Source organism: Aureimonas fodinaquatilis, assembly GCF_008369445.1.
Taxonomy (GTDB): Bacteria; Pseudomonadota; Alphaproteobacteria; order Rhizobiales; family Rhizobiaceae; genus Aureimonas; species Aureimonas fodinaquatilis.
The window spans coordinates 1002988-1059671 of sequence record NZ_VTWH01000002.1 but is presented as its reverse complement, the minus strand read 5'-3'; the positions used below and the strand labels follow the sequence as shown (position 1 = coordinate 1059671).

Below are 56684 nucleotides of genomic sequence, written 5' to 3'. Positions count from 1 at the left end.
CTCAGAGGATGAGTATCGCTTGCGCAGCAGGTTGGGCGAAAGGGTCGAAGGCGATCCGGCATCACACCCGATCTGGCGTGATGTGGAAGCAGCCTTGTTGTGCACGCAAAGGTTGGTGCGGATAGCCGAGGCGACTGGCGCGCGCATTCATGTGCTCCATATTTCCACGGCGGAAGAAATTGATTTCCTCGCCGCCCACAAGGAGAATGCAACCTGTGAAGCGACACCCCATCATCTGACAATGACAGACGCCGACTATGCCACATTGGGCACATTGTTGCAGATGAACCCGCCTGTGCGCAGCGCGCGCCATCAGCAGGGTGTCTGGAAAGGTATTGAACAAGGGATCATTGATGTGCTGGGTTCAGATCATGCTCCGCACACGCTGGAAGAAAAGGCCAAGTCCTATCCGGCATCACCTTCCGGCATGACCGGTGTTCAAACTCTGGTTCCAATCATGCTGGATCACGTCGCCAATGGCCGCTTGTCACTGCAAAGATTTGTCGATCTGACGTCCGCCGGACCGCAGAGGATTTTCGGTTTGGCTGGCAAGGGTCGGATCGCTGTGGGCTATGATGCGGACCTGACCATTGTCGACCTGAAGCGGCGCGAAACCATCCGCAATTCCTGGATAGGCTCAAAATCGCAATGGACACCCTATGATGGCAAGCAGGTGACCGGCTGGCCAGTGGGCACCTTTGTGCGCGGAAATAAGGTCATGTGGGAAGGCGAACTGGTGGAGAGCGCTCGCGGCGAGGTGGCACGCTTTGGTGAGGCGTTGAAGCGCCGATAATCTGCCAGCGCAGCGCCTCGGTTGATCTTGCATTGACCTGAGGCGTTGCAAATCTCTGCCAGGTGATTTTCTCATGCAGTTGAAACGTCCGTTTCAACAGGAAATGCAGGAGTTTTTGCTTGTCGCATTGTCCTGTTGTTGAAACGTTCGTTTCAACCGGAAATGCTAGTCCGCCATGAGGAAAAATTCAAAGCGACCTTCGGGTGAAATGCCAACCCGGTAAAAATCATAAGAGCCGTTTTCCAGCATGCGTTGATAGTCGCCCGCGGTGACAAGCTCAAACAGCTCAACCAGTCGGCGACTATCCAGCTTGTCCAATGGAACCTGAACAAAATACGGCCATACGAAAATTTCGCTGTCTTTTCCTTCATCCAGCTGAACATAGCCGCTCTGCAGAACTTCCAGCAAAATCGCCATCAGTTCCACGCCATCGCTATCCCCGGAACTATCCTGCAGAAATTCAATAGGGTCGCCTTCAAGCGGTATGACTGAAAGGGCAGTGGCTTGTTCGCCGGTCTGAAGATAAGGCCGTAACGCTTCAACATCGCCGTTTTTTGCGATTTCAATCAAACGGCGGCGCAAATCCCGAACAGGGTCGGGCAATCCTGCTTCTTCATATCGAACCCGCAATGGCGGTTCGGCAGATGCCGGACTGTCGTCTACATAGGGGCGGCCCTGCGGTCGCTCCTCGTCAGAAATTGATCCATCTGGGAAATGCGCCGGACCGCCAGGCGCAGCGGGTGGAAGGTCCTCGGCAGGCGGTTCAGGGGCAACAGGCGCGTCATCAAAATCGCGCTGGGTGGCACCGCCCGGTATTGGCACCCGGTCTTGCAGCGGCGGCAGCGGGACGGAAATAATCCCTTCTCTGCCGCGAAAAACCCCATCCTCCGGCGCAATCTGTGAAAAGGCAGAGGCCTGCGTGGACAAGCTGATTGCAGCCATAACGGATAGCAGGCAACCAGCGACCAGACGGCCGGCCCGCAGACTGGCCAGATCAAACAAGGGGCGGCGTTTACTGAAGATTTCGATCTCCGCGAAATTCACCATGCTCTATCCGAACGCGCAGATTGTCCATCAATTCAAGAACCTCGGCTTCGCCATGGCGGCGCACCAGTTCGGTCAATGCGGTCGCAATAGCGGTTTCAGCCAGAATTTCGGCCTCAATGCCATCTGAAATGCCATCGGCCCATGCTTCGCTGTGATACTCGAAAGCAACCTGCTTTTTTTCAGCCGCGATCATTTCATCGAGTTCGGTGCCATGCGGATCGATCATGAACCAACTCTCCTGCGTTTCGAATTCAATGTCTTCATCAGACTGTTAAACCCGTAACCGAACCAAATGAAAAGGGGTTGGGGCGATGAACATGATGTTAACGTTAAATTAGACAGTTTTTGTGTCAGGATCGCATGACTCAATTGCCAAAGCGCGAGGCAATTTGGCCTGAAAGCACCGCGCCTTCTTCAAGGTAACGCTGCATCGCCACCTCTGCGGCTGGCGTGCAGCTTCGGTAGGAAGCTTCAAATCCACGATAGCCATTGTTGAATCGCGCTGTCAAAATGCGGCGCTCGGCCTCCGAGGGTTTTTGTGCGGCCATCAGTTCGTTCATGCGGTCGCGCCACTGGTTGGCATCATCCGCGCCGCACAGCTTTCGTAAATAATGCAATGAACCCAGAATGGTGGCCAACCGGCCCAACGGCTTCATGTAGGCGGCCTGCGCGGGTGGTAAGTCCTGGGCGTGCACCGGCGCAGCAGCCACAGACAGCGCAAGGCCTAAAAGCAGAATCCGGAGGGGTCTGGTAACGCGAAACAGCATGGTGCAGGTTTGCCCGGCGGTTCATAACTTTGCAAGTGCGGCTTGTTGAATCACCTGCATCAGACCATCTGTCGTCTGTCCCGCGTTTTGCAGAGTTGCAACCTCTTCCATGGTCGCGAAAAATGCCTCTGTCGCATCATCTCCAGCAACTGGCTCCGCGCTGGCCGCACCACAAAACACCGCAATAACAAAATGCCGCCCGGGGCTGATAACCTCGTGGTGGCACAGAAATGTCAGGTGAACCTCGGTCAGACCTGTTTCCTCAGCTATCTCGCGCCCCACCGCTTGCAGCAAGGTTTCACCCGGTTCCACCCTGCCGCCGGGAAGGCTGTATTTTCCGGCAGCGGGTGCGTTTGCGCGGCGGACCAGCAGCACCTTGTCGCCCATTAAAATACAGGCAGAAACACACAGAACGGGCGCGTCTGACATTGCGTTGATAACTCCTCCATTGCGCTGGCCGTGACTTGACGCAACAGCCGCGCCGTCCGAAACACTGATATATGTGTGGACGTTTTACCCTGACTCATTCCAGCATTGAACTCGCCAGACTCTTCGAGATTGAGCATCTGGACGATTTTCCGCCGCGGTACAATATTGCGCCGGGGCAGCCGATTCAAATCATCATTGGCGGGTCTGATGACAGACCGGATGCTCATTGTGCCGGACGCCACGGAATGTTGGTGCGCTGGGGGCTGATTCCCGGTTGGTGCAAGGATTTGTCCGGGCTGCCATTGCTGTTCAACGCCCGATGTGAAACCGCTGCAACGCGCAACTCTTTTAAGGCTGCGATGCACTATCGCCGGTGCCTGGTGCCGGCCAGCGGGTTCTATGAATGGCATAAGGGCTCAGACGGCCAATCCACCCCTTATTTCATCAAGCCTGCGGATGGAAAGCCTGTCGCCTTTGCCGGTGTCATGGAAAGCTGGTTGGGCGCAGATGGAAGTGAAATTGACACCGGAGCGATTCTAACCCGGCCGGCTTCGGGCGATTTGAGAAAAATCCACCCCAGAGCGCCGGTGCCATTGCGTGGAGATGATGTAGACAGATGGTTGAACTGCCGGGAATTTCGCCCGTCAGATGTCGAAGATGTTTTTCAGCGACCAGACAGCGGGATGTTCGAGTGCGTGCCAGTGTCAGATCTGGTCAACTCTGTCGCCAATATGTCGCCAGAGGTTCAACGCCCGGTCGCAAGACCGCAGAAGTCTCAAACACACCAGACGTCATTTGATTTTGACTAGGCTGGTTGTCCGGGGCGCATTTGCCCCGCCACTTCATGCTTGGATGCCGCTGGGATCAATCCATGCTCTCGGCACTGTGCTTGGAAGCCTGCCCGCGCAGTTGCGGCAGGTTGCGGGTCACTTTCTGACCGGCAGCAGCCACGGCGGCAATGCCAATACCGCGATACTTCTTCAGCAAATCAACTTCCTGCTGGCGGTCGCGCTGGGAACGGAATGGCGTGTGTTGGGTCTTGTTCATGCGGTCAATTCCATGTGCAGAATTTAAGTTCGAGGGGCAACATCGCAGCAGAATACGTCCACTTAACGGCAAATCGCTTTAAAATAGTATGAATTACACCTAACAAATAGTAAAAGTAGTGAAACAATACGTGATCGCAAGGCTTTTCGCAGGTGCAGCAAAGCAACGCGATACAATATTAATTCGATTTAAATTTGCGCAGGTTTCTTTGCGAATTGTTTGTATTTGCCGCCAAATGCGGCTAGCAAACGCCTTGTCCAATGGAGATAAGGCGTGATGGAAGACGGATACAAGGGTCTCAGACTGACAAACACACTGACGCGCACAAAAGAAGAGTTTCGCCCGCTGGACTGGGCGGATGCGAGCCTTTCTGCGAATGACAAGCGGGTCAGAATGTATGTCTGTGGACCGACCGTCTATGACAACGCGCATATCGGCAACGCCCGCCCGGTGATTGTGTTTGACGTGCTGTTTCGTGTGTTGCGCCATCTCTATGGCCAGAACCACGTGACCTACGCCCGCAACATCACCGACGTTGATGACAAGATCAACGCCCGCGCGGCGAGGGATTTTCCAGCGCTTGCTTTAAATGCGGCTATTGCCCAGGTTACGGCTGCAACCACGCAGCAGTTTCACAAAGATGTTGCGGCATTGGGCAATTTGCCACCCACGGTCGAGCCGCGGGCCACAGATCATATCGAGGCCATGAAGGCGATGATCGAGGTGCTGGTCGAAAAGGGCCACGCCTATGTTGCTGACGGCAATGTTCTGTTTCACACGCCATCCATGGCCGAATATGGCCAGCTTTCACGTCGCTCGCTGGATGATATGATTGCGGGCGCACGTGTGGAGGTTGCCAGTTACAAGAAAGACCCGACGGATTTTGTGCTGTGGAAGCCTTCAACGGCCGGCGAACCAGGTTGGCCATCTCCAGCCGGCATTGAAGGTGTGGGGCGTCCCGGCTGGCACATTGAGTGTTCTGCCATGAGTGAAAAGCATCTTGGTGCCGAGTTTGATATTCACGGTGGCGGATTGGACCTGATCTTCCCACATCATGAAAATGAAATTGCCCAGTCCTGCTGTGCCCATGGCACAATCCGCATGGCGCAAATCTGGCTGCACAATGGCTTTCTGCAAGTTGAAGGCCGCAAAATGTCAAAGTCGGAGGGCAATTTCATCACCATTCACGATTTGCTGGAAACCAGCAATGTCGGTGGGCGAAGCTGGCCGGGAGAGGTGGTGAGGCTGGCAATGCTGAAGACGCACTACCGCGAGCCGCTGGATTTCACAGTAGCCAGACTTGAGGAGGCGGCACGCGAGCTGGATCGGTGGGAACGTCTGGCCCGGGCCGGAGAGTCAGGCCTGAACGTAGCAACCCCTGATCCGATATTTGTGGAAGCGCTCAAGGACGATTTGTCCCTGTCGCAAGCCATTGCCCGAATTCATGAACTGTTCGATCTTGGTCAGGTTGGTGAAGCCATGGCCAGTCTGCAATTGATTGGCATTGATGCCATTCGCACCCAGACAATCAGCGAAGAGCATCTTGCGCGAATAGAGGAAAGGCTCAATCTACTAAAAGTGAAGGATTTTGCTGGTGCTGATGTCATTCGTGATGAGCTGGCGGTGCAGGGTATTCAGTTGAAGGACGGCAAAGACCCGGTCACGGGTGAGCGTATAACCAATTGGGAAATTCGCAGATGAAGGACAGGGCGGCGGTGCTTTATCCGGCAATTGAGCCCTACAATGCCGGGCTGCTGGATGTCGGCGGAGGCCACAGTCTCTACTGGGAACTGTGTGGCAATCCGAACGGCATTCCGGTGGTATTTCTGCATGGGGGTCCGGGCAGTGGGTCTGGCCCGGTGCATCGCCGTCTGTTCGATCCCGAACTGTATCGTATTTTGCTTTTTGATCAGCGCGGTTGCGGGCGCTCTCTGCCGCTTGGGCAGTTGGAGGGCAACACCACACAAGATCTCGTTGCGGATATAGAGCGGCTTCGTCAGTTCACGCAAACAGAGCGTTGGCTGGTTTTTGGCGGCTCGTGGGGCGCTACCCTGGCGCTCGCCTACGCGCAGGCGCATCCGGCCCATGTCAGCGGGTTGATTTTGCGCGGCGTCTTTACCGGCCGGCAGCAAGAGCTGGACTGGTTCTACAAGGAGGGCGCAAGCCGGATATTCCCGCACGAGTGGGAGCATTTTCTGGCGCCACTGACGCCATTAGAGCAGCTGGATCCGGTAACGTCCTATCGAACATTGCTCACTCATCCGGACCGGTCTATCCGTGCGGCTGCGGCGCGTGCATGGACGGATTGGGAGGCGCGCACGGTGTCCATGCGCCATAGTCCACCTGTGGTTCACCAAGGCGTCGCCAGAGATGCAACCATCGCTTTTGCCCGCATCGAAAACCATTTCTTCTTTCACAAATTGTGGCTTCGCGAGGCTCAGTTGCTGGAAGATGCGGGCAAACTTGCCGGCATTCCGGGCATCATAGTGCAGGGGCGTTATGACGTGGTCACCCCGCCGGTTACGGCTTGGGAGTTGCATAAGGCATGGCCGGGTTCCAGGCTGAAAATTGTCGAGGATGCAGGGCATGCATTTTCGGAACCGGGAACGCTGGAAAGTCTTGTGGAAGCCACAAACGAGTTCTCAGCCGATCTGCGCCAATCAGGAGCGCTCTCTCATGACGCTTGATAACCGACCCTTTTACACCGGTGGGTGCCAATGCGGTGCGGTTCGTTTTCGCATTGAGGGTGCACTGGGCAAGGCGTCGATTTGCCATTGCCGCATGTGTCAAAAGGCATTCGGGAATTTTTTTGCGCCTCTGGTCAGTGTGGAGCCAGCAAATGTGCAATGGACCAAAGCTGAGCCTGCCAGATTTCAATCCTCCAATCATGTGAAGCGGGGCTTCTGCCCGCAATGCGGCACACCGCTGACATATGAGCCAGCGAACGAGATCGCTCTGGCAATCGCAGCTTTTGATGATCCTTCTGCGATTGCGCCGGAAATTCAATACGGGATGGAGGGCAGGCTTCCCTACACGGATAGTCTTGCCCAACTGCCGCAGCGCACAACCGTGGAAGATGTCCAGGACGTGGAATGGTTGGCCGATATTGTTTCTTTCCAGCATCCGGATCATGAGAAGTAGCAGGCGGTATGGCGAGCCTGTCATGGCAGGACGCTATACTGCATTCATAAGCCAATTTGATCCGCGCCATCACCACAAAGAAATATTCGTGGCGCACAGATATCTATAGGGTCGCGGCAGCAAGAGCGCTCTGCGACTTGGCGATGATACAAAAAGCATATTGAAACAGCCCGTCTGGTTATGGTGTTTCAGGACAAGTGAGTTTGAAATGGCTGCCCATGGCGCTGAATCCTCAAAGGGGCTTACTGCGGCGATTGGCGCATATTTGATCTGGGGCCTTGTGCTGCCGGTCTACCTGAAAGCCCTGTCCCATATTCCCGCGTTGGAGATTGTTGCCAATCGGGTCATCTGGGCAGTGCCGTTCGTGGCGGGGCTTTTGATCTGGTTTGGCCTGTTCAGCAATGTGCGTACATTTCTGACGCCCAGATATCTTGCCATGGCGTTGCTGACCGCAACCATCATCTCGGTAAACTGGAGCATCTATGTTTACGCCATCCTGGTGAACAAGGCGGTGGAGGCGGCGCTTGGCTATTACATCAACCCGCTTGTCAGCATTCTGCTGGGCGCGGTGTTTCTGGGAGAAAGGCCAACCCGTTTGCAGGGTGCAGCCATTGCGCTGGCCAGTGTCGGCGTCGTGGTCATGGCGGTTATGGCAGGCGGAGTGCCGATTATTTCGCTTGGTCTGGCGCTGACCTTTGGCTCTTATGGCCTTCTGCGAAAAATGATGCCCTTCGGAGCCGCCGAGGGATTTTTTCTGGAAACGCTGATTCTCATTCTTCCAGCGTGCACTTTACTGGTCTGGTACAAAAGCCATGGCGGACTGCATTTCGGCGATAACGTTCAGGATACGCTTCTGCTGATAGGGTCGGGTCCGGTAACCGCCATTCCGCTTATTCTGTTTGCCAGCGGCGCGCGGCAGTTGAAACTCTCAACCATCGGCATTCTGCAATATATGGTGCCAACCTTGCTCGTCCTCACCGCGGTGTTTGTGTTCGGCGAGCATTTTGGCTTCTGGCAGCTTATTGCCTTCTGCTTCATATGGACGGCACTGGCTCTGTATAGCTGGTCCATGTTTGATTCCCGCAAAACGACCAGGCTCGCAGTCGAAAACAATGATGGTTGATTGAGTTGCACCATCAAAAAAAGGCATTTCGCAGATGTTGCGAAATGCCTTGCGCTGAACCCATCATAAGAGTTCAAAGCTTTTCGATAATTTCTTCCCGACCATGCCGATTGCCATTCTCTGCTGCCTGCAGAATGGCTGGAATAATATCTTCCACCCGGTCAATGACCAGCGGCTGCACCTGATGAGCCGTGTGGATAAACCCTTCTTCGCGCATGTGGTCGAGAAGGGCAGCCAGCGGGTTCCAGAAGCCGTTGATATTGGCGATGACAATAGGCTTGCGGTGCCGGCCCAACTGCCCCCAGGTCATGATCTCGATCAGTTCTTCAAGCGTGCCAATGCCACCTGGCATGGCCACAAAGGCGTCCGAGCGCTCAAACATCTTGTGTTTGCGCTCATGCATATCGGCAGTGATGATCAACTCATCTAACCGTTTCAGTTCAGGCTCAGCGGCCTCCTTGTCGACAAGGAAGCGCGGAATAATGCCGGTGACCTGACCGCCGGCATGTATGACGCCCTCGGACACAGCGCCCATCACGCCACGTGTGCCCCCACCATAGACCAGCCGAATACCGGCTTGGCCCATTGCCGTGCCAAGTGCTTGTGCTGTTTGAAGATAGGACGCATCACGCCCGCCGGATGAGCCGCAATAAACGCAGATAGATTGAATCAATGTCATGGCTGCCAGTTCGTTGATCGCACCCATTAAAGTCAAGCGCACAATCAGCAATGGCGCTATCAAATTGGGTGCAGGATTGTCTGAGTGACGAATTGCCTCAGCTTCGGGCATCAATAGCGTCAGCAATCTCGTCTGTCATTTTCAAAATACGCAGAATAAGCGGCACCGCCAGAGCCAGGATGTTTCGCTCCAGCCCGCGCGCCTTCTGCGCCTCCCTGACCTCGCTGAATATAGCCGACAGAATTGGAATGAAGCGAATGGCCAGAGAGATTGCCAGACTGACCTTCGCCGGGTTCAGCATGAATTTCAGCGGTTGCAGCGCCCAATCCAGCGTGTCCACCATGTCTGAAACGCGGGTTGTCAGCGTCACAAGACTGGCTGCCAGCAGCAAAGCGCACAGGCGCAAAACCACTGCCGCGGTGACGGAAGGGCCTGCCCAGTACAATTGAGTCAACCCTATCAACAGCATAACTGGCAACAGCGCACGCAGTTGAAGCCAAAGCACTCTGCCGGGCAGGCGTGCGGCAAAATAAAGTGCAATGACCAGCAGCAGCGCCGCCAGCATGGCCAATGGCTGCGTGGTCAGGAAAAGCAGCGGAGCTGAAACAACCAGCAGAAACAACTTCCAGCCTGCGCCAAGCCGGTGCACCATGCTGGTGCCGGGATAATAAAGCCCGTGGGTCATGCGGATAATTGACGGTAGAAGTTGACCACCTCGGCCGGTTCGCCATCAGCAACAATCCTGCCATCGGCAAAACAAACCACCCGGTCAAAACTGTCCAGCAGCGGCAGATCGTGCGTCAGCATAACAACCTTTGCGCTCACTTCATCCAGTGCTTGCATCAGCCGTCTGGTGTTGGGCAGATCCAACAGCGTCGTCGGCTCATCCAGCACCAGAAGCGCCGGCTCCAGAACCAGAATTCCGGCAAGCGCAACCAATTGTCGCTCTCCGCCGGAAAGTTCGTGTATCAACCTTTCTTCAAAGCCGGCCAAGCCGCGTTCGGCCAGTGCCTTTGTCACCCTGGCTGCGCATTCACTTTTGCTCATGCCGCGGTTTTTCAGGCCGAATGCCAGATCTTCCGCCACTGTGGGATAAACAATCTGATTGTCCGGGTTCTGAAACAGAAATCCCACCTGGCGACGAACGGTTTTGCCTTCCTGCCGCGTGTCAAAGCTGTTGACGCGCACTGCACCCTGCGTGGGCAAAAGAAGTCCATTGAGCAAGCGGGCAAAACTGCTTTTGCCCGAGCCATTTGCGCCGATAATGCCCACCCTTCTTTCTTCAATCCGGCAGGTCAGGTCCGTCAGAACCCTTCTGCCGGACCGATCGAGAGAGACATCGTCGAGCTCGATCAACGACTTGCAATCGCACTTTGGCGGATCAGAGGATAAGCGCGTTTGACCATGATGATAATGGCCGCTGCGAGCCCGGCCTTGATCAGATCACCCGGAATGAAAATCAGCGCGGATGTTGCAAATGCCGGAGCCAGATCCATTCCAGACATTACGGCGTACCACGGCACACCAATGCCATAGACCACGCCGATGCCACCTGCCACGGCAATTGCAAAGGCAATTGGGAAGTTCAACCTGTTCCACAGCCGCTCTGTCAGCCAGCCAATGAAGATGGCAGAGGCAAACCAGCCGTAAATGAAGCCGGACCATGGGCCAACAAGGGTGCCGATTCCGCCACGGCCGCCAGAAAGCAGCGGCAGGCCAATTGCCACGAGGACGAGGAACAACAGCATGGAAAGGCCACCACGGCGCGCACCCAGAATACCGCCCATCAACATTGGCCCCATTGACTGAGCGGTGATGGGAATAGCAATGGCTGGCAGCATCAGCGGCGGAAATATTCCGAGCACTGCCATAAGAGCTGCAAAAAGCGCGATTTGAACGATGTTGCGGGTGGACATGCTTTTTCCCATGCTGACGTTTTTCTGGCAGTTAACGCCATATTTCCTATAGATCAATGCCAATTGCTCTGGCCTGTTTAACCGTCATCGAGCAATTGCGCTGCGGCGTTAATGATCAGTGGTTAGTTAAGCTGTACGACGCAAAATGGTTTTTCCGGACGGTGTAATATGCTCAATTGGCCGGAATGTTAGGCATAGGCAGGGCCGGAGATAGAATGGCTTATTATCTGGGTTTGGATTTGGGGACTTCCTCGTTAAAGGCATTGCTGATTGATGAAAACCAGCACCCGCTGGCCACCGCCCATGCCGAGTTGAAAGTGCAGCGCCCGCATTTTGGCTGGTCCGAGCAGGACCCTGATGACTGGATTGCAGCCGCACGTTCGGCCATTGCCGAGTTGAGAAAAGAACACAGCACCCTGCTGCAAAATGTTCGGGGCATTGGTCTTTCCGGCCAGATGCACGGCGCGACACTGATTGACGCTGATGGAACTGCGCTGCGCCCCTGCATTTTGTGGAACGACACGCGCAGCCACAAGCAGGCAGCTTTGCTTGATGATGATGAAGCCCGCAGAATTACTGGCAATATTGTGTTTCCAGGATTCACAGCGCCGAAACTTCTCTGGCTGGCGGAGCATGAGCCGGAAACGCTGGCGAAAATGGATAAGGTTCTTCTGCCTAAGGATTATCTGAGATTTTGGCTGACAGGCGAGGCGGTGTCCGAAATGTCCGACGCCGCCGGAACAGCCTGGCTGGACACAGGGGCGCGGGCCTGGTCTGCCCGTATGCTGGAGCGCACGGGACTGAATGAAGGTCATATGCCGCGACTGGTTGAAGGCACGCAGGCCAGCGGCTACCTGCGCAAGGCGCTTGCGGAGGAGCTTGGTCTGCCTGCTGGCATTGTTGTCGCAGGTGGGGCAGGGGACAACGCCGCATCAGCCTGTGGCGTGGGCGTGGTCGCGCCTGGAAATGGATTCATTTCCCTGGGCACTTCCGGCGTGCTGTTCACGGCAACGGATGGCTATTCCCCGGCACCGGAGACAGCTGTGCACACGTTCTGCCACGCCTTGCCCGGTCGCTGGCACAAAATGGGCGTCACTCTTTCAGCCGCCGGATCGCTGGAATGGCTTTCTTCGGTTACGGGCACAAAGCCCGCAGAATTGACGGCGGAACTGCCACAGGACCCTCAGGGACCAAGCCGGGTGCTGTTCCTGCCGTATCTCGCAGGTGAGAGAACTCCGCACAATGACGCCGCAGTTCGTGGTGCGCTGATTGGCCTTGCGGCGGAAACCAGCAAAGCCGACCTGACGCGTGCGGTGATGGAAGGGGTGGCCTTTTCCATCCGTGACTGCGCGGAAGCAGGAGGCGGTATTGCTGCGTTGAACAGCTTGATCGCCGTCGGGGCAGGATCACGCTCGGCGCTGTGGCTGCAAATTCTCGCAGATGTGTTGCAGACAACAATCATGCTGCCGGCAGCCGGAGATTTTGGCGCGGCCTTTGGCGCGGCCAGATTGGCAATGTGCGCGGCGGAAGGTACCGACACTACGCAGCTGATGGCCGCACCGCCTATTGCCAGAACCTTTGAGCCGGATGCACACAGGGCGAAAGAGTTTGACGCAGCCTATCAGCGGTACACAGCGGCGTATCTGCCAATCCGCGAGCTCAGCCTCTGACAGGTTTGTCTCCGTAAAATCAAAAAACCAGATCGACCAGGCGGGCTTGCGGGTGCGGTTGTCTGGTCTATGGCGCACGGCCAATTGTCTGCGCGCGAGCAGGCAAAATTGCTGGAAGCGGTACCGGTTGAGGTGGTGGGTCATGGCCCGCAGGCACCATCCATTGCGATTGCCCGAATGGCCATGACTTGCGGCGGCAGTGTCAACAACGCCATGGCCTCCGCCATCAATGTGCTGGATGATGTGCATGGCGGCGCGGGGCAAGGCGCACTGGTTGTCTATTGCCAGATTTCCGAACGCATGGAACAGGGTGAACCGCTTGATACGGCAACCGATTCTGTGCTGCGGCCGATGCTGGATGCAAGGCAGATCATGACGGGGTTCGGACATCGCTTTCATCCGATTGACCCACGCACGCCGCGGCTGATTGAACTGGCAACCGTTGCGCGCACGCATGGGCAGATCACCGGGGGGGTTCTCGATATTGCCGTTTCGGTGGAAAGCTGGCTGGCTGTCGCAAAGGGCAAGCACCTGCCGATGAACATCGATGGTATCACCGCCGCAATTTATGGCGAGCTTGGATTTGATCCGACAATGGCCCGCGGACTGTTCATCATCTCGTGTTCCACTGCATTCTCTCACATGCTGATCAGCAGTCGCAGATGGGCGGCCGGATCAAAGGCCCGCCCTAGCCCTCGCTGGGATATCGCTATACGGAAGAGCCGCAATTCGCGGTGCCTGAACAGCATTGATTGCCCGCAAAAACAGCTTCGGAACTCAGCGAGCGACGCCGGTCAGCAAGTGTTTGCTGAAATGCCCTAACCCGAGCCATCCGGTGCCATTGAGCCACTATAAACAGGGACTTCATACTGTGCTCAAGGGCAGGTGCTTTGAAGTGCTTAGTGTCATCGCCTCGACATGAATCCCGACGCTTCTACACTTAACTTTCTGCGGGCTTTCAGGGGCTCTGCAACGAATATGGCTTTACCAGCCAGCACCAGTGCGATCCTTTGGTGTCCAGTGCCAGTGCCAGTGCCAGTGCCAGTGCCAGTGCCAGTGCCAGTGCCAGTGCCAGTGCCACTACCGGCCCCGCGCACAAACGAAAGCCCCGGAAGTGGTTGAAGCACTTCCGGGGCCTGATTTACTGGGACGTGCAGAAACACTGACCTCTCCCAGTCCATCGCCTACCCGGCAATGAACTGGTTGAAGCACGGTGTATTACTGTGCAGCAGCGGTCTCAACGTAGTCGTATTTGCCGTTCTTCCACTCGTAAACAACATAACCTGGCAGGGTAACGTCGCCCTTGTCGTCGAAGCTCAGCTCGCCGATAACGGTTGGGAAGGTGCCTGCGTCGAGGGCTTCAACAACTGCATCGTAGTCTGTCGTGCCGGCTGCCTTAACTGCATCTGCCCAAGCCTGAATTGCAGCATAGGTGTACAGTGCATAGCCTTCGGCCGAGTTGCCCGCAGCTTCGATTGCCTTCACAACTGGCTCAGCAATCGGGTTCTTGCGTGGATCCGGCGAGAAGGTCATGAGCGTGCCTTCACCAGCATCGCCGGTAATCGCCCAGTACTCATCCGTCACAATCGCATCGCCAGACATGATCACGGCATCAACGCCCTGTTCCTTCATTTGACGGGCAATCAGACCAGCTTCTGTGTGATAGCCGCCAATGTACACGAGGCCGATATTGGCCTGCTTCAGCTTGGAAACAAGCGCAGTGTAGTCCTTTTCACCGGCGCTGTAGGCTTCAACAACGGTTGGCTCTTTGCCCGCAGCCTTCAGAGCGGCAGCGGTTTCAGCTGCCAGACCCTTGCCGTAAGCGGACTTGTCGTCAAGAATCGCGACATTCACATCGCCAAAATTTTCGGCAATGTAAGCACCGGCAACTTCACCCTGCTGATCGTCACGACCGCAGACGCGGTAGATGCCTTCAGCGGGGCGCTTGTCGGTGAAGTCAGGATTGGTCGATGCCGGCGAGATCATCAGAATGCCTTCTTCGGCATAGACCTGGCTGGCTGGAATGGAGGAACCCGAGCAGAAGTGACCTGCAACGAATACCGCGTTCTCGGAAGCGTACTGATTGGCCACAGCTACGGCCTGCTTAGGATCGCAGGCGTCGTCACCAACCGAAAGAACAAGCTGTTCGCCATTAACGCCGCCAGCAGCGTTGATGTCTTTGATCGCCTGTTCAGCACCTGCACGCAGCTGCGAACCGAAAGTGGCATACTGGCCAGTCATTGGGCCTGCAACGCCGATGGTGATGTCAGCCAGAGCTGCACCGCCAAGTACGAGGTTGAGGGCTACACCAGCCAAAAGTACTTTCTTCATGATGACCTTCCCGTTTTGTTAACAAATGACACTTGCGACGTTCTCCCATAAATTTTATCGCAAGGCATATGTTTTGATTAAAATTTATTCTTGGTTTTGCAAGTAAAAAATACCGGCTTCGTTAATTTAATCTTCCGGTAATTCTTACCATTAATTTTATGCTTGACTTCTTAAGAATCGATACTGACGAGCGTTTTGTTCCGCTCTTGTCCGCCACCGACCAAATGCCGCCAGCACAAACAGGACGACGTAATCAATTGCTGCATAGTGCAGCGCCGTTCCCACCGTGTCGAGTGGCAGGAAAAAGGTTCCGTCGAAGAGACTGAAGTGAATGAAACGTACAGCTATAGTTAGCAACAGAACATAGAAAGCGACAAGCCCCCATCCGTTCCAGGTCAAAGCTGTTGAACGCCCGATCATGTAGGCCATGCCACCGCCGATAACGACGGTGACAAGGATGAACTCAAACAGGGAAACTTCCCACAGAAATGTCATTTCCGGCTGCATCAGTGCCTCCCGCCTTCAAGATAGGCGCTGCGGATTTCCTCTCGCGCCAGCAATTCACGGCCGGTGCCGGACATGGTGATTGAACCGTTGACCATCACATAGCCTCGATGTGCCAGCCGCAAGGCGTGAAAAGCGTTCTGTTCGACAAGAAACACTGTCAGGCCTTCCGTCCGGTTCAACTCCCGGATCGCCTCAAAAATCTGCTTCACAATCAGCGGGGCCAGGCCGAGTGATGGTTCGTCCAGCAGCAGAAGCTTCGGTCGGCTCATCAATGCGCGGGCAATGGCCAGCATCTGCTGCTCACCACCTGAAAGTGTGCCTGCACGCTGCTCCGCACGCTCTTTCAAGCGCGGGAACAAAGTGAACATCCGCTCAAGATCCTCGGCAAAGTGCTTCGGACCGATCAGCGTCGTTCCCATTTGCAGATTTTCCATCACCGTCATGCGGCCGAAAATCCGGCGGCCTTCGGGTGACTGGGCGATCTGCCGCTTCATGATATCATGAGTTGGCAGTCGGGTGATCTCTTCACCACGATACGTGATCGAGCCATTGCGCGCTTGCGGGCTGCCACAAATCGTCATCATCAATGTTGATTTGCCGGCACCATTGGCACCAATGAGCGTGACGATCTCGCCGTCAAACACATCCATATCGACACCGCGAAGTGCCTGGATCTTGCCATAGAAGGTTTCAACACCCCTGACCGACAGCAGCGGTGACTGCGTCGTGGCGGCAGTTGCGAGGGTAGGGTTCGTAGCGTTCATCGGGAAGCTCCCTTATCAACAGCAGCTTCCTTGATTGCGGCATCAATGTTGCCCTGCTCAAGATGCTCTCCCACCGCCTCGACCTCTTCATCATCCACGCCAAGATAGGCGGCGATAACGCTTGGGTCATTGCGCACGGTTTCCGGCGTTCCGTCAGAGATTTTCTTGCCGTAATCCAGAACAACAATGTGGTCGGAAATTTCCATCACCACGCCCATGTCATGCTCGATCAGCAGAATGGAAACGCCGTCCTGATCACGAATGGAGCGCAGAAGCTCGTTCAGTTCAGCAGATTCCCGCGGGTTAAGGCCAGCGGCAGGTTCGTCCAGACACAGGAGTTCCGGATGCGTGCACATGGCCCGGGCAATTTCCAGACGACGCTGATCGCCATAAGACAAATCAGCGGCAGGATCATCAGCACGGTCCAGAAGGTCTGTGCGGCGCAGCCAGTCAACCGCCAGATCCTGGGCCTTTTCCTTGGCCCGGCGATAGGATGGCAGGCCGATCAAGCCACCAAAGGTGAAGCCGGAAGCGAGCATCAGCTTGTTATGCTGTGCAACCAGCAAATTCTCGAACACGGTCATGCCGCCAAACAGGCGGATGTTCTGGAATGTGCGAGCCACACCGGCAGTGTGGGTGATGCGGAAGTCCGACATGCGTTCCAGAAGGAACAACTCACCACCGTCGGCCTTGAGGCTTTGCCGGCCACTTTTGGTCAGTTCGCCCAAGGCTGCATCTGAAATGCCCCGTCCACGACGAAGTGTGATGCGGCCTTCAGTTGGTTTGTAAAATCCGGTTACGCAGTTGAAAACCGTGGTCTTTCCTGCGCCGTTCGGGCCGATCAGGGCGGTGATATCACCGCGCCCGACCTGAAAGGAAAGATCATTGATTGCCATCAACCCGCCGAAGCGCATCGTCAGATGCTCGACGGTCAGAACAGGATCGCTGGTCCAGCGGTAGGTATCCGCCATATTCACCTGACTATTTGTGTTCGCCATGGTCAGTGTCCCTCACCTTGGGCCACCATGTCGGCGCCAATCTTCTTCTTTTCTTTGTAAACAGCAGAAGGTGTGCGGGATGAGATGAGTCCTCTCGGCTTCCAGACCATGATGGCCACCATTGCCAGACCAAAGATCAACATGCGGTATTCAGTTGGATCGAAATTGCTGCCGAACACTGCCTGAAGAACCGTCAGATTGCGCAGGAGCTCAATGCCGCCGATCATCACGACAGAGGCGATAACCACGCCAATCTGTGAACCCAGACCACCCAGAACCACGATTGCCAGAATGATGGCAGATTCAAGGAAGGTGAAGCTTTCCGGAGAGATGAAGCCCTGACGAGTGGCAAAGAACGAGCCGGCGAACCCGCCAAACATCGCGCCTGTGGCAAATGCCGATAGCTTGACGTTTGTGGTGTTGATGCCGAGTGCCCGGCATGCAATCTCATCTTCACGCAAGGCTTCCCACGCACGACCAATTGGCATTTTGCGAAGCCGCATGGTGATGAAGTTGGTGAACAGAGCCAGCACCAGGATGATGTAGTAAAGGTAGATGAAACGGTGCAGGGTTGATGGCTCAAGGCCGAAGAAGTCTGCAAACGAACCTTCACCACGGCCAAAGTCCAGCCCGAAGAATGTTGGGCGAGGGATGCCAAGCAAGCCGTTTGGACCACCTGTGAAATCGCCCCAGTTCAACAGAACGACGCGAATGATTTCACCAAAGGCCAGAGTCACAATGGCCAGATAGTCACCGCGCAGGCGCAGCACCGGGAAGCCAAGCATAACGCCCCAGAGTGCGGCAAACAGACCAGCCATTGGCAGGCAGACCCAGAAGCCCAACTGGAAATTGTTGGCCAGAAGCGCGAAGGAATAGGCGCCAACGGCATAGAAGGCGACATAGCCAAGGTCCAGGAGGCCAGCAAGTCCAACGACGATGTTCAGGCCCCAGCCCAGCATGACATAGGTCAGGATCAGGATGGCCAGATCGATCATGTATCTGTCACGCCCCGGCAGAATGCTGCCGATGACGAAGGGAAACACGAAGGCAAACGCCAGAAGAGCATACCCCAGGTATTTGCCCAGTTTGGAATCGTTTTTGCCAGCAGCCCTTCTGGTGCCGAAGCGTTCTGAAAGCGGAGTTTCGACCTGAAACACAAAGATGCTCAGCAGAAAGCGAACAACAAAGGCAAGGCCAATCGCCCAGAACCACAGTTCCCAGCGATAGGAGAGAACAAGGCCGCCGGGCGCAATGTCTGTGCGCAGCAGAAGAAAGAACAGACCGAGACCGGCAACAACAGCAGCGGTCAGGATCGATTCTTTCAGCGCCTTGGCAAACTTGTTTCTGGCGGGCGGGCTTTTGACGAAAGGTGGTTCGCCGCGCATCGCGTCAGCAAGACGCTCCTGCTCGATTTCCGCACCTTCCGCAGTGATGTTTGTCGGGTTCAGAGTGGACATATCAGACCTTCTCTACGGCTGGGCGACCAAGAAGGCCGGAAGGCAGGAAGATCAGCACAATGGCCAGAATGGAGAAGGCGGCCACATCCTTGTACTCAACCGAGAAATAACCGGACCAGAATGTCTCGATCAATCCGATCAGCAATCCACCCAGCATCGCACCGGGAAGTGAGCCGATGCCGCCCAGAACAGCGGCGGTGAATGCCTTAACGCCAGCCAGGAAGCCGATGTAAAAGTCGATAACGCCGTAGTAGAGGAGGTACATAAGGCCGGCCACGGATGCCAGAGAAGCGCCCATGATGAATGTGAGCGAGATCGTACGATCAACGTTGACGCCGAGCAGGGAAGCCATTTTGGCATCCTGTTCGCACGCACGCTGCTGGCGGCCCAGGGAAGTGCGAGCGATAACCAGTGAAAACACTGTCATCAGAACCAGCGTCAGCACGATGATGACGATCTGCATGTAAGAGATCTGTACGCCACCAAACAGCTGGATATTGCCCTGAATTTGCGGTGGCAGCGGCTTGACGCGAGCGCCCTGCGTAACTTGCACGAAATTCTGCAGGAAGATGGACATGCCGATGGCGGTGATAAGCGGTGCAAGGCGGAATGAGCCGCGAAGAGGGCGATAGGCTATCCGCTCGATTGTCCAGCCCCATAGCGCGGTGAAGCCCATAGCCACCAGCAGAATGATGAGAAGGATGAGAGGCAGGAATGCCAGGCCGAATGAAATAAGAACAAGAAATGTCGTTAGAGCAATAAACGCGCCGATCATGAAAACTTCGCCATGTGCGAAATTGATCATCCCGATGATGCCGTAGACCATCGTATAACCAATGGCGATCAGCCCGTAGATCGACCCCAGGGTGACCCCGTTGATGAGCTGTTGAAAAAAGTAATCCATGTTGTTGTTGTGTCTCCCCTCTCACCGAAAGCGCGCCTCACCCACGCTTCAGGTCAATTCGCCTCTTTATGAAGCATGATCGAAACTGCAGCATTTTTTATAGCTTCGATCAACTCAATTAAACCTGCTTCCTATATCATTTTAAGGATTCTTCAAGCGACAAAGAGGCGCGAAAATAAGAGTGTTAGACTCCGGTTTTTCATCATACATTAACCCGGACGCTTTCAAATTTTCTGGAACTGTTCTAATAACGGCTCTGCCAGCCTTTCAAAGGCAAGCCTCGGAGGTTTCTATGCGGCTTACTCGCCAGACGAACTACGCAGTACGCATGCTGATGTATTGTGCCGCCAATGGCGACAGACTCAGCAGGGTGGGTGAAATTGCCGCAGCCTATTCGGTCTCCGAGCTTTTCCTGTTCAAGATTCTGCAGCCATTGGTTGAAGCCGGGTTTGTTGAGACGATCCGTGGTCGAAACGGGGGAATCAGGCTGGCGCGTTCAGCGTCGGACATAACTCTGCGGCAGGTGGTGCTTGTCACCGAGGAAAGCTTTTCCTTGGCCGAATGTTTCGAAACAGGTGTCATCGATTGCCCGCTGGTCGATAGTTGCGCGTTGAATTCTGCCTTGAGGGAGGCGTTGAACGTGTTCCTGAACTCTCTGGACAAGCACACAATCGAGTCGCTGGTTGGTGACAAGGGCGCAATTCGCCACCGGCTGGGAATTCATCTGGACGCTGCTCCGGGGCGGCAGGTTGTTGCCGGCTGAGGCGGTTTTGCCGCGCAGATTCCGGCCTGTGCGGCTCCTCACAGTAAAATGAATAGGGAGTGATTAAGCCGAAAGGATAGTGGCGTAGCTATCCAGTCGGTGAATTGGTGCGCTTCCTGTCTTCGATCTGAAATGCGATTGTTACCCGGCGTCGGGCAGCGTTCTGCGACCCGATTTTTCGGAGACCGCAAGATCGTGAGTACCTGCCGCATACTGGGAGTGGCAATTGCCAATGAGACCATGGAGGCTGCGCAAAACTATATTGCTGCGCAGATCCAGGAGGGCGGTGCGAGCTCGATATATTTTGTCAACGCTCACACTCTGAATTTTGCCAGCTCCGACCCAGCATACCGAACCGTTCTTTCGCGTGCCCATCGAATTTATGGCGATGGCACCGGAGTGCGGTGGGCTGCGCGTTTTCGTGGCGTAAACCTGCTTGATAACGTGAACGGAACTGACCTGATCCCGCTGATTCTGGCCTCCGGCAAGAACTTGCGTTGTTTTCTGGTTGGCAGCACGCCAGCGCGAATTGAAACCATTTCGAACCGTGTCAGCGAACTGTTCCCGAACACTCAGGTGGTCGGCGCCCATCATGGTTACCTGGACGACACCATGAGCCAGACGGTGGTCGATGCCATCAATGCTTCAGGTGCCAACCTTGTGCTGGTTGGCATGGGCAATCCGTTGCAGGAGCGGTGGATTGACCAATACGGATCGTCGGTGCCCGGTGCTCTGATGATCGGTGTCGGTGGTTTGTTTGAATATTGGAGCGGGGCTCTTGACCGGGCACCTCTCTGGATGCGCCGCATGGGTATTGAGTGGGTGCATCTCATGTTACGGCAGCCCTGGAAGGCGCGCCGATATCTTATTGGAAATCCAATCTATATTTTCAGAGCTATCCGTTACGCACGCGCTGACAGGAAAGCTTTTTTCGAGCTTGAGGAGAATGTGCAATGTCGGGACAAAGTATTGCATCAAGTCGATGGTTTGCCAAAAAAGCTGCCAGAATGGTCTTCGGCGGAGGGGGAAGCGTCGCTGGACGGGTTTTTCGATCATCAGAACCCCAGATCCGCGTCCTGACCTATCACCGGTTCGGTGAGGGGGTCCACGCGCCATTTACAATTTCCGCTCACCAGTTTGAGCAGGAAATGGCCTATCTGGCAAAGTCGGGCCGCGCGGTTTCGCTGGCAGAGGTTGAGGCCTTTGCTGCAGGCAATGCAGAGCTGAAATGCGGCTCTGTTCTTGTGACTTTTGATGATGGTGACCCTACGGTTCGCACCATCGCCATGCCGATCCTGCAACGCTATGGCATTCCTTCCGTGGTTTATGCCCTTTCCGGTCAACCGAAAGGCTTTGACCTGATGAGCTTCAGCGAGCTGCGTGAAATTCAGACCGGAGGAATAACCATCGGCTCGCACTCGATCTCGCATCGCTCTTTCGGGCAATTGTCGCGGGACGAAGCCTTGCAGGAACTGGTTGAGTCCAAGTCTGTCCTTGAAAACGAGTTGGGTGTTGCAATCAATTCTTTTGCCTATCCATTTGGTACGAAGAAGGACATTACGCCGCAAGTTGTGGCATGCGTCAGGGAAGCCGGATACACAACGGCATTTTCCAGCCTGCATGGCCCGATAGTTTCGGGCAGCGCGTCTCAGGACCTTTTGAATCTGCCACGCGTCAAGGTCGAATCGGGTGATCCGGCGTGGCTGTTTCCTGCGTTGTGCGATGGTGCAATGGATGGCTGGCGCATTGTTGATACCAGTCTTGCCGGTCTGCAGAAACCGGCAGAAGAACACCGCGAGGCAGCGGCCGCGTAACGGGCTATTGGAAGCAGGCTTTTTCAGCCTGCACCAGTGCCGAGATTGCGTCTGAAACAAATCGTATATTCGCAATATTGGCTGTGCTTTGGTGAAAGACCAGCCAATATGTCCGGCCGATGTTGATGTCTGGCAGGATCGGAACCAGATTGGCGCGCCCGCGCGCCATGAAATGATGCAGAATTCCAATGCCCGCACCCGCAGCCACTGCTTCCAGCTGGCCAATGGCAGATGACACCTCATAGGTGGAAGAAAGGTTGATCCCTGCATCCTCGGCATAGTTCAGTGACGGGCTGTAAACCAGATCCTCCACATGGCCGATCAGCCTGTGTCGCGCCAGATCTTCCACCGAAAGAGGGGCGGGGTTTTCGCGCAGATAGTCGGCGGCGGCATAGAGACCCAACCCGTAATCCACCAGCTTGCGGCAGACGAGCCGCCCCTGGTCAGGTTGTTGAATGGTAATCGCCAGATCTGCCTCGCGGCGCGAAAGCGAAAAGGCGCGTGCCATTGGCACAAGCTGAATGGTCAGCTGTGGCTGGTCCTTGCTCAGTCGCCACAATCTGGGTGCCAGAAAAGCCGTGCCAAAACCATCAGGGGCGCCCACTCTCACCGTTCCGGATAGTGAAAATGCGGTATCACCGGAGGATGACTCTGCCGCAAGGGCTTCAGCCTCTATTCGCTCTGCCCGCAGCAGCAGCGCGGCACCGGTATCGGTCAGCTCGCAGCCAGTGGAACGGCGGGTGAACAGCCGCGCATGCAGCTTGCTTTCAAGTCGGTCAAGGCGGCGGGCAACCGTTGCATGGTTCAGCCCCAGCCGTTTGGCTGCGGCCAGAATTTGCCCGGTGCGCGCTATGGTCAGAAAAACTCGCAGATCATCCCAGTCCATAGCGGCACTTCAATTTTTGCACAACGATTTCGCGTTGAGTGATCTTGAAATAAAGTCACCAACCGGTCAAGCCTTAAGCAACTTTCTGGAGGATTGAAATTGATGGGCAATATTCCGCACTTTATTGATGGCGCACGTGTTTCCGGAACCTCTGGTCGCACGGCTGAGGTGTTCAATCCGGCAACCGGGCAGGTTTCCGGATTGCTGGATCTGGCCGGTCCTGCCGACCTGCAGGCAGCAGTGGATTCAGCCAAACGCGCGCAGCCAGCCTGGGCAGCAACAAATCCGCAACGCCGTTCGCGCGTTTTCATCAAGTTTGTGGAATTGCTGAACGCCAATATGCAGGAGCTGGCGGAGCTTCTGTCTGCGGAACATGGCAAGACAGTGGAAGATTCCAAGGGCGATATTCAGCGCGGGCTGGAAGTCTGTGAATTTGTCATTGGCATCCCGCATTTGCAAAAAGGCGAATACACCGAAGGCGCAGGGCCGGGCATCGACATGTTCTCCATGCGCCAGCCGGTTGGCATTGGTGCGGGAATAACCCCGTTCAATTTCCCGGGCATGATTCCCATGTGGATGTTTGCTCCGGCCATTGCCGCCGGAAATGCCTTCATTCTCAAGCCGTCCGAGCGTGACCCTTCGGTGCCGCTGCGCCTTGCCGAACTGATGATTGAGGCTGGTCTGCCGAAAGGCATTCTCAACGTTGTCAACGGCGATAAGGAAGCGGTGGATGGTATCCTTCAGCATCCGGATATCAGCGCCATATCTTTTGTCGGCTCCACGCCAATCGCCGCCTATGTTTACGGCGAAGCCGCGCGCTACGGCAAGCGTGCCCAGACTTTCGGTGGTGCCAAGAACCACATGATCATCATGCCGGATGCGGATCTTGATCAGGCGGCAGATGCGTTGATCGGCGCGGGCTACGGCTCTGCGGGCGAGCGTTGCATGGCTATTTCCGTGGCAGTTCCCGTTGGCCAGGCCACCGCAGACGCCTTGATGGAACGGCTGATTCCCCGCGTTGAAAAGCTGAAAATTGCGCCATACACCGTTGCGACTGCCGACTTTGGCCCGGTTGTTACCAAAGCGTCCCAGCAGAAAATTCTGCAACTGATTGACAAAGGCGTCGAAGAAGGCGCGACGCTGGCCGTTGATGGCCGCGGTTTCAGTCTGCAGGGCTATGAGGATGGTTTTTACGTCGGTGCATGCTTGTTCGACAATGTAACACCCGACATGGAAATCTATCGTCAGGAGATTTTCGGCCCGGTTCTGACCATTGTTCGGGCCGAGAATTACGAAGCGGCGCTGGACCTGCCGATGAAGCATGAATACGGCAATGGTGTTGCGATCTTCACGCGAGACGGTGATGCGGCACGCGACTTTGCGTCGCGCGTCAATGTCGGCATGATCGGGGTCAATGTTCCTATCCCAACCCCGCTGGCCTACCATTCCTTCGGCGGGTGGAAGCGCTCCTCCTTCGGCGACCTGAACCAGCATGGCCCGGATTCGATCCGCTTCTGGACCCGTACCAAAACCATCACCACCCGCTGGCCGTCGGGCATCAAGTCCGGTGCCGAATTCTCCATGCCGGTGATGAAGTAAGGCTCATTAGCTGCGGGGACAGGCTGTGCTGTCCCCGTAGTCCAGCATCAGAAATGCTGATCAAAAAGCTCGGTAACGCGATCGTTCCGGGCTTTTCCTGTTTCGCCACCCATGACAATCGCTATAAGGCGGCGGTTGCCGCGTTGTGCGGTGGCGACAAGATGAAACCCGGCAGAGCGGATATAGCCGGTTTTCATGCCATCTACCCCGTTTACGCTGCCCAACAGCTTGTTGGTGGCTTGATAGCGCCGGCCATTATAGCGGAATTCCTCAAGCTTGAAGAAGCTCTGATAGGCGGGGTAGCGGCTGCGCAACGCCAGTGCCAGCAACGCCATGTCGCGTGCGGTGGAAACCTGCGCCGGGTCTGGCAGCCCGGATGCATTGGCAAAATTGGTGCGTGTCATGCCCAGAGATCGCGCCCGCGTTGTCATCAGCCTTGCAAATGCTTCTTCTGATCCGGCCAGATGTTCGGCCACAACGGCGGCAACATCATTGGCTGAGCGGACAGCAAGCGCAGTTGCGGCATCTCTTACCGTAATGGTGGAGGCGACCGGCAATCCCAGACGGGCAGGGGGCATGCTTGCCGCATGAGCGGAAACCGTGAAAGGCGTATCCAGCGTGATGCGCCGCGTTTCCACTGCCTCAAACAGCAGATACAGCGTCATCATCTTGGTCAGAGATGCCGGATAGCGCAACTCATTGGCATTTTCCTGCCACAGAATTTTGCCAGTGCCCGCATCCAGTACCAGTTCCGAATAACCCCGCTCCTGAACCGGCGCAACGGCAACAACCGTGGGGGAGGTGCCGGGTGTGGTGTTGATGGACAGCACTTCGGTGCTTTGGCAGCCTGCCAGGCCAACCAGTGTCAAAATCAGCCAGAGTGCCGGCAAACGGCTTTTGTTCAGTTTGGTCATGAATGTCATGCTGCTTCCGTGGCGTAAATAATCGCCTAACGCTCTAACGTCTTGTCTCACCGTCGTGCCCATGAAACGATTCCGTTTCAACGGGAATTGCTTCAGGATGTGTGCCCGCACCGGGCCGGGTTGTAAATCCGGCTGAGAAACATTGCTGTTCTAGAACCGGTAATTAAAATCCACCATACCGCTGTGGGAATTGAAACTGCTTGAAAAGTCTCCGGAATAATTCAGGCCAATCGTTATTGCCGGTGCCAGATTAACGTCTATCCCAGCCTGAACAGAAACGACATTGCCGGGCAAGGGCGTGCCTGCTGTCTGAAAGGGAATGCCGCCAGCGAACGCCAGCATGTTGACAGGGGTGGTGTCACCCGACACCAGATGCCAGGCCACTTCACCATACAAACGTGAAGGAACTGAATAGGAAAGCGCAATGGGCAAAGATGCACGCGCGCCCAGAGTGGCAATGGTAACGCCGCTGTCCTGACTCTGCCCGAAAAGGCTGGCATCGCCACCGGATTCAGCAAAGCCATCTGTGCTGGTGTGAATATAGTTTACCGCACCGTATGGGGTGAGTGTCAAAGCGCCTGCAGCAAAACGATATCCCAGCTCAGCAAAAACCTGCGCCGTGTTGGCGCTATACTGGCCCGATACCTGGTCAGCAAAATTGGCGAAGGATATTGTTCTATTGGTTGTGATATCATGAAAACCGTAGGACGCGCCGGCCTTCAACTCAAAATTGTTCCAGTCAGCCCCGGCATAAACGCCCAGCAACAGATTGTCGGCCTGCGCCCTGGAAGAGCCCGTGTCCAGTCGCAGGGTCGATTCTCCATATGCAGCTAGAAGGCCCAGCCGATACTGGCCGGCCAGTTGCGCATCGAGGCCTATCAGACCGGTTGAAGCATCCGCACTGAAGCCTGAGGCATTGCCGTCACCATCGTAATTCGCGCTGGCATAATTGCCCGCGGCCCACGCCTCCACGGATGACAGCACCGGTACAGCGTCAAAACTGCGATTGCGGCCGGCAGCCGGGTCTAGTCGCCGGGACATTGTCCGCTGTACCAGCCGGTTGGAGTCGATCAGGGCCAGTTGCGTTGCTGCATGCACCTCGCCCGATAGCTGGTCAAATGCCAGTCGGGCATTGCTGGCATCGCCGGAAAGCACTGCAAGATACGCAGTGTTCCACGCGCCGGTAGACTCAAGACCTGCAGCAGCGTTGCGCTGGTTGCGCGTCAGGGCAACATCAGCAAAGCTGACAGAGTTGCGATCAAAGTTCAGCACGACATTGGTCGGTGAATAGGTCAGCACCGGCGTCAGAAATGCCAATTCGGCTATCGACGTCGCGAACGTACCACTGATGCCCGTTGCCTGCAGTATCGGGTAAAATGCACCCGGCTGCAGCAAACCATCCAGAGTTACAGCCAGCACGGCTCCGTCAATCTGCGCTGTTCCGGCCACCTGCAGTGTGTCACTGACGGCCCCTGCAACATCAGCATTGTAAAATGCACCCGGCAAAAGCGTCAGCGGTCCGGCAAATGACAATGTGCCAATTCCGGGGCCGGGGGCCACGGTTCCCCCGGAAATAATCGTTGTTGGCCCTGCCATTCCGATGCCGGTCAAACGCGCGCCAGTGCCAATTGCCAGGGGTGAAAGGGCAAGGCTGCCATCAAGTTGCAGCACTCCGCCCTCAACCGATGAAGCGCCGAAAATGGCACTGTCACCGGTGACCTGAAGCGTGCCGCTGCCAATCTTGCGAATGCCGCCCGCACCCAGAAAAGTGCCTGCAAACAGCGATGACTGGTTGTTGCTGCCGATGGTCAATGTGTTGGCAGCCAGTTCAACCAGTCCATCGCCAGCCAATGCGCCAATCTGCTGGTCGAACCCGGCAACATCCAGCATACCGCCAGCGCCGACGATAACCGTGGACCGCGGGGCAAAGACATTGGCACCGGCCGCCTGCAACACGCCGGAAGCGATACGGGTTTCGCCGGTATAGTCGTTGATGTTCTGCAAACGGAGTGTGCCCGCGCCAACTTTGATCAGCGACCCGCCAACACCACCGGCAATGCCACCGTCTGACAAGCCGCCAACGGCCGTATCCAGATTGTTGCCGCCGACGGTCAGGGTGTTGCTGCCGAGATAGACCTGGCCCGTGCCAAGCAATGAGCCGACGCTTGTGCCGCCATTGGTCAGAGCGGAAAAATCGACGATCGCATTGTCTTCAATGCGCATCTGAGCCAGATCGCCAGAGGCATTTTCCTGAAACTGCGTGCGCCCACCCTGTTGCGTCAGGATGATGGCTTGCCCGGCACGGCTGTTTCCGGAAAACTGCAACAGCCCGGCATTTGAAATATCGCCCAGACCAGCAGTCGATTCTTCAGAAAACAGCAGAGTGCCACTGCCATTGTTGACAATCGTTGCGGTGCTCAGGGAAGCCGATCCGGCAAAGTCCAACAGGCCATTATTGGCAATGTCTGCGGAACCTGCATTGCTGGCTCCGGCAAAGGTAAGCTGCCCGCCGGCATTGTTGACGATGAACCGCCCTGCCGCTGAGCTGGCACCAGCAAACAGCACGCTGCCGCTATTGGCCAAAAGGTTGCTGCCTGCCTGTGAGGAGCCGGCGAATACGATCAGGCCTGATTGGTTGTTGGTCATGAACGCGTTGCCGCCACTGGCCTGATCGGTGAACAGCAGTCTGCCGCTGTTTTCCAACGTGGCATCGGCAGCGGTGGCACTGCCGGAAAAGCGCATGGAGCCATCGCCGTTGTTCACAAGCGCTGAACTGGCTGCGCTGGCCTGCTGGGTGAATTCCAACCCGGAATTGTTGGTAATTCTGGCATCTCCGGCAACCGCCCGGCCTTCAAACCGGGCGGCTCCGCCACCGTTGATCGTTATATTGGCATCGGCCGCAGTCGAATCATCCTGAAACAGCACCAGTTCGCCCGTATTGCGGGTGATGGATTGGCTGCCGGCGCTTTCGGTGCCGCTGAATTCCAGAACGTCTGTTGCCAGAATTTCAAATGGATCAGGTGAGGGGAAGATGTCTTCCGGTTGAACGACAAAGGGTGCTGTCTGGCCAAATGCGGGAACCACGGGCAGCACGGCGGCAATAAAAGCGGCGCGCACGCACTGGCGTTTTCTATGCCGCATTTTGAATTGCCCTATGACTCGAAATCAACCCCAGGTGGCATGATAGTTAATTTGGTCTTGCAGGCAATGCACTGCGCGCTGGCGAATTAACGGTTTATTGCAACTGTAGCGAAATTTCCTCAATCTTCATTGCCTGAGCTTTCGACAGGCGGCTGTAGGCACCTTCGCGGCTCAAAAGGTCTTCATGTGAGCCCTGTTCGACAATTCGCCCCTTATCTATCACCACTATTCGGTCTGCATGTTGAATGGTGGACAGCCGGTGTGCGATGATCAGCGATGTTCGTCCCTGCGAAAGCTCGGCCAGTGCGGCTTGAATTGCCCGCTCTGTTTCGGTGTCCAGCGCCGATGTGGCCTCATCAAGAATAAGAATTTTCGGGTCTTTCAAAAACATCCGGGCAATCGACAGTCGCTGCTTTTGCCCACCGGAAAGTTTCACACCGCGTTCGCCCACAATCGTGTCCAGGCCATCAGGCAGGGCGGCAACCGTGTCTTCCAGATGGGCGCGCTGCATGGCTTCAACAATTTCCGCCTCAGTTGCGTCCAGCCTGCCATAGGCTATGTTTTCACGCACAGAGCCGCCAAACAGAAATACATCCTGCTGGACGACGCCGATATGCCGACGCAAGGATGTCATGGTGACATCGCGAATATCATGTCCATCAATCAGGATTGCGCCAGAGGTCACGTCGTAAAAGCGCGGTACCAGTGAGCATATGGTGGTCTTGCCCGCGCCGGAAGGGCCAACAAAGGCCACCGTTTCACCGGGCCGAATGGTCAGGTCTATCCCGCGCAGCACGGGTTGCTCGGGCAGGTATGAAAAGTGCACATCGCTGAAGCTGACAGCGCCTTTCAAATTGGCCAGTTCTTTGGCTGTCGGCTTGTCAACAATGTCGGGCGATGTATCAAGAAACTCCAGATAGCGGCGAAAACCGGCTATGCCCTTGGGATAGGTTTCCAGGACCGCGGCAATTTTTTCAACCGGCCGGAAGAAGACATTGACCAGCAGCAGGAAACCCACAAAACCGCCTATGGAAAGGTTGCCTTGCAGCACGTAATAGGTGCCGGCAACCATAACGACCAACTGGGTCAGGCGCATGGACATGTAGTTGAGCGACTGGCTGGCAGCCATGATTCGATAGGCATCCAGCTTTCGTGTGCGATATTGCTGGTTGTCCTCGGCGAAAAGCCGGCGCTCATAATCTTCATTGGTGAAGGATTTGACGACGCGAATGCCGCCAACATTCTCTTCAATTCGTGCGTTGAAATCGGCAACGCTGCGATAAATTGCCCGCCATGTGTCAGACATGCGCGAACCATAACGCACCGTCAGCCATGTGCCGAACGGCACAACAGCGGCGGTGATGAATGCCAGTTGCGGATGAACAAACAACATCAGCACAAAGGCGGCGATAAACGTCATGATGGCGATGAACAGGTCCTCGGGACCATGATGGGCCACCTCGCCAATCTCTTCCAGATCCTTGGTCAACCGGGCTACCAGATGGCCGGTTTTGGTGTTGTCGAAATAGCCAAAGGACAGTTTCTGCAAATGGTCGAAGGCCTTGGCGCGCATTTCAGTTTCAATGTTGATGCCAAGCATGTGCCCGAAATAGGTCACCACGGCCATCAGGCCGGTGTTCAGAACATAGAGCAGCAGCAGCAGAACCGAGGCTACAAGAATAAACCCCCACTGACCGCTGGGCAGAAGCTCATCGATAAAAAGCTTGATGGCAATTGGAAAACCCAGTTCGAGAAGGCCAGCCAGCACCGCGCAACCAAAATCCAGAAAGAAAAGGCCGCGCCATGGGCCATAATATGAAAAGAAACGCGTGAGCATGCCAGCACCGACTGTCTGAAAATTTATGCTACGGCTATGCGCCGGAAAATTCTGTAAAACAAGGACATAGCGCGGCCACCGCTGTCAAAGAGACAAGGCCTTCATGTCAGCGGCGTTCAGCCAGCCATTTCACCGCAAGTGCGGCAACAGCCGCGCCAAGAGCTGCGCCCACGGCTTTGAATGCAAAATCCGAAACCCGCCCGTGGCGGCCGGGCACGAATTCCTGGGCAAATTCCAGCCCGGCGGCAACCAGCACAATCAGAGCCAGAACCAGAATGAGTTTGCGCCAGTAACCCGCGCCGAACAGCGCACCGATGATCAAAAATGCAAGCAGTCGCTCCACATTCACAGGGACCGGGCTGACAGGCCGCAACTCAATCGGACTGAGTGTCACATAAGCCACGGCAAAAAGCGCACACCAGGCAGCACTGCGGGTTAGAAACGACAGCGTCATCTAGCGGCAGTTCTGCAATTGGGCAGCGTAACGATCCGACATTCTGGCGGTGCGTTGTGCGGCCTGTTGAATGCGGGTGTTGTTGCGCCAGTTGCCGCGGGCATAACCAGCATGGCCATGGTAATAGGCCAGGTACAGGCGGTATGTGTCGTTGCGCGCAATGCCGTTCCGTCGGTTGCTGTTGTTGTGGTACCAGCCCACAAAATGAACCGCGTCGGAAAAGTTTGATCGGCTGGCAAACGGGCGGCTTGTTGCTTTTTGATATTCACGCCACGTGCCATCCAGCGCCTGCGCATATCCATAAGCGGTGGAGCGGCGCTTCCATGGAATGAAGCCCATCAGCTTGGTTCGCGCGGGGCGGGCATGCTGTTCAAAGTTGGACTCGGCCTGAATCGTCGCCATGAGAACCGGCACCGGCACGCCGAATTCACGCTGGGTGCGTTCTGCCGCGTCACGCCAATTGTTCACCAGACCGCCGCGCTGCTGGAAGATGGCGCACGAATTTGCAGTGTTTGTCGGCGGGGCTGTTGCACAACTGGTCAGTGCGAGCAGCATACTGGCCAAGAGAAGCTGTTTTGCGTGAACTTTCATGGGACACAAGGTTAGTCAGTTTGCCTTAACAACGGGTTTCCACCAACGTTAGGAATTTTCCAATGAAGTTAATTTTTGAGGCCGCAACACAGCGATCTGTCAGATATTGAAAACTGTCCCCGATGCGTCTATACATTCCGCATCGATTTGGCTTGCTGGTCTCTCTCTAAGACGATCTTCTTTCTCAAATTCGACTTTGCATCGCTGTGCACGCGGCACAGTGGGCGTTTGGTAATGTCATTGAAAGGGCATCGTCATGACGACAGGAACAGTTAAGTTTTTCAACACCACCAAAGGCTACGGCTTCATTTCGCCAGACGACGGCGGCGCGGACATTTTCGTTCACGCAACTGCAGTTGAGCGCGCTGGCCTTCAGCCACTGACTGAAGGTCAGAAGATCGGCTTCGAAATTGTCACGGACCGTCGTTCGGGCAAGAGCGCTGCTGACAATCTTCAGGCTGTCTAATCAGTTTCAGCCGCTATTTGATATAGCCGCAATTGTTAAGGCCGGGCATTATGCCCGGCCTTTTTTTGCCTATCACACGAATAGAATTTTCGAAGAGCCATGCTTCTCAATTCAGGGAGACCTGATAGTTTTTGTTTCTCAGCCGATCAGCGGAGTGTTCATTGTTCTGGCAACACCACTTTTAACCTTTGGCCTGTGGTCAAGCCTGCGGCGAAGTGGCGGAGTTGCATAGATGTCGGAACTTTCTCCAGCTCGCTCAGTTGAGCCTGCGTGCCCGCGTTGGAGATCGTAAATTGGTATCTCGCAAAGCGGTTGTCCGGCTCGTCCAAGGAGGAACTGATGCAAAGCGAGTTGCAGACGAAACTGAAAAAACGTGCTTATGAAATCTGGCAATCGGAAGGTGAACCCGAGGGCAAGGATCTCGATCATTGGGAGCAGGCCTGTCGTGAGCAGGAAGGCGGCGAAAAAAAATCCAAACCGCCGTCCGTCCGGAGCAAGAAGGTCAAGGACGCAACCCAAGTCAAGGATCTGGGTACGACGAAAAAGCCAAAGACACTGACGAGGGACGGCCCGTAATTACTTTGCCGAAAGCTCTGATGGCTTCGAGCCAAGGTTTCCATAAACAAAAAGCATTTTCGCAGTCAGATTCTCGGAAATGCTTTTTGGCTTTTAATATTTTGACTGAAATATATTTGGTAAAAGTATTGCAAGGCGGACATAGTTAAAACGCCGCACCCCGTTTTAGGAACAGTCTATACAAGGCGTCGTTAGCCTCACTTCAAAGGAGGCGACAAAAATGTTTATGCGAATTGATAAACTACAGGCTGAATTGCCTGCGCCGAAACGGGCCGATCCCAATGCGGCAGCGGCGCTACAGGAGCTTCTTGGCGGAAAATACGGCGAGATGTCCACTCTGGGAAATTACATGTTCCAGAGCTTCAATTTCCGGTCAAAAGCAAAGCTACGGCCATTTTACAGTCTGGTGGCGGCCATCACCGCGGAAGAGCTTGGCCACGTGGAACTGGTATCCAATGGTGTGGCGATGCTGGCCAACGGACCGGATGTTCCTGATGGCGACAAGGGCGACGGTGGCGATATCTCCAATGCCCCGTTTGAGGAGATGAAGGACATCCGCAATGCGGCCGCGTTTCTCTCGGGCGCCGGTGGTGCCATGCCGGTCAATTCCAATGGCGTGTCATGGAACAATGATTTCATCACATCAACCGGCAATATCGTTGTCGATCTGCTTCACAATTTTCACCTCGAATGTGGTGCGCGTCTTCACAAATTGCGTGTTTACGAAACCCTGACCGATCCGACCGGGCGCGAGGTGTGCGGCTATCTGCTGGTGCGCGGCTCGGTTCATGCCCATGCCTATGCGCTGGCCTTGCGCAAAATAACTGGCGTGGATCTGGATAAGTTTCTGCCCACTCCGAATATTCCCCTCTCAAAAATTCCGGAATGCCAGAAATATCTGGACGAGGGTTCCCACCGCCGCCTCTACACATTCAGCCCTGACGATTACAAGGAAATGGCCGGCATATGGGGCAATGGTGAAGTTGCGCTTCCGGACGATCCTCCGGGCGAGCTGGAAGTTATCGACGGTCACCCCGACGGTGGCAAAATCGCCCAGCTTGTGGGTGTGCCGTCTGCTTTCACTCCGGATTATGCGCCGGAAGAAATGTTCGAAATTGCCAGCAAACTCTACAAGGCCTCGCGCTGAACCCATTGGTTCGCGAGCATTTGTTCAATTGTAAAGGACCCATCTGATGAAAGCTTTATGCTGGCACGGCAAGGGGGATATACGTTGTGACACAGTGCCGGATCCGGAATTGCAAGGGCCCCGTGACGCGATCATTCGCGTCACGGCCTGCGCGATCTGCGGATCAGACCTGCATCCCTATGATGGCTACATGCCCACCATGGAGGCGGGCGACATTATGGGCCACGAAACCATGGGAGAAGTGGTCGCGCTGGGCTCGGAGGTGTCCAATCTGGCCATTGGAGATCGGATAGTTGTGCCGTTCAACATAGCTTGCGGGGATTGTTTCTTCTGCAGGAAGCAACTTTTCTCACTCTGTGATCGGTCCAACCCCAATGCAGAAATTGCCGCAAAGGCTATGGGGCACTCACCCTCAGGGCTTTTTGGCTATTCTCACATGCTTGGCGGCTATGCAGGTGGGCAGGCGGAATTTCTCCGAGTGCCATTTGCCGATGTCGGGCATATCAAAGTGCCGGACGGAATTTCGGATGAGCAGGCGCTGTTTCTTTCCGACATATTTCCCACCGGATATATGGCGGCTGAAAATGCCGAAATTGAGCCGGGCGACACTGTCGCGGTTTGGGGCTGTGGCCCGGTTGGGCAATTTGCCATTCAAAGCGCCTGGATGCTGGGCGCCGGCCGTGTGATCGCAATAGACACCGTGCCGGAGCGTCTGGAAATGGCGTGGACGGTGGGAAAAGCTGAGGTCATCGATTTCCGGGAAGTTGACGTCTATGAAATGCTGCAGGAAATGACAGGCGGTCGGGGCCCGGATCGGTGCATTGACGCTGTTGGTGCGGAAGCGCATGCGGGCGGCTCCATCGATGCCGTGGTCGATAAGGTCAAGGCAGCAACCTTTCTGGGAACCGACCGACCGCACGTGCTGAGAGAGATGATCATGTGTTGCCGAAAGGGTGGCACCTTGTCCGTTCCCGGAGTTTACATCGGCATGTTGGACAAAATTCCGTTTGGCGCTCTGATGAACAAGGGTCTTACCGTCCGCACCGGTCAGACGCACACGCATCGGTATCTGGAGCCGCTGCTTGCAAAAGTGGTTTCCGGTGAAATCGACCCGTCCTTTGTCATCACTGACCGGGCGGGCCTGGAAGATGGGCCGGAACTCTATAAAAAATTCAGAGACAAGAAAGACGGCTGTATCAAGGTTGTCATGCAGCCGAACGGCAGCCCAAAATAGCCAACCGGCAGGTCTGGCAACAGAAAGCATTCTCGCTGTTTGGACCAGCGAGAATGCTCTGATGACTACGCAATGAATTACAACGGATAGCGAAGAATTGCCGCGAGGTCTCCACCGCCCGGTATTTCGTCTCGTCTGACACCCAGCACCGTGGCGCCACTGCCAAAGGCCCTTGCGGTGATCTGGTCGATTATGCCGTAGGCCTTTGCGTCATCTTTTTCAGCAAATGTCACGGCGCCGGTTTCATCATCGATAAAGCCTGCAACGACTGAATCGATATCCACCAGCAATGTCTGAATGGCTCCGAACGTTGCAGCGCGTGCGGCATCCGAAACGTCGGTCGTGGTCCGCCGCTCACCAGTACGCTTGTCGAACAGTGCCTTGATCTCGGCAATGTTGGCCTTGTAACTGGCATCAAGAATGGGCCGCGCGCGCGCCGCCAGTTCGGCCTCGGACAGCCGGTCGGGGCTGTCTGAAATCGTTTCGTCCAAAGTGTTGTGATAAGAGTTCATATGCTTGAACAGATCGGCGAGCCGGCCGGTGGCGGCTACGATCAGCGGTCGTTCACGTCCTGCCAGGACCGGGCGCAGGGCTCCATCAACCTTACGCACATATTGTTCAAGCCGCACATTCAGACCTTCCGTGCCGTGAATACGCCCACTCATGGAGCGGTCATTCAGGGTCGATTTTCCTGCTGCTGATGCGGCATCCTTCGGCATGTCATGAACAGTCACTGCTTCAGGCGGAAGGTCGGCGTTCATTTCCACCAACCGCACGGCGTTTTCTGACAGGGCCAGAATGAAGGCGGAGTGTGAGAAGGTGATCACGCGGAACAGCGGCTTGAGATGAAAGCGATCGGAAACCTGCACCATGGAGGTCAAATCGTTTGCAAGCCGATAGGTGCGGATGGTGTCCGGCGTGGCAAAGACAGCCAGGCTGTTTGCCTGAAAGCGCCAGAAGTCGTCATCGTCCAGCAGATCATTCAACCCATCAACCAACGCGGCCAGACGCTTTTTGTCAAAAGCGGCTTCTTCAAGTTGGTTCTGCGCGTCCCTGATCAGGTTTTTCAGTTCAATACGGGAGGCCTGAACATTTTCGGTAATGGGTGATGTTTTGAGATAGATTGAAACACACGCATCAGCGCGCTTTTCCGCCAAAAGTGAAAATTCATTTCTGGTGGGGATATCGAGATGAAGCATAAGCGGTCCTTTCCTGTCTCCAGTCTCATCTAGCTCACCTGCCAGAAAAACCAGTCCAGAACGGCCTCCCGCCTTGTTGCTGGATGAAAACATTGTGATAAATTTTCAGAAAGGGCGATGCAAATCTCATGTTTGTGCATGTCAAACCGGCGGTAACAGCCAACATGGTCGGCATTTTTCAGGCATAGCATTTCCGTTTCATCGTCAATGCTCAGGGTCAGGTTTGGGGAGGGGAAACATCGTGACGGAAGTTCTCATTGCAGGCGCGGGGCCAGTGGGGCTGACCCTGGCGCTTGAACTGGTGCGTTATGGCCTTGAAGTCAGGATCATTGATCGTGCTTCGCATCCCGCTGAAACTTCAAGAGCTTTGGTGCTCTGGTCGAGAACGCTGGAATTGCTGGACCGGGCTGGTCCAACCCAGGCCTATATGGATGCTGGCCTGAAGTGCCGTGGTGGTTCGATGCGAAACGGCGGCAAAATTCTCGGTCGCCCCAGTTTTGAAGACATCGAAAGTGCCTACAACTTCGCGCTGATGATTCCCCAGTACCAGACTGAACGCCTGCTCAATCAGCAACTCGAAGACCATGGTGTCACGGTTGAGCGGCAGGTTGAGCTTGTTTCCTTTACCGATAACCATGGAGAGATCGACGCAAAGCTTCTGCACGCTGACGGGCGTGAGGAAACGGTTCATCCCGTCTGGCTGTTAGGCTGCGATGGGGCACACAGCGCTGTTCGGCATGGTTTGGGCTTTGAATTCAGCGGCTCTGCTCAAGGCGATGACTGGGCAATTGCAGATATCCGGATCGAAGGTCCCAACGCACCACCGTCTGACGAATTGTCCATCTACCTTCATCATGATGGGCCGTTTGTTGTGTTCCCGATTCCCGGGGGACGTGCGCGAATCATTGCTGCCATCGGCGCAAGTGACCCTCAGCATGAGCGACTTCCCCCGACATTGGAGGAGGTGCAGGCATTCGCTGACCAACGCTGCGGTCCCGGCGTTAGGCTGGTGGACCCTGTATGGCTTACGAACTTTCGGATCAATGAACGTAAGGTGGCCAATTATAGCCGTGGCCGGGTTTTTCTAGCTGGAGATGCAGCGCATATTCACAGCCCGGCCGGCGGCCAGGGCATGAATACCGGCATGCAGGATGCATTCAATCTGGCGTGGAAACTGGCAATGGTTCATCGTGGGCAGGCACATCCATCGCTTCTGGACAGCTATTCGGGTGAACGCTCGGCAGTCGGTGAGATGGTATTGCGCAACGCAACGCGCCTGACAGACATGGCAACCTTATCCAATCCGGCGGCGCAAGCAGCTCGAAACTATGCAATGCACCTCATGCTGGGGCTGCACGCAGTGAGGCAGAAACTCGCTTCAACAATGAGCGAAATTGATATTGCCTATCCCAAAAGCACATTGTCGAAAGGGTCTGGATCTGGCTCGCGGTGGTTGCCGGACAATTATGCGGGGTCCGCACCAGGCGCAGGCGCAGTGCCGCGGTTCGTGCTTTACAGCTCTGATCTTGAGCGAGGCGCTGAACTGACTGCAAAATATCCGGAGTTGCTGGAAGCCGTTCCCCGTGCCATGCCGCAGGGAACGGGTCTGATCATTGTCCGCCCTGATGGTTATGTCGGGCTGTCAGAAAAGACTGGCGCATGGAATGAGGCAGAGAATTATGTTCAGTCTCTGCAGAATGGCCGTGCAGGATAGATTTGTGCACCGGGGCGGCTAGCCTATGGTGCAGATCACAAGATTAGCCTCTGTGTGCGCCTGAAGCTTCAGGTCATCCGCGGCATCCAGCGCAAAGCAGTCACCGGACTGCAAAACCTGACTTTCGATGGAAATGCTGCCCGAAATCAGTTTGCCAATGGCAATGCTGCCCTTGGAGTGCGCAATTTCGGCTCCGGCTGCCAAAGGCACCTGCTTCACCACCATTTTTCCGTCGTGGCTGGTGAACAAATCCTGCTCGCCCGAACCAGAAGCGGTTAGTGAAGCTTCGCGCAGTGGGGTGAAGCTTTGAGCTGGACTAACCTCACCATCAGGGCGGTAGCTCAGTGCAAACTTCATCGTTGGTTCGGATTGCGACCAGCGGTAAAGGCAGGTGGGCGGCAGCACGAACATGTCACCAGCCGCAATTGCTTCATCGCCAATTTCAGGCAGGCTAAGGGTAAAGCGGCCTCGCAACAGAATGGAAAATTCGTAGTCGGGACGCGTTTTGGCGTGGATCGCATAAGGGGAAGCGCCCCAGGCAACAACTGTAACCGCTGGCACAGCCGAAGTCAGGAAAGTCCGGCCGGTGATCCGCGGGCTGGGACCGTTCAGAATTGCCGGGTCCAATGGTGGGCGGTCCACAAGATTATCGAGATCAAGCTTGATAAGGGCCATGCTGTTGCTCCTCAACCATTTCATGCAATCCTGCGATTGCCTGAAACGTTGTAACTGTCTGTTTAATCATAGTTTCTGCCGTTAAGGCTTTTCCGTTTCTCGGAAGCGCTTTACATGCGCGCGGCGTCGACCGCGGCACGAATTCGAGCAGTCGAGATTTCTGTCGGAAGCGTGCAGTCGGCTCCCAGAATCAGACCTTGGCGTCCATGGTCAGAGATAATTTTCTGAACCGCCGATTGGATCTGCTCGTCGGTGCCGTCCACCAGCACGCCGCTGCGGTCATCAAGGCCGCCCAACACGGTCTTGCCAAAAAGCCGGGCACCGGCTTCCAGTGAGACATTGCTTTCATGCACAGCCCAGTTGACGGCAGCCGCCGGATAGTCGGCATAGGGTCCAAGACGCGGCTGCGGCTTGCAGACATGCAGCACAACCTCATCAGTGTGGCGGGAAATCTCGTTCAGGACCTCTGTTTCGAAAGGTTTGAGATAGCGATTGAACGTTTCCTCGTCGAAACGGTCGGTTTCGCCTCCGATGGAGCTATAGTAGATGCCGGAGGCACCGGCTTCCAGACAGGCGAGTGACAGTTCGATCAGCGAGTCAGTCACAGCACGGAAAGCCGGCATGACCGCTTCGGGACATTCTTTCAGGTGCTGTGTCAGAAGATGGGGCATATCGAAGGTGGCTTCTGGGCGCCGACCACCATGAAAAGCGCAGATATAGACGCCGTGGATGGTTGCCAGCAGCGGCACTTCACTCCCCAGCCTGTCCGCCAGACCTTTGATGATATCCAGTTGGCCCTGATAATAACCGCCTTTGGTTTTCAATGGCTTCCATGTTGCCCAGTCCTCGGGGCGGGAGATCGGCGTGTCCATCCGATAACGATATTCATTCATGACCTTGAGGACGTCAGGATCGACAGCGCGGTAAAAGTCCATGTGAGCGCGGATCGCGGCCTGGCCGAACCAGTCTTCTTCAGGGAAGTGCAGCCAAAACCCTGATGGCACATAATCAACCTGACCACCCGCAAGGGCAGCCTTGAACGCCTCAAACTTGTTCATTGGTCTATCCTGATGTTCGTCGATAGCTGGAAGCTTGCGCCCCGCCGGGGCGAGAAAGAGGGGTGTGTTTTGCGTTCAGTCCCGGCTGTTGGACAGTTGCATAAGACGCGTACCGCCAAGGTGCCTTTCGATCAGATCCTGCGCGGCATTTGAGTCACGCCGCTGGATTGCCTCGAAAATCTGCCGGTGTTCGTCCTGAACCTCGCCCTTGTAGAGAGCAAGTCGCGCATTCTCATCAAGGTCTTCGCGCATCAGCGCGCGGGCGATGGTCGCGGTGCGAAGGGTGCTGAGGACGCGGCAGAAATATTCGTTCTGCGCTGCAGTAGCAATTGCAAGGTGAAAGGCAATATCCGCTTCGATGGATTCATCGAGGTCGCTTGCCTCTGCCGCCTGGTCAAGGCAGGCGCGCTGGGCTTGCAGGTCTTCGTCTGTGCGTCGTTGCGCTGCCAGGAATGCCGATTCCTTCTCGATCAAAGTGCGAAATTCATAAAGCTGTCGCAGGCTGGCCATCGATTCCAGATCCGCGGCGGCGATGCGAAACGATGGTGAAGGCGAATTGGCCACAACCACCGATCCTCGTCCGCGCTGGGTTGAAATCAGGCCGGCTTCGCGCAGGCTGGAAACAGCTTCACGAACCACTGTTCGGCTTACGCCAAAAGCGGCGGCGATTTCAGCATCGCTGGGAAACCGCTCGCCGGACTTGATGCGCCGGCTTTCAATTTCCTCACGCAGCTTGCGGGTCAACATTGTAGCAAGGCTGGGCGCTGCTTCCAGCGCCTCGGTTTCGAATGGGATCGCCACAGTTCCTCCGTTCTGCTCACGGGCAACGGCCGCTCGCCAACAGGACGGCGGCGCGGAAGTCCTTGATTCAAGTTCACCATAAAGCACACTTCCGACCGATATGCCAGATCAGTAAGATATGAGGTTGTAATATATTCTGATGACAGACCGATAAAAATGCGCTTAACTTCGAGTCGTAGCAGCCACCTCACCCCCCAATCTGCGGTGAGGGGCAACAGCGCGGGAGAGTTAATTTGAAGATTCTCATTGAGGAGACACTCAAGGAGGAGGCAGCCAATCTGCTGGCCGGGAACGATGTCGTTCTCTTCGCAACCCATGAGGACGACCGCGCGGCAATCACGGCAAAAGCGCAAGGCGCTGATTCGATGGTGCTGCGCTGGCCACTCACCTTTCCAGTGGACGCCGAGTTTCTTGCGGCCTGCCCGGACCTCAAGCATGTGCACAAATCCGGTTCGGGGCTGGAGCATGCTGACGTGCTGCACATAGATGCCTGCACGCAGGCGGGTGTCATGTTCTCCAACAATGCCGGGCTGAACGCCGATGTGGTGGCAGAGCATGCAATTTTGCTGACGCTGATGGCAATGCGGCCCGACACGCTGACCCACATGAACCGCCTGCGGGAAGGGCATTGGGACGCAGCGCCTGCCGCAGACGTACCGCGCCCGCGCACTCTGGTTGGCAAAACCGTCGGCATTGTGGGGCTGGGCCAGATCGGCACCTGCGTCGCGGCCAGAATGCAGGCCATGCGCGTTGGTCGTATTCTTGGCTATCAGCGCACCCGCCGGTTCGAGCAGGCCTATTTTGCCGGTGTCGAGTGGGTTGACCTTCGCGAGCTTCTCGAAACCTCTGATGTCATCGTTCTTTGCCTGCCACTGTCGCCGGCGACCACGGGTCTGATCTCTCGTGAACTGGTGGCGGCGATCAAGCCTGATGCGGTGCTGGTCAATGTCGGCCGCGGCGGCGTGATTGATGAAGCCGCGCTGTTCGAGGCGGTGCGTGATGGCCGCATCGCCAGCGTTGGCCTGGATGTGCTTGAGGTCGAACCTTCAGACAGCCCGCTTATGAAACTGCCCAACGCATTTGTAACGCCGCATACCGCGGGTACCGCAGTCGAAATGCAGCAGATCCAGCGGCAAGCGGCCGTTGAGGCCGCAGCCGAGTTTGCCCGCCGCCGGCGCCCGCCACGTCTTGTCAACCCGCAAGTCCTGCGTTCTGCCGCCCTGCGGGCTGGCTGGCTCGGGGCTGACTGATCCATACGACTTCTTGAGGACACCGGAAATGATGCTACCCATTCAGGCCCCTGATGACGTTTTTGACCCATATGAGCGGCTCGCCACTTTGGGTCTCAAGCTCGAAACCCGCAAGACCCGTGGTGACTGGTTCAGCTTTACCCGGCGTTCAGGCGATCTGCTTTTCACCTCCGGCCAGATCGCCAACACGGCGGAAGGCCCGCTGTATCGCGGCCACCTAGGGCGCGAGGTTACAGCACAGCAGGGCAATGAGTGCGCGCGGCTGACCATGCTGAATGTCCTGTCGCTGGTTCACCAGAGCACGGGTGACCTGCGCCTTTGGCGGGCCTTCAAAATCTCGGTCCAGGTTTCCTGCACGCCGGATTTTGCCGATGTCGGCGAGGTGGTCAACGGTGCCTCGCAGCTTCTGCTCGACGTTTTTGGCCCGCATTTCGGGGCTCATGCACGCATCGGGATGAGCAATGTGGCGCTGGCTGGCGGATCGCCGGTCGAGATGGAAGCAATTTTCCAGCTTCGCAGCAGCTAACCGTTGCGGTGAAATGTATCCGGCACAGCTCAGCCGCCGGGACACGATAGTTGGGCGAGAATGCCCGTGACAACGACAGGAAAAAGGAAAAAGAAATGGCGATATCCACACTCAACCGCCGCCGCTTCCTGGTCGGCACGCTTCTTGCCTCGACATGCCTGGCCACATTCGGACCGGCCTGGGCGCAGGAAGCGACGGCCGAGCCGGTCCATGGGGGCATTCTGACTTTTGTGCTGATGGCGGAGCCTTCCGTTGGACTGGTCAACATTGTCAGCGCCGGTGCAACGCGCACCACTGCCAAGACGAATGAAGGGCTGTTGACCTATGATTTCGATTTGACGCCGCGGCCGCAGCTGGCCGTCGAGTGGGATGTTGCCGAAGACGGCATGACCTACACGTTCAAGCTGCGCCCGGATGTGAAATGGCATGACGGCGAGCCGTTCACTTCGGAAGACGTGAAGGTTTCCTATACGCTGCTGCGCAAGGGGCATCCGCGTTCGCAGGCAATTGTCGCCAACATCGCGGAAATCGAAACCCCCGATCCGCTGACCGTGATCTTTCGCATGTCGGCGCCAGCCCCTTATCTGCTCTACGGCCTTGCTGCCGCCGAGATGCCAATCGTTCCTGCCCACATCTTCAAGATCGACGAAGATGCTGCGCAAAACCCGGCCATCCGCTCGCCGATCGGTACGGGTCCGTTCAAGTTCAAGGAATGGGTGCGCGGCAGCCACATCATCTATGAGCGCAACCCGGACTACTGGGATGAAGGCAAGCCCTATCTGGACGGGATTGTCTTCCGGGTTATGACCGATCAGGCAGCTCGTTCAGCCGCCTTCGAAACCGGTGAAATTCTGATCGGCGATGAAACCCCGATCTCCTATTCCGATGTCGAGCGGCTGACCGCCACCCCAACCATTGATGTCACCACGGATGGCTACACCTCGCGCAACACCATTGCCCGCCTGGTCTTCAACTTCGACGATCCGAAATATTCCAACCCGCTTGTGCGGCAGGCCATCGAGCTGGCGATCGACAAGCAGCTTCTGGTTGATTCAGCCTGGTTTGGCTATGGCAAGCCCGGCACTTCCGCCATTCCGTCGGGTATTGCGCGGTTCCACATTCCGGTTGAAACCAAGGCTGTGGATCTTGAAAAGGCCAATGCGCTGCTGGATGAGGCCGGGTATCCAAAGGGTGCCAATGGCATTCGTTTCGAAACCACCATCGATTATTATCCGGGCTTCTCGCCAATGAAGAGCCAGGCCGAGTTCATCAAGAGCGCAATGGCCCAACTTGGCATCATGGTGAATGTGCGCAGCACCGATTACGCGACTTACGTCAAGCGCATCTATACGGACAGGGATTTCGAGTTTTACACCACGACGAATTCGGCAACGTTTGATCCGACCATCGGCATTCAGCGCAACTATCTGTCAACGTCCTTCACAAAGGGTGTGCCGTTCTCGAATGGCACACATTACGCCAGCGAGGCGGCCGATGCAGCGCTGATTGCAGCCGCACGTGAGCCCAACGAACAGAAGCGTCACGAATATTTCGAGGCCTTCCAGCGCCAGGTGGCCGAAGACCTTCCAGCTATTGCGCTGATCGAAATCGAACAGCTGACGGTCTTCAACAAACGGGTGCACAACCACACGCAGGCGGCTGAAGGGCTGTGGAGCAACATGGCTGATGTGTATCTGACTGCGGAATGACACCGCGGGCTTCGGCGCCGCGCGGCGCCGAAGCCTCTTCGCTGATCCTGTCCGCAGGTCTGGCGACCGTTCGGAAACCTTTGAGGAGGTCCTCTTGTCCAGCTTCCGCCGCGTCCTGCGTACATTGCGCAGCAGTATCCTCCAGGCTATTCCCACGGCGATCATCATCGTCATCCTGAACTTCATTCTCCTGCAAATGGCGCCGGGAGATGTGGTCGACGTGCTGGCTGCCGAGTCAGGCGCGGCGACACTTGAGGGCATGACCGAAATGCGTGAGCGGTTCGGCCTCAATGCCCCGGTGGTTGAGCAATTGATCAGCTATCTCGGGCGGCTGGCCCATCTTGATCTTGGCACATCCGCCCGCTTCGGGGTGCCGGTTTCCGAATTGATTGCGCAACGCCTGCCGGGCACGCTCTTGCTGATGGTGCTGGCGCTCAGCACTGCCGTTCTGATCGGCATTGTGCTCGGCGCGATCATGTCGGCCTTCGCCGGCAGGTTGCCCGACAGAGTTCTGTCGGTTCTGTCGCTGCTGTTTTATTCCATCCCGAATTTCTGGATTGGCCTGATGCTGATCGTGCTGTTCTCGGTCAAGCTGGGCTGGTTGCCCAGCGGCGGATCGGGAAGTATCGGGATGGGGCTGACCGGGTGGGATCTGATTGTCGACAAGGCCCGTTATCTGGTGCTGCCTGCGGCCTCGCTCGCTCTTTACTATGTTGCCATTTACGGGCGGCTGACACGGGCGGCAATGCTGGAGGTCAGGTCGCAGGATTATGTGCGGACTGCCCGCGCCAAAGGCCTGCCCCCCATAGTCGTCACCGTGCACCACATTCTGCGCAATGCGCTGATCCCGATCACGACCATGGCCGGAATGCATGTTGGTGCAATGCTGGGCGGCGCTGTCGTGGTCGAAACCGTCTTCAGTCTTCCTGGCCTTGGCCGACTGGCATTTGAATCCGTGCTTGGTCGCGATCTGCAGGTGCTGCTCGGAATTCTGCTTCTATCCTCGTTCCTCGTCATCATCATGAACGCGCTGATCGATCTTCTGCATGCGTTTCTTGATCCAAAAATCGGGGCTCACTGATGCGTATTCCTTTCCTGAAAACAGCACCGGTCTCGCCTCACGACGTTGCCGAGGCTGATCTTTCCCGGCGCGAGCTGCGGTTGTTTCTGACCAATCCCAATGCGGTGATTGGCCTTTCCATCCTGGCGCTGGTGGCGGTTCTGGCCCTGCTGGCTCCGGTGCTGTACCCCGTTGATCCGTTAAACATGGTGGCCCGGCCGTTCCTGTGGCCCGGTCAGGATTGGGCCTATCCGCTGGGCACGGACGCACTGGGCCGCGATGTTCTGGCCGGGGCCCTGCATGGCGCGCGCATCTCGCTCTATGTCGGGTTGGCCGCGACCGTTTTGGGTTTTGGCATCGGGCTGACAGTTGGCGCAACGGCTGGTTATTTTGGTGGTTGGGTTGATGTCGTGCTGGTCAAGCTGATCGAGGTTTTCCAGACCCTGCCCAATTTCGTGCTGGTGGTGGTCATTGTCGCTGTTCTTGATCCAACGCCCACCATTGTTTCCATTGCTATTGCCATTGTGAGTTGGCCGACAATCGCTCGTCTGTCCCGAGCCGAGTTCCGATCGATCCGTCAAAGAGACTATATCACGGCGGCGCGAAGCCTGGGCTGCGGGGCAGGGCATATCATGTGGCGCGAAATCCTGCCCAATGCGCTGCCACCGTTGATTGTCACATCATCCATCATGGTGGCCAGCGCCATACTCATGGAATCCGGCTTGTCCTTCATGGGCTTGTCCGATCCCAACATTGTCTCATGGGGCTCGATGATCGGTTCGGGGCGCGAATTTATCCGCACCGCCTGGTACCTGACGGCCTTGCCGGGACTTGCCATCGTCCTGACGGTGCTTGCGCTCAACATGCTGGGCGACGGGCTGAACGACGCGCTGAACCCGCGGAGCCAGAATGACTGAATCGGAGCAGGGAAAAACGATGGATAACGCCCCCGCCATCCTGGATGTGCAAAACCTCTCCGTGACGTTCAAGGTTCAGGGAGGAACGGCCACCGCAGTCGACGGCCTGAGCTTCCAGATACCCGCTGGCAAAACCGTGGCGCTGGTCGGTGAATCAGGATGTGGTAAATCCACGACCGCCCTGTCGGTGCTTCGGCTTCTGCCACGCAACGCGCAGCTCAGCGGCAAGCTCATGTTCAACGGCCGCAATCTGGTCGATCTGCCGATGACGGAACTGCGCAAGGTTCGCGGCCACCAGATCGGAATGATCTTTCAGGAGCCGATGACCTCGCTCAACCCCGTGCACCGCATCGGGTACCAGATCGTCGAAGCAATCCGCTATCACGAGGCCAAGGTGACAGCCCAGGCAGCGCGCGAGCGTGCGCTGGAGCTGCTGCGTCTGGTTCGGCTGCCCGATCCTGAAAAGCGGCTCGATGCCTATCCGCATCAATTGTCGGGCGGACAACGCCAGCGGGTCATGATCGCAATGGCGATCGCCGGAAACCCGCGGCTGCTTATCGCCGATGAACCCACGACTGCGCTGGATGCAACCGTTCAGGCGCAAATCCTGGAACTGATCGACGAGCTGCGACGCAAGCTGGGCATGGCGATTTTGCTGATCACCCACGACCTCGGAGTGGTCTCGCGCTGGGCTGATGAGGTCATCGTCATGCATCATGGCGAGAAGCTGGAGCAACTCAAGGCCGCGGACCTGTTCACCGCCGGTCGTCATCCCTATACGCGCGGGTTGATTGGGGCCTCGATCCGGGTGGATCAGGACATACACTACCGCAGCCGCGCCCTTTCAGAAATCCGCATAACGCGCGATGCGGAAGGAGGATATGAATACGACCTCCATGTGCCCGCGCGTCGTCCTCTTCCGCCAGTGGATGTGGTGTCACCGCCTATTCTGGAGGTTCGCAACCTCGTCACCAGCTACAATCTTGGCGACACCGAGCTGCGTGCGGTTGACGATGTCAGCATGACCATCCGCAAGGGCGAAACGCTGGGGCTGGTTGGCGAATCCGGCTGCGGAAAATCAACATTGTCACGGACAATTATGCGGCTTACGCAAGCCACGTCAGGCTCGCTGCTGTTTGAGGGGCGGGACATTACAAGGCTGGAGGGGGCCGGGCTCCAATCCCTGCGCGCCAACATGCAGATGATTTTCCAGGACCCGTTCGGATCGCTGAATCCGCGCCACACCGTCGGCAATATTCTGGATGTTCCGCTGCGTCTGCACGGTGTGAAAGACAAAGCCGAGCGGCGCAGACGGATAGCGGAGGTCATCGAGAATGTCGGGCTTCCCGCGCGAAGCGTGCTGCGTTATCCGCACGAATTTTCCGGTGGCCAGCGGCAGAGGATCGGCATCGCCCGTGCACTGATCCTGCGCCCTTCGCTTGTCATCTGCGACGAGCCGGTTTCTGCGCTGGATGTGTCGGTCCAGTCGCAGATTCTCAATCTGCTGGCGGATCTGAAGGAACAGTTTCACCTCAGCTTCCTGTTCATATCGCACGATCTTGCGGTGGTGCAGTACATATCCGACCGGGTGGTTGTGATGCAGTCCGGCAAATTCGTCGAGGAAGGCGATTACCGTCAGATCCTTCGCCATCCAAACCATCCATACACGCGCACACTGCTGGCCGCGGCCGAAGGTGGCCGTGTCGCGGAAGCCGCCGCCTGAACCGGCATTTCATTTGGAGATATCATGTCTTCTGCCGTTGTTATCGCACCGGGTTACGCCTGCCATCAGACCGAGATGGCGGCCCTTGCGCCCTTCGGCGTCGGGGTTCATGTCCTGGAGTGGGCGAATGATCGGTCGCGCCTCCTGAAAGGCGTGGCCGAGGCTCCTATCCTGTTCGTACGTGACACGGCAATGGATGCCGGAGTGATACAAGCCTGCCGGCAAGCCAAAGGTATCGTGCGCTACGGTGTCGGGATAGATCGGATCGATCTGGATCAGGCGCGTGAGCAGGGGATCAAGGTTGTCAATATTCCCGACTATGGCGCGGATATTGAGGTGGCGGACCATACGCTTGCCCTCTATCTTGCCGTGCAGCGGCGCGTTGTCAGTGGTGACACCGCGGTGCGGCAGGGTGTCTGGGGCATTGCTCAGGCTTCACCGATAGGGCGGATCGGCGGGCAGGTGCTCGGCCTCATTGGCTTTGGCAGAATTGCCCGCGCTGTGCGAAGCCGGTTTGCCGCCTTCGGGGTTAAGGATGTCATCGTGCATGATCCGTGGTTGACACCCGAAGCTGCGAAAGCGGCGGGGGTTACGCAGGTCAGTTTGGGCGAACTGGCCCGATCCGCGCAGATCGTCTCGATTCATGCGCCGGCTACTGACCCGGACCGCCCGATGATTGATCGAGCCTTCCTTGCGGCCATGCGCCCTGATGCAATCCTTCTGAACACAGCGCGCGGGGCGCATGTTGATGAAGTTGCCTTGACCGAGATCTTGCGCGCTGAACGCATCTTCGGTGCCGGTCTGGACACTCTGCGTCAGGAACCACCAACGCCCGATCATCCATTCCTCTCGCTGTCGAACGTTGTGCTTTCGGACCATGCCGGTTGGTATTCCGAGGCAACCGTGGCGAGCTTGCAAGGGAAGGCCGCGGCTGCCGCCGTAACGATCCTGTCCGGACAAACTCCGGATAATTGGGTCAACCCATGAAAGCCGCCAGGCTCGATTGCCCCGGCGAATCCGCCCTTTCCACTCCTGGCCCGGGCGGCATCGCAGCCGAAGTCTGAAACATCCAGTCTTTTCAATCCACGGAGAATGCCGCATGAGCCTGATCTTACGCAATGAAGACAATGCCAACCGCTCAATTGTCGATGCCGGTAACCCGCATCTCCCGGATGTCTATTTCAATCGTATCCGCCTGGCCTCAGGTGAGAGCCTGACGCTGGATGTGCCAGGCTTTGAAACGGTGGTCGTTGTTCAGACCGGTCAATGCGACGTTGCCGTCGGCACTGAGCTTTTCACGGGTGTTGGCGGCCGGAGGGACATCTGGTCGGGCAAGGCAGACAGCGTTTACCTTGGCACAGGACAGCCATTTACGATAACGGCAACCTCGTCACTTGAGGCCGTTGTCGCTGGCGGGGCCTTCACCGAAGCGCGCAAGCCGTTCCGCGTCGGACCAGACGAGGTTGAAAGTGTGGTGGTGGGCTCCTCCGACACAAAATCAAAGCGCGAGATTTTTCATATCCTTGGACAGAATGCCAATGACCGCGCGGGCAACCTGCTGGTGAGCGAGCTGTACGCTGAGGATGGCTGCTGGTCGGGCTACCCTCCACACAAGCATGACACTCATCGCAACGGTGAAACCAACCATGCCGAGCTGTATCATTATCGCTACAACCCGCCGACCGGCTTTGGCGCGCAGTTCCATTATCATGATAACGGAACCCCGGAAGCGGTCATGACACTAGACGGCGATACTTACCTGCTACCGACGGGCTATCACCCAACGGTAACCTCGCCCGGTCACAGCGCCTATGTTTTCACCATATTGGTGGGCCGCGATCAGCGGGGGCTGGTTCAGCATTTCGATCAGACTCACGACCATCTGATCGACTATATTCCGGGCCTTGGTGCAATGCGCGACAAGTTCAAATAGCGAGGCAACGGGTCAAGAATTTCCGCACGGACCGACTGCCAGACAGCCGCGAACGTTGTTGCGTTCGCGGCTGTCTGCAAATTAGCCACCGGCAATGCCATGAGACAGTTCAGTGTCGATGCAGATGCCTGGCCTGATAAGCCGCAGGGTCAATGCCCGTTCCATGTCGCACTCATGTCGCATGGGATTTAATGCGACTTTTGAATCGCCTGCACGGCGATGGCAACGCGACAAAATTTGATGGGAAATTGAAGAATTTGCGCGAAGCACATATTCGAATGGTGCCGGCTGCAGGGCTCGAACCCGCGACCCCCTGATTACAAATCAGGTGCTCTACCAGCTGAGCTAAGCCGGCACAGACGGGGCAATAGCACAAAGATTTTTGCTGTGCACCCGCAAAATTGCATTTTGAACAGGTTGCCGCAAATTCGCTACACGGTAGCAAATTTGTTGCGAATTTTGGGCTGAAAACGCCCTGCGTTCGTGCGCCATCTTGCAAACTGCAACCCTGAGGCGTTTGATCGCTCGGTTTACTTCGGCAACATCGCCGAATCTTGGGAGGCATCATTGGATCGTCGACACTTCATTCTCAAGTCTGGTCTGGCTGGTGGCGCGGCTTTGGCCGGTGCAACCCTTGCCGCGCCGGCAATCGCGCAGGAATCGCCCAGCATTCGCTGGCGCATGACATCCAGCTTTCCAAATACGCTGGACACGCTTTTTGGCAGCAGTCAGTTCTTTGCCAAATCGGTTTCCGACCTGACAGATGGCAAATTCAGAATCGATGTTTTTCCGGCAGGTGAGTTGGTTCCAGGCCTTGCCGCACTGGACGCGGTGGGCGATCAGACGGTCGAGGGCGCTCACACGGTGTTGTACTACTATGTCGGCAAGGACCCGACATTTGCTATTGGATCGTCGATTCCCTTTGGATTGAACGCCCGTCAGCAGAATGCCTGGCTTTACAATGGCGGTGGCAATGAGGCGATCGACTCTTTTCTTGAGCCGTACAATGTCGTTGCTCGCCCGGGCGGCAACACCGGCACGCAAATGGGCGGTTGGTTCCGCAAGGAAATCAACAGCGTTCAGGATCTGAACGGCCTGAAAATGCGCATCGCAGGTATTGCAGGGCAGGTTCTGGCACCGTTGGGTGTCATTGGTCAGCAATTGGCCGGCGGCGACGTTTACCCGGCATTGGAACGTGGCACCCTCGATGCAACCGAGTTTGTCGGCCCCTATGATGATGAGAAGCTCGGCTTCTATCAGGTTGCACCTTATTATTATTACCCGGCATTCTGGGAAGCAGGTCCAACAGTTCACTACGTTTTCAACAAACAGAAATACGATGAACTGCCTGCAAGCTACCGGGCGGCATTGGACACAGTTTCCCGTGCCTGCAACATTTCCATGCTGGCAGATTACGATGTGAAGAATATGCAGGCCATTCGTTCACTGGTGGGCAAAGGCGTTCAATTGCGTCCGCTGCCACGTGATGTGCTGGATGCTTCCTATGATTCCTCCCAGGCGCTGTACAAGCAACTGGGTGAAACCAATCCACGTTGGAAAGCGATGTTCGATCCGTGGAATCAGTTCCGTTCGCAAAGCTATGAGTGGTTCCGGGTGGCAGAGTTCACCAACGACACCTACGCTTACAGCAAGCAAGCCTCGGGCCAATAAACCCACCGAGACTAAACAAGCAAAAAGGCCGCAGTTCACGCTGCGGCCTTTTTGCATTCAGTTCGCCCCGAAGCTTGGCGGGGGCGGCGCACCAAAACTGGGTGGGGCAGGTGCGCCAAAGCTTGGAGGCGGTGGAGTGCCGAAGCTGGGCGGCGCAAGGCCACCTGGCAAGCCGCCACCTGCCGGTTGCTCGGGCATTGGTATGTTCAACTGGATGGTCGACGGATCCACCACCGCTTCCGGAGTGATGAAGTAAGTCACAGACTCCGGCCAGAAAATGAGAATGGCCACAAGAACCAGTTGCAGCATGAGCCATGGTATAGCGCCCAGGTAGATGTCGGAAGTCTTGACCTCGGGCGGAGCGATGCCGCGCAGATAAAACAGTGCAAAGCCAAATGGCGGATGCATGAAGGATGTCTGCATGTTCACGCAAAGCAGCACGCCAAACCAGATCAGATCAATGCCGAGAGCATTGGCAACGGGGACCAGCAGCGGCACGACGATGAAGGCGATTTCAAAAAAGTCGAGAAAGAATGCGATGAAGAAGATGAAGATGTTGACGAAAATCAGAAAGCCGATCGCGCCGCCCGGAATGTGTGACAGCATATACTGGATCCAGTGACCGCCATCCATTCCCTGGAACACCAGGCTGAACACCGTCGCGCCGAGCAGAATGAAAACCACCATTGCAGTCAGGCGCATTGTCATTGCCATGGCCTGCCGAATGAGTGTCCAGTTCAGTCGCCCATGCAATGCAGCCAGTATCATTGCACCCACAGCGCCCATGGCGCCGGCCTCGGTGGGGGTTGCAAGGCCCATAAACATGGTGCCAAGCACCACAAAAATCAGCAGAAGTGACGGCACCATGGCCTTGATAACCCGCCAGATCAGCGGCCAGCCGCGCATTGTCCTCGCTTCTGGCGGCAGCGGCGGCATCATTTCCGGACGCAGGCGAGACATGATGAAAATGAATGTCAAAAAGATCAGAATCTGCAGGATTGATGGGCCAATCGCACCCGCATACATGTCACCAACGGAACGGCCAAGCTGATCGGCAAGGATGATGAGCACAAGCGATGGTGGAATAACCTGGGTTATCGTGCCCGAAGCCGCAATGACGCCGGTTGCCAGGCGCATATTATAGCCATACCGCATCATCACCGGCAGCGAGACCACGCCCATGGCGATGACGGAGGCTGCAACCGTGCCGGTGATAGCGCCCAGAACCGCACCCACCAGAATGACCGCATAGGCCAGTCCGCCGGGCAGGGGACCGAACAACTGGCCAGAGCCTTCCAAGAGATCCTCAGCCAGCCCGCTCCGCTCAAGAATGGCGCCCATGAACGTGAAAAACGGAATCGCCAGAAGCAAGTCATTGGAAATTGTGCCGTAAAACCGCAATGGCAGTGCATTCAAAAGGGCCGGGCTGAAATGCTCAAAAACCACGCCAAGAATGCCAAACAGCATTCCGACGGCTGCCAGAGAAAACGCTACAGGAAAGCCAAACAACAGAAAAACGATCATGCTGCCGAACATCAACGGCGGCATTGGCCCATATTCGAACATCCAACGCGTTCCTCGCAGCGGTATCAGCCGTTATTGCAGCGGCTTTTCGTATTTTGTTTCCATTGCGATCAAGCCTCTGAGCGCGGCAAAGCGCTTGATCAGTTCTGAAAGGCCCTGCAGGAACAGAAGCCCGAAGCCAAGCGGCAGCATCAGTTTGGCCGGCCAGAGAATCAGGCCGCCGGCATTCATGGATGTTTCGCCAGAGATGAAAGAGCGCCAGAACATGGGCCAGCACAGCCAGGTGAAATAGAAAATCACTGGCAGATACAGAACCGTGAAGCCGAATATGTCGATCAGCAGTCGATTGCGTTGCGAAAAGAGTGAGTAAAACACATCAACCCGCACGTGCTCATTCAACTTCAGAGTATAGGCGGCACCCAGCAGAACCATGCCAGCAAACATATACCACTGGATTTCCAGCATACTGTTCGAGCTGAGGTTGAAGAGGTACCGGGCAACAGCATTGCCCGCACTCACCAGCACTGCAAACAGAACGAGATAGTCTGCCACTGCCGCAAAACCGGCATTCAAACGGTCCACACCCTTTGAAAACGCGAGAAGTGGTTCCAATAGAGTCCCCTGTGTGGATGCAACCCTATAGTCATTCAATCAGCGCGCGAGCCAATGACACCCAAGGGTAGAATGCCGTTACGATTATTGGCACAAGAATGACAGACTTTTCTTTCGCGACAAGATAACTTTGGCTGCGAAGGCGAAATCGGGGAAGTCGTTTGTTGTCAGAATCAACAGAAGGAAAGGCGGACAAAAGGTTGGGGCGGCAGCTGCGACTGGTGGAAACTCTGCGTCAGCGATTGTCCTTTGAACTTCTGCTTCTGAACCGCATGCAACGCCGGGCCATGGCTGATATGCCGCATGCACCCCGCGCTGTCCGGCTTCCCCTGACCTTGCGCGATGTGCGGCTGCGCGCTCTGGAGCGACGTGCGCTCATCCTGCTGGCAAACTGCGAATCTGCCGACATGCAGAACAATTCGCAAAGTGGAACAGAGTGCTAAGTTGCCTTCCCGGCTGATCGGGGCCTCAAGACGTTATCGCCCGCCGTGCCGCATAAAGTGCCACAGCCGCAGCATTCGAAACATTCAATGAACGGATAGCGCCGGGCGCTTCCAGCCGTGCAAGCGCATCAACCGTTGCACGAGTTTTCTGGCGTAAGCCTTTGCCTTCACTGCCCAGAACAAGAGCGAACCGCTTGCCATTGAAAGTCTGCTCCAACGGCATTGGCCCATCCGAATCAAGGCCAATGGTTTGAAATCCACGCCGGGTCAGGTCTTCCAGCACCTCTGCCAGATTAACCACCTGCAAATAGGGAATTTCCTCCAGCGCTCCGGAAGCCGATTTGGCAAGCACGCCGGATTCCTGCGGAGAATGGCGTGTGGTCGTCACGACAGCACCTGCACCGAACGCTGTCGCCGACCGAAGAATCGCTCCGACATTATGTGGATCAGTGACTTGATCCAGGACCAGCACCAGATCGGCCGCATCCAGATGGTCGAGCCCCAGCGGCGGAAGCGGGCGGGTTTCCAGCATCACGCCCTGGTGCACAGCATCTGAACCCAGTTCCGAATCAAGAACTCTTGGCTCGACCAGTTCGAAGGGGCAGGACAGGTTTTCGGGATCAATTTCCAGCCGGTTCACTGCATTGCGGGTTGCATAGAGCCGAATGAGCTTGCGTCGGGGATTGGCAAGAGCCGCAACCACTGTGTGCAGGCCATAGAGCCGCACAATGCCGTCAACCGCCGGTTTGGCGGGCTCCGCGTGGCGGTCGCGGTGCGCGCGGCGCAACCTTGCATAGTGAGAATCTTTGGGTGTGTGTGACGACGGTTGTTTGCTCATATGCTGCTCATAACCAAGCTGGTAAATTTCCTCAACAAGGGATGTCGAAGTCATGTTGACAGATGCCGCTCGGGCCTTCATAACGCCGCTCGAAGCAGAGACGCACCAGCTTGGTTTCCAGCTGCTTCGCAATGTCTGAATGCCGGACGACAGGTCTGGAGGGATGCCCGAGTGGTTAAAGGGGACGGACTGTAAATCCGTTGGCTTAGCCTACGTTGGTTCAAATCCAACTCCCTCCACCATTGTCATCTGGTATTTAGGGCGTTTCGGCCTTTGCGGGTATAGCTCAATGGTAGAGCAGCAGCCTTCCAAGCTGAATACGCGGGTTCGATTCCCGCTACCCGCTCCAGCCTTCCCATACAATCTGTTTCGCGTCGCGCCCGGTCTCTGTGTCCGCTGATTGCCAGTGGGCTGTAAGGCCGCGTGCATTCACGGCTTTACGCACCTCGTGGCCAACGGCCATGCGCACAGTCGCGGTTCCCAGCCTCACGGCACCGTTTGGGCCAAAGGCTTTGCTCTGAATGGCGACCGTATACGTTCAGATACTGCTCTCTTGTGCCGCAGAGCGGGCCTCTCGATGAAGTGCCATGAGGCGGCCCCGGCAAAAAGTGCCAGCGGAATGGCTATGAGCTGGTTTTCAACCACAGTCATCGCCGGATAGAGCAGCAATATCGATTGTTGAATCGGCCATCCCCACAAATAAACCCCGTAGGAATAGTCGACATTGTCGAACCACGGAATTTTGAGACCGGTTGCGAGTGAGAAAACCAGATAGGGAAGGATCAACAGATAGGCATATTCGAATTTGGGCGTTCCTTGTGTCAGGGCTCCGAGCAATATGCACAGGCAGATGCCTATAGAATTGATCCTGATGATATCACGGTTGATCCAGAAAAATGCACCGATAACATACAGCAGCATCACGTGGCGGTCTGTTGCACCATAGCCCAGTACAACACCGCCCGGCGAAAAATACCCTGCGACGAGCGTCATAAAAAACAATGTATTGAAGATCGCCCGACGTCTGAGGATTCCTGAAGCGAAGAGCACGAGGGTCCAAAAATACATCTCGGCCTCTATCAGCACAGACCAGAGCACTCCATTCACAGCTTGATCTCGCAGCCCTGTGAACAGTCCGGGTATGAACAGCATGAACTGTTGCAGGGTGGCCAATCTCCAGAAATAGTCCAGCGCCGCCGACCAGTCATATGGGCCTGTCGCGAGCAACGGGCCAAAAACAAAGGCCGTCAGCAAGAGGCATGCCCAGAGTGCTGGAAAAATTCTTAACGCGCGTGAGGTGATGAAGAAAATCCAGTCACCTTTCATGACACTGGCCGTAACAAGAAAGCCGCTGATGACGAAAAACGCATCGACGGCCAGGCCGCCGGTAAAGCCGAAACCAAGATTTCTATTGATGAAATCCGCCCCGCCTTCCATCGTTACAGCATATGAATGGCCATAGATAACAGCTATGGCGGCAATCAATCTTATAAGATGTAAATTGTTTTGATCCGGTTTGAATTTATCTGATAAGTAGTCTTCCACTACCTTAGGTTGTTGCATTGGTTTTGTTTCCATCCACCCTTTTAGCGCTCACTACTTCAGACAAGTTGATCGGGCAACTGATGAGAGCAAAGATGCTTTGGCCGTAAAGCTTGGGCATCATTTTGCGGATGCGTGGAACCTATGCCGAATCGTGCCGCGGTTGTTCACAGCACTGGCCGGTGCTGCTTTGCGCTTTGTGATCTTTGAAGGGCGCAAAGGCTGGCGCCAGCCGGCGCCGTGGGGCAGGGTATTTCACCGCAACAGAACCGTTTGCAGATATGCTGGCTTGTAATTCTTCGAATGAGCCTTTATGTCGCCCGCAGTTCTAACTGAGCTAGGCTGCAGGAAACCGGACATGGCGAAGAGCAAATTCGAGCGGAACAAGCCGCACGTGAACATTGGTACGATTGGTCACGTTGACCATGGCAAGACGTCTTTGACGGCTGCGATTACGAAGTATTTTGGCGAGTTTCGTGCGGATG

General features: G+C 56.1%; 57 protein-coding genes, 3 tRNA genes and 1 pseudogene (1 of these 61 running past the window's edge). 30 read left to right on the top strand and 31 right to left on the bottom strand.

All coding sequences use genetic code 11. The features are described 5' to 3' along the window. Positions 1-793, top strand: the 3' portion of a protein-coding gene (locus FPY71_RS11285) for a dihydroorotase (RefSeq protein ID WP_149300336.1). 536 nt of this gene lie to the left of the window's left edge; 793 of the gene's 1329 nt are visible here — the last part of the coding sequence; the start codon falls outside the window, past its left edge; its stop codon occupies positions 791-793. Positions 794-958: 165 nt separating this feature from the next. Here the strand turns inward: FPY71_RS11285 and FPY71_RS11280 are convergent, their stop codons facing one another. The 4 genes from FPY71_RS11280 to FPY71_RS11265 form a co-directional block, all read right to left on the bottom strand. Then, positions 959-1840, bottom strand: a complete 882-nt coding sequence (locus FPY71_RS11280; RefSeq protein ID WP_149300335.1) for a hypothetical protein — start codon at positions 1838-1840, stop codon at positions 959-961. Then, positions 1806-2066: an FHIPEP family type III secretion protein gene (locus FPY71_RS11275; RefSeq protein ID WP_149300334.1), complete on the bottom strand. Its 261-nt coding sequence runs from the start codon at positions 2064-2066 to the stop codon at positions 1806-1808. Before FPY71_RS11275 ends, FPY71_RS11280 begins: the two co-directional genes overlap by 35 nt. A 139-nt stretch (positions 2067-2205) precedes the next feature. Further along, the gene (locus FPY71_RS11270) at positions 2206-2607 is read right to left on the bottom strand and encodes a TIGR02301 family protein (RefSeq protein WP_149300333.1); all 402 of its coding nucleotides are present in this window, start codon (positions 2605-2607) and stop codon (positions 2206-2208) included. Positions 2608-2628: 21 nt separating this feature from the next. After that, entirely contained in the window at positions 2629-3036 is a 408-nt protein-coding gene (locus FPY71_RS11265; protein WP_149300332.1) for an NUDIX hydrolase, read from the bottom strand. A 71-nt stretch (positions 3037-3107) separates the two neighbouring features. Between FPY71_RS11265 and FPY71_RS11260 the strand changes: the two genes are divergently transcribed. Then, positions 3108-3845, top strand: coding sequence for an SOS response-associated peptidase (locus tag FPY71_RS11260; protein WP_149300331.1), 738 nt, complete (start codon positions 3108-3110; stop codon positions 3843-3845). Positions 3846-3900: 55 nt separating this feature from the next. Here the strand turns inward: FPY71_RS11260 and FPY71_RS11255 are convergent, their stop codons facing one another. Then, the gene (locus FPY71_RS11255) at positions 3901-4083 is read right to left on the bottom strand and encodes a hypothetical protein (protein WP_149300330.1); all 183 of its coding nucleotides are present in this window, start codon (positions 4081-4083) and stop codon (positions 3901-3903) included. Between the two features lie 276 nt (positions 4084-4359). Here FPY71_RS11255 and cysS point away from each other — a divergent pair, with 276 nt between their 5' ends. From cysS to rarD, 4 genes are all read left to right on the top strand, one after another. After that, positions 4360-5784 carry a cysteine--tRNA ligase gene (cysS, locus tag FPY71_RS11250; RefSeq protein ID WP_149300329.1) on the top strand — a complete coding sequence of 475 codons (1425 nt, stop codon included), beginning with the start codon at positions 4360-4362 and terminating at the stop codon, positions 5782-5784. Continuing rightward, positions 5781-6770 (top strand): prolyl aminopeptidase, encoded by a 990-nt coding sequence (gene pip, locus FPY71_RS11245; RefSeq protein ID WP_149300328.1) that lies wholly within the window; start codon positions 5781-5783, stop codon positions 6768-6770. Before cysS ends, pip begins: the two co-directional genes overlap by 4 nt. Beyond that, positions 6760-7224, top strand: coding sequence for a GFA family protein (locus FPY71_RS11240; RefSeq protein WP_149300327.1), 465 nt, complete (start codon positions 6760-6762; stop codon positions 7222-7224). The genes pip and FPY71_RS11240 overlap by 11 nt, the downstream gene beginning before the upstream one ends. A gap of 208 nt (positions 7225-7432) precedes the next feature. Next, entirely contained in the window at positions 7433-8347 is a 915-nt protein-coding gene (gene rarD / locus FPY71_RS11235; RefSeq protein WP_149300326.1) for an EamA family transporter RarD, read from the top strand. A gap of 73 nt (positions 8348-8420) precedes the next feature. Here rarD and FPY71_RS11230 read toward each other — a convergent pair whose 3' ends face one another. The 4 genes from FPY71_RS11230 to FPY71_RS11215 form a co-directional block, all read right to left on the bottom strand. Continuing rightward, a complete protein-coding gene (locus tag FPY71_RS11230; protein ID WP_149300586.1) occupies positions 8421-9026 on the bottom strand; it encodes an LOG family protein in 606 nt (201 codons plus the stop codon). Positions 9027-9123: 97 nt separating this feature from the next. After that, on the bottom strand, positions 9124-9711 hold the full coding sequence (locus FPY71_RS11225) for an energy-coupling factor transporter transmembrane component T family protein (RefSeq protein WP_149300325.1): 588 nt from the start codon (positions 9709-9711) through the stop codon (positions 9124-9126). Further along, the gene (locus FPY71_RS11220) at positions 9708-10382 is read right to left on the bottom strand and encodes an energy-coupling factor ABC transporter ATP-binding protein (RefSeq protein WP_149300324.1); all 675 of its coding nucleotides are present in this window, start codon (positions 10380-10382) and stop codon (positions 9708-9710) included. Before FPY71_RS11220 ends, FPY71_RS11225 begins: the two co-directional genes overlap by 4 nt. Next, on the bottom strand, positions 10379-10942 hold the full coding sequence (locus tag FPY71_RS11215; protein ID WP_149300323.1) for a biotin transporter BioY: 564 nt from the start codon (positions 10940-10942) through the stop codon (positions 10379-10381). The genes FPY71_RS11220 and FPY71_RS11215 overlap by 4 nt, the downstream gene beginning before the upstream one ends. Positions 10943-11157: 215 nt before the next feature. Here FPY71_RS11215 and xylB point away from each other — a divergent pair, with 215 nt between their 5' ends. Further along, positions 11158-12612 (top strand): xylulokinase, encoded by a 1455-nt coding sequence (xylB, locus tag FPY71_RS11210; RefSeq protein WP_149300322.1) that lies wholly within the window; start codon positions 11158-11160, stop codon positions 12610-12612. An 18-nt stretch (positions 12613-12630) separates the two neighbouring features. Continuing rightward, on the top strand, positions 12631-13434 hold the full coding sequence (locus FPY71_RS11205; RefSeq protein ID WP_281287499.1) for a citrate/2-methylcitrate synthase: 804 nt from the start codon (positions 12631-12633) through the stop codon (positions 13432-13434). A gap of 136 nt (positions 13435-13570) precedes the next feature. Here the strand turns inward: FPY71_RS11205 and FPY71_RS18760 are convergent, their stop codons facing one another. The 7 genes from FPY71_RS18760 to FPY71_RS11170 form a co-directional block, all read right to left on the bottom strand. After that, positions 13571-13693 (bottom strand): hypothetical protein, encoded by a 123-nt coding sequence (locus FPY71_RS18760; protein WP_281287495.1) that lies wholly within the window; start codon positions 13691-13693, stop codon positions 13571-13573. A gap of 137 nt (positions 13694-13830) precedes the next feature. Then, positions 13831-14943: a branched-chain amino acid ABC transporter substrate-binding protein gene (locus tag FPY71_RS11195; RefSeq protein ID WP_149300320.1), complete on the bottom strand. Its 1113-nt coding sequence runs from the start codon at positions 14941-14943 to the stop codon at positions 13831-13833. A gap of 156 nt (positions 14944-15099) precedes the next feature. After that, positions 15100-15450, bottom strand: a complete 351-nt coding sequence (locus FPY71_RS11190; RefSeq protein WP_149300319.1) for a DUF6867 family protein — start codon at positions 15448-15450, stop codon at positions 15100-15102. Further along, positions 15450-16214, bottom strand: a complete 765-nt coding sequence (locus FPY71_RS11185; protein WP_149300318.1) for an ABC transporter ATP-binding protein — start codon at positions 16212-16214, stop codon at positions 15450-15452. The genes FPY71_RS11190 and FPY71_RS11185 overlap by 1 nt, the downstream gene beginning before the upstream one ends. Beyond that, positions 16211-17212, bottom strand: coding sequence for an ABC transporter ATP-binding protein (locus FPY71_RS11180; RefSeq protein WP_281287494.1), 1002 nt, complete (start codon positions 17210-17212; stop codon positions 16211-16213). Before FPY71_RS11180 ends, FPY71_RS11185 begins: the two co-directional genes overlap by 4 nt. A gap of 2 nt (positions 17213-17214) precedes the next feature. Beyond that, positions 17215-18669, bottom strand: a complete 1455-nt coding sequence (gene livM / locus FPY71_RS11175) for a high-affinity branched-chain amino acid ABC transporter permease LivM (RefSeq protein WP_149300317.1) — start codon at positions 18667-18669, stop codon at positions 17215-17217. 1 nt (position 18670) lies between these two features. After that, positions 18671-19573 (bottom strand): ABC transporter permease subunit, encoded by a 903-nt coding sequence (locus FPY71_RS11170; protein WP_149300316.1) that lies wholly within the window; start codon positions 19571-19573, stop codon positions 18671-18673. 292 nt (positions 19574-19865) lie between these two features. Between FPY71_RS11170 and rirA the strand changes: the two genes are divergently transcribed. From rirA to FPY71_RS11155, 3 genes are all read left to right on the top strand, one after another. Next, the gene (gene rirA / locus FPY71_RS11165; protein ID WP_149300315.1) at positions 19866-20336 is read left to right on the top strand and encodes an iron-responsive transcriptional regulator RirA; all 471 of its coding nucleotides are present in this window, start codon (positions 19866-19868) and stop codon (positions 20334-20336) included. A 195-nt stretch (positions 20337-20531) separates the two neighbouring features. Further along, positions 20532-21416 (top strand): WecB/TagA/CpsF family glycosyltransferase, encoded by an 885-nt coding sequence (locus tag FPY71_RS11160; protein ID WP_188052308.1) that lies wholly within the window; start codon positions 20532-20534, stop codon positions 21414-21416. 68 nt (positions 21417-21484) lie between these two features. Then, positions 21485-22150, top strand: coding sequence for a polysaccharide deacetylase family protein (locus tag FPY71_RS11155; RefSeq protein ID WP_188052307.1), 666 nt, complete (start codon positions 21485-21487; stop codon positions 22148-22150). Positions 22151-22154: 4 nt separating this feature from the next. On the opposite strand, the gene FPY71_RS11150 is transcribed toward FPY71_RS11155, so the two are convergent. Then, on the bottom strand, positions 22155-23036 hold the full coding sequence (locus FPY71_RS11150; protein WP_149300312.1) for a LysR family transcriptional regulator: 882 nt from the start codon (positions 23034-23036) through the stop codon (positions 22155-22157). A gap of 102 nt (positions 23037-23138) precedes the next feature. Between FPY71_RS11150 and FPY71_RS11145 the strand changes: the two genes are divergently transcribed. Next, on the top strand, positions 23139-24635 hold the full coding sequence (locus tag FPY71_RS11145) for a CoA-acylating methylmalonate-semialdehyde dehydrogenase (protein WP_149300311.1): 1497 nt from the start codon (positions 23139-23141) through the stop codon (positions 24633-24635). A 47-nt stretch (positions 24636-24682) separates the two neighbouring features. Here the strand turns inward: FPY71_RS11145 and FPY71_RS11140 are convergent, their stop codons facing one another. The 5 genes from FPY71_RS11140 to FPY71_RS11120 all read right to left on the bottom strand — a co-directional run bounded on the left by FPY71_RS11140 (position 24683) and on the right by FPY71_RS11120 (position 31581). Then, on the bottom strand, positions 24683-25558 hold the full coding sequence (locus FPY71_RS11140) for a D-alanyl-D-alanine carboxypeptidase family protein (RefSeq protein WP_149300310.1): 876 nt from the start codon (positions 25556-25558) through the stop codon (positions 24683-24685). A gap of 150 nt (positions 25559-25708) precedes the next feature. Beyond that, the gene (locus tag FPY71_RS11135) at positions 25709-28699 is read right to left on the bottom strand and encodes an autotransporter outer membrane beta-barrel domain-containing protein (protein WP_149300309.1); all 2991 of its coding nucleotides are present in this window, start codon (positions 28697-28699) and stop codon (positions 25709-25711) included. Between the two features lie 94 nt (positions 28700-28793). Continuing rightward, positions 28794-30536 (bottom strand): ABC transporter ATP-binding protein, encoded by a 1743-nt coding sequence (locus tag FPY71_RS11130; protein ID WP_149300308.1) that lies wholly within the window; start codon positions 30534-30536, stop codon positions 28794-28796. A gap of 106 nt (positions 30537-30642) precedes the next feature. Beyond that, a complete protein-coding gene (locus FPY71_RS11125) occupies positions 30643-30990 on the bottom strand; it encodes a VanZ family protein (protein WP_246160357.1) in 348 nt (115 codons plus the stop codon). Continuing rightward, positions 30991-31581, bottom strand: a complete 591-nt coding sequence (locus tag FPY71_RS11120; protein WP_149300307.1) for a transglycosylase SLT domain-containing protein — start codon at positions 31579-31581, stop codon at positions 30991-30993. Positions 31582-31837: 256 nt separating this feature from the next. Here FPY71_RS11120 and FPY71_RS11115 point away from each other — a divergent pair, with 256 nt between their 5' ends. The 4 genes from FPY71_RS11115 to FPY71_RS11100 all read left to right on the top strand — a co-directional run bounded on the left by FPY71_RS11115 (position 31838) and on the right by FPY71_RS11100 (position 35004). Continuing rightward, positions 31838-32047, top strand: a complete 210-nt coding sequence (locus tag FPY71_RS11115; protein WP_149300306.1) for a cold-shock protein — start codon at positions 31838-31840, stop codon at positions 32045-32047. A gap of 339 nt (positions 32048-32386) precedes the next feature. Beyond that, a complete protein-coding gene (locus tag FPY71_RS11110) occupies positions 32387-32623 on the top strand; it encodes a DUF2934 domain-containing protein (RefSeq protein ID WP_149300305.1) in 237 nt (78 codons plus the stop codon). Positions 32624-32843: 220 nt separating this feature from the next. Then, positions 32844-33770, top strand: a complete 927-nt coding sequence (locus FPY71_RS11105; RefSeq protein ID WP_149300304.1) for a manganese catalase family protein — start codon at positions 32844-32846, stop codon at positions 33768-33770. 46 nt (positions 33771-33816) lie between these two features. Further along, positions 33817-35004 carry a zinc-dependent alcohol dehydrogenase gene (locus FPY71_RS11100; protein ID WP_149300303.1) on the top strand — a complete coding sequence of 396 codons (1188 nt, stop codon included), beginning with the start codon at positions 33817-33819 and terminating at the stop codon, positions 35002-35004. A 77-nt stretch (positions 35005-35081) separates the two neighbouring features. Here FPY71_RS11100 and FPY71_RS11095 read toward each other — a convergent pair whose 3' ends face one another. Next, entirely contained in the window at positions 35082-36203 is a 1122-nt protein-coding gene (locus FPY71_RS11095; protein ID WP_149300302.1) for a baeRF11 domain-containing protein, read from the bottom strand. A 241-nt stretch (positions 36204-36444) separates the two neighbouring features. Between FPY71_RS11095 and FPY71_RS11090 the strand changes: the two genes are divergently transcribed. Beyond that, complete coding sequence (locus FPY71_RS11090; RefSeq protein ID WP_149300301.1) at positions 36445-37917, top strand: FAD-dependent monooxygenase; 1473 nt, start codon at positions 36445-36447, stop codon at positions 37915-37917. A gap of 18 nt (positions 37918-37935) precedes the next feature. Here the strand turns inward: FPY71_RS11090 and FPY71_RS11085 are convergent, their stop codons facing one another. The 3 genes from FPY71_RS11085 to FPY71_RS11075 form a co-directional block, all read right to left on the bottom strand. Then, positions 37936-38592, bottom strand: a complete 657-nt coding sequence (locus FPY71_RS11085; protein WP_149300300.1) for a hypothetical protein — start codon at positions 38590-38592, stop codon at positions 37936-37938. Positions 38593-38702: 110 nt separating this feature from the next. Then, complete coding sequence (locus FPY71_RS11080; protein ID WP_149300299.1) at positions 38703-39650, bottom strand: uroporphyrinogen decarboxylase family protein; 948 nt, start codon at positions 39648-39650, stop codon at positions 38703-38705. A 75-nt stretch (positions 39651-39725) separates the two neighbouring features. Then, entirely contained in the window at positions 39726-40451 is a 726-nt protein-coding gene (locus FPY71_RS11075) for a FadR/GntR family transcriptional regulator (protein WP_149300298.1), read from the bottom strand. Positions 40452-40684: 233 nt separating this feature from the next. On the opposite strand from FPY71_RS11075, the gene FPY71_RS11070 reads away from it, so the two are divergent. From FPY71_RS11070 to FPY71_RS11035, 8 genes and pseudogenes are all read left to right on the top strand, one after another. Next, positions 40685-41701 (top strand): NAD(P)-dependent oxidoreductase, encoded by a 1017-nt coding sequence (locus FPY71_RS11070; RefSeq protein WP_188052306.1) that lies wholly within the window; start codon positions 40685-40687, stop codon positions 41699-41701. A 28-nt stretch (positions 41702-41729) separates the two neighbouring features. Then, the gene (locus FPY71_RS11065; RefSeq protein ID WP_149300296.1) at positions 41730-42227 is read left to right on the top strand and encodes a RidA family protein; all 498 of its coding nucleotides are present in this window, start codon (positions 41730-41732) and stop codon (positions 42225-42227) included. Positions 42228-42322: 95 nt separating this feature from the next. Next, complete coding sequence (locus tag FPY71_RS11060) at positions 42323-43936, top strand: ABC transporter substrate-binding protein (RefSeq protein ID WP_149300295.1); 1614 nt, start codon at positions 42323-42325, stop codon at positions 43934-43936. Positions 43937-44030: 94 nt separating this feature from the next. Further along, positions 44031-45017, top strand: coding sequence for an ABC transporter permease (locus FPY71_RS11055; protein WP_149300294.1), 987 nt, complete (start codon positions 44031-44033; stop codon positions 45015-45017). 65 nt (positions 45018-45082) lie between these two features. Then, positions 45083-45913 (top strand): annotated as a pseudogene (locus FPY71_RS11050) (ABC transporter permease); the annotation flags it as partial. After that, the gene (locus tag FPY71_RS11045) at positions 45906-47636 is read left to right on the top strand and encodes an ABC transporter ATP-binding protein (protein WP_246160348.1); all 1731 of its coding nucleotides are present in this window, start codon (positions 45906-45908) and stop codon (positions 47634-47636) included. The pseudogene FPY71_RS11050 and the gene FPY71_RS11045, both read left to right, overlap by 8 nt. Positions 47637-47660: 24 nt before the next feature. Further along, a complete protein-coding gene (locus FPY71_RS11040) occupies positions 47661-48623 on the top strand; it encodes a C-terminal binding protein (RefSeq protein ID WP_149300291.1) in 963 nt (320 codons plus the stop codon). Between the two features lie 112 nt (positions 48624-48735). Next, entirely contained in the window at positions 48736-49569 is an 834-nt protein-coding gene (locus tag FPY71_RS11035; protein ID WP_149300290.1) for a 5-deoxy-glucuronate isomerase, read from the top strand. Positions 49570-49848: 279 nt separating this feature from the next. On the opposite strand, the gene FPY71_RS11030 is transcribed toward FPY71_RS11035, so the two are convergent. After that, positions 49849-49924 (bottom strand) — tRNA-Thr (locus tag FPY71_RS11030). A 212-nt stretch (positions 49925-50136) separates the two neighbouring features. On the opposite strand from FPY71_RS11030, the gene FPY71_RS11025 reads away from it, so the two are divergent. Then, positions 50137-51240, top strand: a complete 1104-nt coding sequence (locus FPY71_RS11025) for a TRAP transporter substrate-binding protein (protein ID WP_149300289.1) — start codon at positions 50137-50139, stop codon at positions 51238-51240. Positions 51241-51297: 57 nt separating this feature from the next. Here the strand turns inward: FPY71_RS11025 and FPY71_RS11020 are convergent, their stop codons facing one another. Both FPY71_RS11020 and FPY71_RS11015 read right to left on the bottom strand, forming a co-directional pair. Beyond that, positions 51298-52806, bottom strand: a complete 1509-nt coding sequence (locus tag FPY71_RS11020; RefSeq protein ID WP_149300288.1) for a TRAP transporter large permease — start codon at positions 52804-52806, stop codon at positions 51298-51300. Between the two features lie 30 nt (positions 52807-52836). After that, positions 52837-53376, bottom strand: coding sequence for a TRAP transporter small permease subunit (locus FPY71_RS11015; protein WP_149300287.1), 540 nt, complete (start codon positions 53374-53376; stop codon positions 52837-52839). 164 nt (positions 53377-53540) lie between these two features. Between FPY71_RS11015 and FPY71_RS11010 the strand changes: the two genes are divergently transcribed. Next, entirely contained in the window at positions 53541-53819 is a 279-nt protein-coding gene (locus FPY71_RS11010; protein ID WP_149300286.1) for a hypothetical protein, read from the top strand. 25 nt (positions 53820-53844) lie between these two features. On the opposite strand, the gene FPY71_RS11005 is transcribed toward FPY71_RS11010, so the two are convergent. Then, a complete protein-coding gene (locus FPY71_RS11005; RefSeq protein ID WP_149300583.1) occupies positions 53845-54657 on the bottom strand; it encodes a TrmH family RNA methyltransferase in 813 nt (270 codons plus the stop codon). A 157-nt stretch (positions 54658-54814) separates the two neighbouring features. Between FPY71_RS11005 and FPY71_RS11000 the strand changes: the two genes are divergently transcribed. Together FPY71_RS11000 and FPY71_RS10995 are read left to right on the top strand one after the other, a co-directional pair. After that, positions 54815-54899: transfer RNA gene (locus tag FPY71_RS11000), tRNA-Tyr, on the top strand. 33 nt (positions 54900-54932) lie between these two features. Beyond that, a tRNA-Gly gene (locus FPY71_RS10995) sits at positions 54933-55006 on the top strand. Between the two features lie 137 nt (positions 55007-55143). Here the strand turns inward: FPY71_RS10995 and FPY71_RS10990 are convergent. Beyond that, the gene (locus FPY71_RS10990; RefSeq protein WP_149300285.1) at positions 55144-56235 is read right to left on the bottom strand and encodes an acyltransferase family protein; all 1092 of its coding nucleotides are present in this window, start codon (positions 56233-56235) and stop codon (positions 55144-55146) included. A 322-nt stretch (positions 56236-56557) separates the two neighbouring features. Here FPY71_RS10990 and FPY71_RS10985 point away from each other — a divergent pair. After that, a partial coding sequence (locus FPY71_RS10985; RefSeq protein ID WP_246160481.1) for a GTP-binding protein occupies positions 56558-56684 on the top strand: 127 nt, incomplete at its 3' end.

Coding starts and splice junctions, on each gene's coding strand:
- FPY71_RS11270 (WP_149300333.1), bottom strand. CDS start 2,607: ATGCTGTTTCGCGTTACCAGACCCCTCCGGATTCTGCTTTTAGGCCTT.
- cysS (WP_149300329.1), top strand. CDS start 4,360: ATGGAAGACGGATACAAGGGTCTCAGACTGACAAACACACTGACGCGC.
- FPY71_RS11110 (WP_149300305.1), top strand. CDS start 32,387: ATGCAAAGCGAGTTGCAGACGAAACTGAAAAAACGTGCTTATGAAATC.
- FPY71_RS11145 (WP_149300311.1), top strand. CDS start 23,139: ATGGGCAATATTCCGCACTTTATTGATGGCGCACGTGTTTCCGGAACC.
- FPY71_RS11195 (WP_149300320.1), bottom strand. CDS start 14,943: ATGAAGAAAGTACTTTTGGCTGGTGTAGCCCTCAACCTCGTACTTGGC.
- livM (WP_149300317.1), bottom strand. CDS start 18,669: ATGTCCACTCTGAACCCGACAAACATCACTGCGGAAGGTGCGGAAATC.
- FPY71_RS11180 (WP_281287494.1), bottom strand. CDS start 17,212: ATGGCGAACACAAATAGTCAGGTGAATATGGCGGATACCTACCGCTGG.
- FPY71_RS11100 (WP_149300303.1), top strand. CDS start 33,817: ATGAAAGCTTTATGCTGGCACGGCAAGGGGGATATACGTTGTGACACA.
- FPY71_RS11170 (WP_149300316.1), bottom strand. CDS start 19,573: ATGGATTACTTTTTTCAACAGCTCATCAACGGGGTCACCCTGGGGTCG.
- FPY71_RS11190 (WP_149300319.1), bottom strand. CDS start 15,450: ATGCAGCCGGAAATGACATTTCTGTGGGAAGTTTCCCTGTTTGAGTTC.
- FPY71_RS11035 (WP_149300290.1), top strand. CDS start 48,736: ATGAGCCTGATCTTACGCAATGAAGACAATGCCAACCGCTCAATTGTC.
- FPY71_RS11135 (WP_149300309.1), bottom strand. CDS start 28,699: ATGCGGCATAGAAAACGCCAGTGCGTGCGCGCCGCTTTTATTGCCGCC.
- FPY71_RS11215 (WP_149300323.1), bottom strand. CDS start 10,942: ATGTCCACCCGCAACATCGTTCAAATCGCGCTTTTTGCAGCTCTTATG.
- FPY71_RS11265 (WP_149300332.1), bottom strand. CDS start 3,036: ATGTCAGACGCGCCCGTTCTGTGTGTTTCTGCCTGTATTTTAATGGGC.
- FPY71_RS11045 (WP_246160348.1), top strand. CDS start 45,906: ATGACTGAATCGGAGCAGGGAAAAACGATGGATAACGCCCCCGCCATC.
- FPY71_RS11080 (WP_149300299.1), bottom strand. CDS start 39,650: ATGAACAAGTTTGAGGCGTTCAAGGCTGCCCTTGCGGGTGGTCAGGTT.
- FPY71_RS11230 (WP_149300586.1), bottom strand. CDS start 9,026: ATGACATTGATTCAATCTATCTGCGTTTATTGCGGCTCATCCGGCGGG.
- rirA (WP_149300315.1), top strand. CDS start 19,866: ATGCGGCTTACTCGCCAGACGAACTACGCAGTACGCATGCTGATGTAT.
- FPY71_RS11115 (WP_149300306.1), top strand. CDS start 31,838: ATGACGACAGGAACAGTTAAGTTTTTCAACACCACCAAAGGCTACGGC.
- FPY71_RS11020 (WP_149300288.1), bottom strand. CDS start 52,806: ATGTTCGAATATGGGCCAATGCCGCCGTTGATGTTCGGCAGCATGATC.
- pip (WP_149300328.1), top strand. CDS start 5,781: ATGAAGGACAGGGCGGCGGTGCTTTATCCGGCAATTGAGCCCTACAAT.
- FPY71_RS11155 (WP_188052307.1), top strand. CDS start 21,485: ATGGCCTATCTGGCAAAGTCGGGCCGCGCGGTTTCGCTGGCAGAGGTT.
- FPY71_RS11130 (WP_149300308.1), bottom strand. CDS start 30,536: ATGCTCACGCGTTTCTTTTCATATTATGGCCCATGGCGCGGCCTTTTC.
- FPY71_RS11120 (WP_149300307.1), bottom strand. CDS start 31,581: ATGAAAGTTCACGCAAAACAGCTTCTCTTGGCCAGTATGCTGCTCGCA.
- FPY71_RS11275 (WP_149300334.1), bottom strand. CDS start 2,066: ATGATCGATCCGCATGGCACCGAACTCGATGAAATGATCGCGGCTGAA.
- FPY71_RS11125 (WP_246160357.1), bottom strand. CDS start 30,990: ATGACGCTGTCGTTTCTAACCCGCAGTGCTGCCTGGTGTGCGCTTTTT.
- FPY71_RS11255 (WP_149300330.1), bottom strand. CDS start 4,083: ATGAACAAGACCCAACACACGCCATTCCGTTCCCAGCGCGACCGCCAG.
- FPY71_RS11140 (WP_149300310.1), bottom strand. CDS start 25,558: ATGACATTCATGACCAAACTGAACAAAAGCCGTTTGCCGGCACTCTGG.
- FPY71_RS11185 (WP_149300318.1), bottom strand. CDS start 16,214: ATGAACGCTACGAACCCTACCCTCGCAACTGCCGCCACGACGCAGTCA.
- xylB (WP_149300322.1), top strand. CDS start 11,158: ATGGCTTATTATCTGGGTTTGGATTTGGGGACTTCCTCGTTAAAGGCA.
- FPY71_RS11260 (WP_149300331.1), top strand. CDS start 3,108: ATGTGTGGACGTTTTACCCTGACTCATTCCAGCATTGAACTCGCCAGA.
- FPY71_RS11105 (WP_149300304.1), top strand. CDS start 32,844: ATGTTTATGCGAATTGATAAACTACAGGCTGAATTGCCTGCGCCGAAA.
- FPY71_RS11240 (WP_149300327.1), top strand. CDS start 6,760: ATGACGCTTGATAACCGACCCTTTTACACCGGTGGGTGCCAATGCGGT.
- FPY71_RS11225 (WP_149300325.1), bottom strand. CDS start 9,711: ATGACCCACGGGCTTTATTATCCCGGCACCAGCATGGTGCACCGGCTT.
- FPY71_RS11040 (WP_149300291.1), top strand. CDS start 47,661: ATGTCTTCTGCCGTTGTTATCGCACCGGGTTACGCCTGCCATCAGACC.
- FPY71_RS10990 (WP_149300285.1), bottom strand. CDS start 56,235: ATGGAAACAAAACCAATGCAACAACCTAAGGTAGTGGAAGACTACTTA.
- FPY71_RS11150 (WP_149300312.1), bottom strand. CDS start 23,036: ATGGACTGGGATGATCTGCGAGTTTTTCTGACCATAGCGCGCACCGGG.
- FPY71_RS11280 (WP_149300335.1), bottom strand. CDS start 1,840: ATGGTGAATTTCGCGGAGATCGAAATCTTCAGTAAACGCCGCCCCTTG.
- FPY71_RS11085 (WP_149300300.1), bottom strand. CDS start 38,592: ATGGCCCTTATCAAGCTTGATCTCGATAATCTTGTGGACCGCCCACCA.
- FPY71_RS11005 (WP_149300583.1), bottom strand. CDS start 54,657: ATGAGCAAACAACCGTCGTCACACACACCCAAAGATTCTCACTATGCA.
- FPY71_RS11095 (WP_149300302.1), bottom strand. CDS start 36,203: ATGCTTCATCTCGATATCCCCACCAGAAATGAATTTTCACTTTTGGCG.
- rarD (WP_149300326.1), top strand. CDS start 7,433: ATGGCTGCCCATGGCGCTGAATCCTCAAAGGGGCTTACTGCGGCGATT.
- FPY71_RS11060 (WP_149300295.1), top strand. CDS start 42,323: ATGGCGATATCCACACTCAACCGCCGCCGCTTCCTGGTCGGCACGCTT.
- FPY71_RS11065 (WP_149300296.1), top strand. CDS start 41,730: ATGATGCTACCCATTCAGGCCCCTGATGACGTTTTTGACCCATATGAG.